Below are 57,671 nucleotides of genomic sequence, written 5' to 3' on the forward strand. Positions count from 1 at the left end.
TTCTGTCTCCATTCCTGAGCAGAATCAACAATATTCTGTGGAATTGTACCGGTTTCAAGAATATATCCTTCACCTGAATCAGAACTTGAATCATTACTGCAAGCTGTAAAAGCAAATCCAAGACAAACTGCTGCGCAAAGCATAGCTAAAAATTTTTTCATAAATATAACTCCTTTTTTTCCGCCAGTTTTTCTGTGCGTTTTTTAAGGAAATTATAAAAAACTTCTAAGCTGGAAAATATGGAGAAATTCTCCTAATTTTTACTGAAATTTTTCTATCAGTTCGCGGCGGTTTTTAACGTTGGTTTTGTCGTAAATAAAGCTCACATAATTTTCTACAGAGTGGGAAGAGATAAAAAGTTCGTCGGCAATCTGGCGGTTACTTTTTCCCTGCAAAAGTTTTTCAAAAATCACTTTTTCCTGGCGCGAAAAAAGGCTGTCTAGGCCGGAAAGTTTTTTCTGCACTCCTTCCATGCGCTTTTCTATATATTCTCCGCCCTGGTAAAGAGTCTCAAGGGCAAGCAGCAGCTCTTCTTCGCTTGCAACCTTGGAAATATAGCCTTTTGCGCCGCTTTCCTTTGCCTGCAGAATGTAGCCGGGAGTATCGTACATGGAATAAATAAGGCATTTAATATCAGGCCGGCTTTTTGTGATTTTTTCCACAAGTTCAAAGCCCGATTCCTTTCCAAGCTGAACGTCAACAATTATGATTTTCGGAAAATCCTCCTGCAGGCTGATTGTTTCAAGCGCGCTAAGACAGGCAGGCGCAGAAGTAAAAGTCCCTGAAACCTTCCAGTCAGTGTTTTCCAAAAGATAATTTTCCAGTCCCTTCAAAAGCATGTTGTGATCATCAACAATAAAAAGTGATTTTTCCATATCTTCCGCCAGCCTTAAATCCCCGTGTCCTCAATTTTTACGCTGAGCCGAACCTGCATTCCTTCATCCTTAGCTGAAAGAAATTCAATTTTACCTCCAGCCGCCTTTGCAAAGAGCCTCATGTTGCGCATTCCAAAATGAGTTTTCAGATTTTTTCTGGAAAGTGAGCCAATTTCGCAGCCGACCCCGTCATCAATAATTATAAAAGAAAGGATTTTACCTGCCTGTTTTTCATCATTCTTACGGCGGATTATAAGGGTAAACTTGCTTGCAAAAGAATGTTTCTGAATATTAGAAAGGATTTCAAGCACAATTCTTGCAAGATAAGAGGCTTCTTTCTGGTTCAAAAATGCGGAAGTAAGATTTTTCTCACAATCAAGCAGAAAAGAAATCTTTGTTTTGTCCGAAAACTGCTCACAGAGAGCCTGAACCACAGAAATCACATCAACCTTTGAACCGTTAAGGCTGGCATTGGCAATTTCTGCAGGATTAAGCGAATAGCAGATATCCCGCATCTTTTTTATGCAGTCGGTAAGATTTTTTACCGCCGTCTGCTGTAAACCTTCGCTTTCTTTCTGAACCTTCAGGCGTTCAACATCAAGGCGCACTGCCCGGATATCCTGGACAACTGAATCGTGAATGTCGGAAGAAATTTCTGCGCGGATTTTTTCTTCAAGTTCAAAAGTGCCCCCTGCCGCCCTAAGCTTTTTCTTCATAAAAACAAGCGCGCCTGCAAAAATCAGCGTAAAGATGAAGGCTGCATACATTAAAAACGGTGATTGCTGCGAAGTCTTAAAGGGCGAGTCAGTTTTCTGGAAAGAAAAGTCCTTCTGCAGCTGGTAAAAATCAGTATGATTGGCGTCGCGAAGATAAAGCTTTTTGTTAAAATCAAAAATCGGGGCAGTTTCCACCCGCGCCGGGAAGGGAGTTTCAAAAATTTCAAGTCGAAGCTCACTGTAGCCCGCCGGCTGAGTGATAAGAAAATCATTTTCCGAATCATAAATCAGATAAAGCTTAGAAAAATCCTTTGACCATTCAGATTTTATAAAATTTCCCCGCTCATCAAAAATCTTTTTTACTGAGCCGATATTTTCCAGCATAAAAACCCGGCCGCCAAAAGCCTTAAAATAGTGGGATTCAACCTGGGCTGCCCCTTCCGTAAAAAAGCGCTCCGAATGATTGGCAGAAATTGCATGAATTCTGGAAGGCCTGCCATCTTCATCAAGACAGAATAAATAATCTTCAAAGGCAGAATGATAGCCTTCTTTTTCCCCGGTTACGATGGCATCCAAAAGCGAATTTTCGTAAAGAAAGCAGAGAGCATCTTCATTGAGCAGAGTGCGCCCGTCAGAAGTTTTATAAGCAAGGCAGGGAGTCACATCAAAATCACAAAAGCCGAATAAAAAATTCAAAAAACCGGCATAATCCGGTTCCGGAAAATTATCAAAATAAGCAGCCTTGGCCCGCTGACAGAGCCATGGTTCCAGTTTTGAAAAACGCCTCAGCCCTTTTGAGCTGAACTTTCCATCCGCATCCTTTTTAAGATGATAAGTTCCTTCACCCAGAAAAAGCTGAACTCCGTTTACAAGAGCCGCCCCGCTATGAATTCCAAAATAAAGAGTCTGATTTTCTGCCAGATAACAGAGATTAGAAAAAACTCCCGCCTTACCAGCCGGATTTTCAAGAATTAAAAGCGACGCAGCAGGTTCCCGTAGATTGACTGCATAAAGATTTTCAAAGCCCTGCCCCTTCTTGCTGGCTGTCAGAAAAATCCAGTCCTCCTTTTTCGCATCCGCCGTCTGAAAAACAATATCAATATTTTCTTTTTCAATAAAATCCGAAAGCTCCGGCAAAAGAGATTCCTGCGCCCCCAAAAACGCCGGCCCCAAAAGCCCGAAAGTAAAAATCACAAAAAAGGAAAAAAATCGCCTCATAAAAGGGATTATATCAGATTAGAGTAAATTCTTTTAGTATAAAAAAAAGCCGTCTGAAGTAACAAAACCCAGACGGCATCAAAAGTCAAAAGTTTACTTTAATTTTTCTTTGTAATTGTAACTGATGAATCTGTTGTACTAAAGAGTCCCATCAAAATTTGCCATCCATCAGAGCCTGATTCAGCAGAAAGTGTCAAACTATCACCACTAAGAGAAAGATTGATATCTCCACTAGTACCATTAACGTTAATAGTCATTACAGAACCGCTAAGAGTATAGTTATATGCCTGTCCAGAACCTTTTGAACCATTAGAATTAACAGCAACCTTTTTAATTGTATCAGCTGTAATCTGAACTTCAAATTCTCTGTTTCCAGCAGCCATATACTGCCAGTTTCCAATAATGTCATTAGCAGCTACACTTTCACCCGAGCCAGAACCTCCGCTACCGCTTCCAGAAGATGAAGTTTTTGTCATCTCAAGAGAATAACTTGAGTCTGAATAAAATTTTTCCCTCAATATATCTGAATATGAATTAGAACTTAATGAAAGTTTGTTTCCTTCAACACTGTAAGTAAAGTTTTCAGTATCGGAACCTGCTGTAATAGTAATTTTTGAACCATTAATTGTATAGGTACCTGTAAATCCTGGAACATTAGAACTATTATTGCTTGTCATTGAAATAGAACCGTTATTAAGGGTAACGGTGCAAGTTGCTTTCTTATAACTATAATCAGTGTAATCATACCAGGAATCAGATTCATAAGTATAAGTTCCATCAAGATATGTCTGATCAGTAACAAGAGAACTGTTATCTACTACGTTCCATTTATAAAGATTGTTCAAATCAAAATCATATGAAGCATATTCTGATGCTTTATAGCAGATAACTTTTGATGTATCACCATATTGATCAATAGAATCTCCTTCCTGAATCTTACATCTTTTTACAGCAAACTTAGTTTTTTCATCAAATTCATCAGTTTCTGCGGTAAATACAACTTTACTACCATTTGATGATGTTTTTACAGCAAAACAGTAGTACTTAAATTTTTTAGGGTAATAACTTGTCCAATTTCCATTTTCATCATAGTCGTAAGATGGATAAGAATCTGTAAATTCTTCTTTTACAAAAAATGATTTAACATCACTTCCACTAAAAAGAGGAATTTCCCCATTTCCCCCAAAGCATGCCTGCATTTCGTCTGCAAGAAGGATATCTTTATAGTCAAAAGTTTTCCATTCGCTTGAACTTGAACCTTTATACAAATAAACCTGAAAAGAAGAAGCTTCTAACTTAAATTTCAAGCTTGAACCAGAATAATTATAACTAGAAGAATTGAACTTATATGTAATTACAGGAATTTTTAATACATCACTTTCTGAGTAATAGTTAACAAAACCATTATAGTAATAATCATCTTCGTTGCTTACATTGAAATTTGCCTGAATAAACTGTTTCTTTTCATCCTCTGTGTGCATTCCTGAAACATCCTGCAAAGAAACAACAGTTTCGTTATTACCATTACCGTAATTATAGCCATAGTTTCCATTATCATCGGAACCAGAACTATTGGCACAAGCTGTAAAAGCGAAAAGTACTGCTGACAAAAGTGCAGTACAAACCAGATTTTTTCTAAACTTAATCATACTTCCCTCTTATATTTTTCTTATTTTTGAAATTACTATACATAATACCCCCCCCCGTCTTTTAAATGTCAATAGGTTTGAAAAAAAAATCTATTTAAAATTTAATTGTTTGACTCTGTAGTTTTCTAAAAGTGTTTTAGCCAGGTCAAATACATCGTTCAATATAGCCATGTGCAACCTCCATGTTTATATGATAGTTCTTTGGCCATAAAAATCATTAAAGCGGCACTTGAATTTTCAAAAAGGATATTTCTTCCGAACGGAGCCATTTTTTTACAAATGTTAACCGCCCCTCGGCGCGAGCATGGAGGGTCGCGAAGCGAGTGCGAAGCACCGAACGTAGTGGAGCCCGGAACGCGAGTAGGTGTTGGAACTCGCCCAAAAATTTATTATAATTAATGAACTTTACTATTAATAAAAAGAGGCACAAAATGTCTAAATATCCATTTGAGAATATTGAGCCTAAATGGCAGAAATATTGGGAATTGAACAAAACATTCCGCGCAAAGGAAGATTCTAAGATTCCGCCGGAGAAAAGAAAGTATATTCTGGATATGTTCCCGTATCCTAGTGCGGCAGGACTTCATGTAGGACATCCTGAAGGCTATACAGCAACTGATATTTACTGCCGTTATCTTAGAATGAAGGGCTTTAACGTGCTTCACCCGATGGGATTTGACTCTTTTGGTCTGCCGGCAGAAAACTATGCCATTAAGACTGGTACCCACCCGAGCACAACTACTCACGCTAACATCGAAAAATTTACTCAGCAGATTAAATCGCTTGGTTTCAGCTATGACTGGGACCGCGTTGTTTCTACCTGTGAGTCTGACTACTATCACTGGACTCAGTGGATTTTCCTTAAGCTTTACGAAAAGGGACTGGCTTACGAGGCTCAGACTCCAATCAACTGGTGTCCTAGCTGTCTGACTGGTCTTGCTAACGAGGAAGTAAAGGAAGGCCGCTGCGAACGTTGTGGCGCAATCGTTACTCACAAGACTATCCGCCAGTGGATTTTGAAGATTACTGAATATGCTGAGCGCCTTCTTGAAGATCTGGACGGTCTTGACTGGCCTGAAAGCGTAAAAATCATGCAGCGCAACTGGATTGGAAAATCTGAAGGTGCTGAAGTTGATTTTGCAATTGCAGACAAGGACGGAAAGGCTACAAGCGACAAACTCCGCGTTTATACAACCCGCTGCGATACTCTTTTTGGAGCAACTTACATGGTTGTTTCTCCTGAGCATCCTCTTATTGAACGCCTTACTTCTGCTGAACAGAAAAAGGCTGTTGAAGATTACCGCGAGCAGGCAGCAAAAAAATCTGACCTTGAACGCACTGACCTTGCAAAGGACAAGACTGGTGTATTCAGCGGAAGTTATGCTGTAAACCCTGTAAACGGAAAACTCATTCCTATCTGGGTTGCAGACTACGTTTTGATTTCTTACGGAACTGGTGCAATTATGGCCGTTCCTGCTCATGATACCCGCGACTGGGATTTTGCTAAGAAATTCAATCTTCCAATCATCGAAGTTCTTAAGAGCGAAGTTGATGTTCAGAAACAGGCCTGGACAGAAGACGGAATCCACGTTAATTCTGAATTCCTTGACGGTCTTAACAAGGCTGATGCCATTGCAAAAATGCTTGAATGGCTGGCAGAAAAGGGCGTTGGAAAGAAGGCTGTAAACTACAAACTCCGCGACTGGATTTTCAGCCGTCAGCGTTACTGGGGTGAACCAATTCCTCTGGTACACTGCCCAACATGTGGTACAGTTCCTGTTCCAGAGAACGAACTCCCTCTTACTCTTCCTAACGTAAAATCTTACCAGCCAACTGGTACTGGTGAATCTCCTCTTGCAGGCATTGAAGAATGGGTAAACTGCAAGTGTCCTAAATGTGGTGGCGCTGCCCGCCGCGAAACTAACACTATGCCTCAGTGGGCAGGAAGCTGCTGGTATTACCTCCGCTATCTTGATCCACAGAATAAAGACGCTTTCTGTTCTAAAGAAGCTGAAAACTACTGGATGCCGGTTGATTTGTATGTAGGTGGTGCTGAGCACGCAGTCTTGCACCTCCTCTACTCCCGCTTCTGGCACAAGGTTCTTTACGATTGCGGACTTGTTTCTACAAAAGAGCCTTTCCAGCGCCTTGTAAACCAGGGTATGATTACTTCTTTTGCCTTCCAGCGCAAGAACAAAACTCTTGTACCGACTGACGAAGTTGACCAGAAGGCAGACGGCACTTACTTTGAAAAAGCAACTGGCGAGCCTCTTGAGCAGATTGTTGCCAAGATGAGTAAGTCTCTTAAAAACGTTGTAAACCCTGATGATGAAATTAAGGCTTACGGCGCTGACTCTGTTCGTATGTACGAAATGTTCATGGGACCTCTTACAATGAGTAAGCCTTGGTCTACACAGGGAATCGTTGGTATTCACCGCTTCCTTGAAAAGGTTTGGGCAGTAAGCGAAAAGCCTTTGAACGATACAGACATTACAGGAAAACTTGAAGACAAGGCTCTTGCAGCACTGCGCAAGACTTTTGCTCAGACTGTAAAGAAGGTTTCTAACGATACAGATACTTTGAACTTCAACACTGCTATCAGCCAGATGATGATTTTCATCAACGAAGCCGGCAAGTTCGAAAGCCTTCCACGCGCAATGTGGAGCGACTTTGTAAAACTGATTGCTCCTTATGCCCCTCACCTTGGTGAAGAGCTCTGGGAAAAGCTTGGAAACAAGAACACAATCGCTTACGAAAGCTGGCCGACCTTCAACGAAGACTTCTGTAAGGACGACACAAAGCAGATTGTTGTTATGATTAACGGCAAAAAGCGCGACACCTTTGAAGCCGCTCCAGGCACCAGCCAGGACGACCTTAAAGCCGCAGCTCTTGCACTTGAAGGAGTTAAGAAGTTTACAGACGGTCACGAGATTGTGAAGACAGTTATCGTTCCGGATAAGCTGGTGAACTTAGTTATTAAGTAAGGCTTCGTAAGCCTTTTGATATGCCCCGCCCTGTGCATCTGCTGCAAGGCGGGCATTTTTTTTCATATCGTTTACAAGGGCTTTTAGCTGAGCCTCGCCGACCCCTTTCAGGCCCATCATAATTATCTGAGGAACAAAGCCTACCATAGAAGAGACGTAGGCGTTTCCTTCAAACTGATTGCTGAATTCCTTGCCCTTAACCATTTTTGTGTTGATTTTATTTGTAAGGTAAACAATTACTAAGTTTTCTTCGGGTTCGACAAAGACTACGCAGCCGGTAAATCCGTGGTGGCCAAAGGCTCTGCTTGAACAAAGGGTTCCGAACTGTTTTGGAGTCTGGAACTCTGCCTGCCGCCACCAGCCAAGAGCGTAATCGCAGTGATTTTCCAGCTGAGGACTGGTAAATAAATCAAGAGTATTGCGGCTGAAAAACTTCTGTTCTCCAAGGCCGCCGGTAAGCATAAGGCTTGCTAGAAGGGCTAAATCACTGGCATTTGCAAAAAGTCCTGCGTGGCCGGAAAGCCCAGCCATGGTGTACCAGGCATTTCCATCGTGAACTTCTCCCTGCAGAGTTTCTGTCCTGATCCCTGTAAACTTAAGGGCGCCGGAACAGGAATTGCCGTTAGGCTCTGTTGCAGCGCAGTCAGTTTTTTTAAAACCGTTTTTAAGGGGATTAAAAGTTATGTGCTGCAGTCCCAGCGGCTGCCAGAAGTTCTCGCGTAAAAAGTCATCAAATCTTTGACCCGTAATTTTTTCTGCCACATAGCACAAAAGCATGTAATCTATGTCGCTGTAACGGAGCTTTGTTCCAGGTTCATAAGAAAGCGGTGAGCGGAAAATTGCTTGCAGAGTTTTCTGCCTTGTCTCCTCCGAATTATCATTTCCCGAAAAGAGCACATTTGAACCGGGCTCCGCATTAAAGCGGTCTTCCTTCAGGTTTATGCTGTCATTGTAATAGGGATAGCCTGAAGGAAAGCCTGCTGTATGAGCCAGAAGGTGGCGCACGGTTATATTTCTCTTCCACTCTTTTATTTTTTCCAGAGGAAAAACGTCGTGAACTTTTTTATTTTCGTAATCAATTAAAATTGTATCGTCTGCAAAGTGGCTTCCAAAAATATCAACAAGCTTTGTATCCAGGGGAAGGCGGCCTTCTTCCACAAGCAGCTGAATTGCGTAGTTACCGGCCATCATTTTTGTAACAGAAGCCAGATCATACATGGTGTCTTTAGTAACGGCAGGCGCCTTTACAGCCACACCGTCCTTGCCGTAAGTCTGGATATTCCCCCACTGATTCTGGTAAATAAACTTTCCGTCTTTAATAACCGCAAGCTGGGCGCTTGTAAAGCCCTTTTTTATATCAGAAGTGATGATTTTATCTATTAATTTTATAGCAGCTGGGGAAATTCCTGAATCCGCAAGTTTTCCCTCCTGAATTACAGGGTAAGGAATGCATACACGAACCTTGGCTTCTTCCAAGGGACTTTCAAAATCAGAAAGTTGAATTGTGTTTCTGCCGTTTTTTGTAACAGAAGAAAGGTCAGCTTCGTAAGCTTCTCCTGCCTTAAGTTTGACCGGAATCAGAGAATTGTTTATAAACAACTTAAAAGAACAGTCTTCTTCCGCAGTTAAATAAAGTTTCCCCTGCCCCTTGTAAGATTCAAAAGTCAGAATATTGTTTGCAGAATAATTTGCAACAGAAATCCAGTCCGGGAAGGTCACATTTGTCTGCCATCTTTTTTCAAGTTCTTTTTCAGAATACAAAAGATATGGCTTTCGGGCTTTTTTAAACTCTTCCAGCTCCTTTTCCCAGCTTTCCTTTATCTCATCCAGGGCTTTTCCCTTCATAAGCTGAGTGCGGACAAAATCAGAACCGGTCAGTAAATCAATCCAGTAATAGCCTTTGCTGTTTGGCTTTCCAAAAAAGGCAGGCGCATTTAATTTTTTTGCAGTCCTGTAAGCCTGACTCAAATAAGATAAATCAGTGCCTTTTTCAAAAATCTTTGAAAGTGGCAGGGAACGTAAATCTTTTCCATAACAGATTTCTTCCAAAAAGGGTGGATTTTTTGCTCCGTCAATTGAATGAGGAATAAAAATATAATCCATTTTTTCATCATCCTTAAAATAAGGACTTCCAAATATTTCAAAAGGAAATTCAGTTCCGCGGCCGACAGAGACAATAGTATTTTCAAAATAGCAGGTAGAAGCGTAAAGATAAACCGCCCTCATTGTCCTGATATTAGGAGACGGTCTTCTTATAAGACAATATTTAGTCTGGTGGGTGTAATTCTTGCAGGGGATTACTGTCAAATCGCAGGGCTTCCAGTCTTTATCAAGCAGTTTTGAACCGTTCAACATGCGGGCAAGTTCCCCAAGAGTCATTCCGTGAACTGTAGGCATTGAAAGAAGGCCTACGTTTGAATCAAAAGCCTTCTGCAGAATTCCGCCGTCTACATAAAAGCCGTTAGGATTAGGACGGTCAAGAATGATCACATTTTTCCCGTAAGACGCGCAGGCCTTCATCAGATAATAAAGCGAAATATAATAGGTATAGTAGCGCAGTCCCACATCCTGAATATCAACTACAAGAGTGTCAAAACGGGCCATGTCAGTGGCAGGGGGTATTTTATCTCCACCGCCATAATAAAGGGAAAGAATAGGAACTCCTGTTTTTTCATCAACAGAGCTGTCTATACTGGCGCCGGCATCTGCGGTCCCACGGAATCCATGCTCCGGGCAGAAAACCGCCGTAACATCCACACCACTTTCAATAAGAAAATCAAGGATATGAGGGCCGTAGGAAATATCATTACCCTCTGCATCCTTCCCAAAAGGCAGGTCAGCCGCTTCTTCACTGCTTCCGTAAAGCTCGCTTCCTCCGTAAAGTTCCCTTCCATCCTGTAAAATTATTTTATCACCCATTATTCCCGAATGATTTGAAAAGAGGGCAACCTTCTTTCCTGCCAGCAGGGGCAGATATTTTTCGCTCTGTTCATCGCCCAAAATGACACGGGGGCTATTTTCTATATATGATTTATCGATTTTTTTAATTTTGATATTCGCACAGCTGCAAAAAGCCGCCGCATATAACCAGACTGCTGCAAGTATAAAGTGACATTTTTTCATAGAAAAATTATACCACAGGAAACCTGAATTATGTATAATAATATTATTAATAACTGGAGGTTAAGAAAAAAGATGAAAAAATCTAAGTTTATGATAGCGCTTTTTGCGGCTGTCTTTTTTACGATTTCTGCTTTTGCGGCAAATCCCGACAAAGACATCGTAATTTTGTACACAAATGATGTTCACTGCGGTGCTGATGACAACATCGGCTATGCAGGACTTTCCCTCTACAAGCAGGAAATGAAAGAACTTACCCCTTACGTTACCCTTGTAGATGCCGGTGACGCTCTTCAGGGCGCTACAATCGGTTCATTTTCAAAAGGCGAATACATCGTTGACCTTATGAACGAAACAGGTTATGACCTTGCCATTCCTGGTAACCACGAATTTGATTACGGAATACCACAGTTGATGAAAATGTCAAAAAAACTTAAATGTGGTTACATTTCCTGCAACTTCTTAAACAAAAAAGGAAAGGCTATTTTCCCAGCTTATAAAATCTTCTCTTATGGAGATGCAAAAGTTGCCTTCGTTGGTGTTAGCACACCAGAAACATTAGTTGCCTCAAATCCGATAACTTTCCAGGATAAAAAAGGAAATACAATTTATGATTTTGGCGGTGATAATGACGGTAAGAAAATGGTTGAACTTACCCAGGCTGCAATTGACGAAGCCCGCAGCAAGGGCGCAGACTTTGTAATTCTCCTTGCCCATCTTGGGGAAAACACTACCGTTTCTGACTGGAATGCCATGAACCTTATTGCAAGAATTTCTGGCGCAGATGCCTTGATTGACGGCCACAGCCACGAAATTACTCCTCTTCTTATGGCAGACGATAAAGACGGAAAAGCAGTTCCAATCACACAGAGTGGAACAAAGCTTGCAAACATCGGTAAAGTAACAATTTCAACAGAAGGAAAAATTACTACAGAACTTGTTTCTCAGGTTCCGGCTAAAGACGGCGAAAGCAAAGATGCCAGAATCGCTGCAGAAATTGATACAATTAAGGCTGATATTCATGCAAGCCTAAATAAAACAATAGGCTACATTGATTATGAACTTCCTGCTCTTGATGCAAATAAAAAATGGCTTACCCGAAGCGGAGAGCTTCCACTTGGTGATTTTATTACAGATGCAGGAAAGACTATTTTCAAGGCAGATGTCGCTATAATTAACGGCGGCGGTATTCGCGGCGGAATTGACAAAGGGGATATAACTCTTTATGACATGCTCAGCGTACATCCTTTTGGAAACTATATCTGCCTTTATGAAATTTCAGGACAGGCTCTTCTTGACGAACTTGAATACGGTGCAAAAAAAGTTCCAGAAAACTTTGGTGGATTTTTACATGTTTCCGGCATTACCTATAAGATTAATACGGCAATTCCAAGTTCTGTAGAAGTTAATGAAAAAGCCTGCTTTACAGGAAAGGTAAACGGAGAATACCGTGTTCACGATGTTTATGTAAACGGAGAACCTCTGGACGTAAATAAAACCTACCGTCTTGCAGGCCCTGACTTTGTAATTGCAAACCACGGAGACGGACACCTCTTCAAAGGCGCAAAACTTGTAACTTCTGCTACTCCAATGGTTGACTGTGACCTGCTTACTGAATATGTAAAACTTACAGGTGGAAAAATTTCTGATGATTATCGCAAAAATCAGGAAAGAATTGTAATTAAATAACAAAAAAATAAACCCGAAGTACTTTTGCACTTCGGGTTTTCTGTCTTATCCTATTTCGGTAATTGAGTTTATAAGATGAAACTCGTTCTTAAAGCCCGTGGCGGCCAGCGCCTTTTCCGCCTCGTTTGAAAGAGACAAAAAGTATAATTTGTGACCGTATTCTTCTGCATCGTTAAAGGCAGCCATTAAAAAGCCAACCCCTGAAGGATCCAGTTCAACAAGCTCAGACATATCAAGAACAATATTCTTAAAAATTACAGCTTCATATAAAGTATTCTGAAATTCACCCATTGTATAAGCATTCAAAGCACCTTCAAGAATGTAAAGGTGATAGTTTGCACCGTCTTTTTCTGTAATAGCTAACTGATCCATTTACCCTTACCTCCATTAAAGTCCAATATCACTTAAAAGTGAATCAAGTTCATCAAGTTCTGATGTATCAAAACCTTCCGGCGGAGCATCATGCTGAACAACAATCTTAGGCTGATCCGGCTCTGCTGCAGGAGCATTATCTGTCCCAACATCAATCTGCTGGTCAGAAACATCTTCCGGTAATTTTGCTGTCTGCTTTTCTGCAACCTGAGCATCAAGTTTTTTCTGCTTTGCTTCAAACTGAGCTTCAGACATTTCGCGCGAATTATCAATCTGGAAGAAAGAAGGAGCTTCGTCAGACGATGCCTCAGCAACCACTTCAGCAGGAGCACTTTCTGCTGTAACAGCTTCTCCACTTCCCTCTGCAGCCTGACTTTCCCCAGCTTCTGCCACTTCTGAAGCAGCAGCCTCAGTCTGAGAAGCTACTTCAGCTTCCTGACTAGCCTTTTCTGCCTCAGCCTTAGCAGCTGCTTCTTCATCAACATATTTTGCTGCTGTTTCGTACTTCAAAATCAAAATGCTGACGTCATCTTCCATTTCCTTCTGCATGAACTTTGTAAGAGCATCAAAAGTAAACTGGGTCATTCGCTGAGCAGGATAAGTTGAGTTATCAATAAGCATGCGCTGAACACGCTCACGACCGAACTGCTCACCGCGAAGTGAGTGAGACTGCAAAAGACCGTCTGTACAGGCAAGAAGAATATCACCGCGGTTAAGCTTTGTAGATTTAACCGAAATATATGGAGAAATATCTTTTACGAATCCCAGAACGTGACCGGAACCCTGAATTTCAATAACGTTATTATAAACCTGAGTATAAGAGAAGAGAGCCGGAATACCACAGTTGATGTAGTACATTGTGTCAGTTTCAAAATCAACAATCATAAAGAGACCGGCAAAAATTGTACCCTTACGAAGACTGTTACGAACGAACTCATTGAGCTTAACAACCAGCTGCTTAAAGTTGTGGGTTTCTGCAAGGTAAGAACGGATGATGGACTTAAGGATGACCATGTTCATAGAAGCCGCAATACCCTTACCACTCAAGTCACCTACTACAAAGAGGTAACGCTTGTCTGTCAAACGGATTACATCAATAAACTCACCACCAATGTTGTGAGCAGGAACCATCAGGTAACCAAGGTCAAGTTTAGGGTTCTTTACGCTATCAATATTTTCCTGAATGGAAGTAATAATCTGAGAAGACATGCGGATTTCGCGGTTTACGACCGTCATGATATCCTTATTCGCAATGTTACGCATGTAGTAACCAAATACGAAGAAATATGAATAGAGGCGGCTGAAAATCAGAGAGTCGCGGGCAGTAAAGTGGTCACCACCCACCTTTTTACCAAGACAGATAAGACCAAAAATTGTATGACCTTCTGCAAGAATAATAAAGGCATCTGATTTTGTGTAGGCAAACAAATCATAAATATCTTTTTTCAAATCAGAAAGGAAGTGGTTATCTTCAACTTCCTCATAAGAAACAACCGTTTTGTTAATGTTCAAAAGGTTTTCAAGAACCGGTGTATTCGAAAGCTGAATTGTATTGCGGACATTTGCAGTAGTATAGGCAATACCAAGCGAGTTCATTGTGTCGGAAATATAAACGGTCATTGAAGTATTTTCTACGTTCTTTTTTATTCCGTTGAATACCTTTGCCGCAATAAGGTCCATTTCAGTTTCTGAATAGTCAATTCCGGCAAGGTCACTTTCCAGAGAGTTTTCGTAGTCAGAAGTATAAATATGTCCCAGAGAAGACATCTTGTTACTGATTCTGAAAGACATAAGGATTGCAAAAACAGAAACAAGAAGGAAAGGAATTAAGAATGTAAGTTCACCGTAAGAGCGGTGTGGACGGATGAAAATAAAGAGGACACCAACAACAGCGGCAGGCAAAATATATGTAAGAAGAATCTTAAAGAAACCGATTACAATACCGCGGGTAGAAGGAACGTTCTTTTTGTTGAGGGCACTTGAAAGTACGACAAAGAGCATAAGCGGCGGGAAGCCGAACAAAAGAGTAATCTTAAGATAGCGGGCAGCAAGGAACTGAATTGCAAGATATGCAGCCCACATAAGGATAAGACCTTCACCAATTACAGAACAGCGGTATTTATGAAGCTGGTTAGTTCCGTCCTCTTCAGCAACCAGAAGACCAAGATAGCAGAAAACCGGGAAAATAACCTTAGAAATTGCAAACTGAAGGTTCCACCAGGTTAAAGGGAAGAAATCAGAAGCCGGGCGAGAAAAAAGATAAGGTGAAGTAACACGAATACCATCTTCCAGACGAACAACAATGTCTGTAAGCTTGAAAAAGCTTATATATGCAATAAAAACATAAAAAAAGTAACGGACGATTTTTGCATAGGCAGGCTCTTTACGTTTTGTAAGGGCAAGCAGACTTGAGCTAAGCATGATAATACTGATGTTATCAAGAGTATAAAGAAGACGCATGAGCTGGTCTGTAAACTTTGCAAGCCAGAAATCCTTAAGGATAAGAATAATGGTAAAGAGAATTGCTTCTACAGTACAAAGCAAAAGGGAAACAGAAATACCCGATGCATCATAAGATTCATCACGGATACGTTTATCAACAATATTTGCAATAAAGAAAAGCTGAATACACAAGAAAACATTAAGTAGAATATAAACCATACTAATAACCTACCTTAGCAATCATCATTGTAACGTCATCGTGAAGTTTTTTATCACCGTTATATTTCATAATCAAATCTACGATATCATCAACCATCTTCTGAGGCTCTTTTGCGGCACCCATCTGAAGAGTCTTCTTATAGATATCTGTATCACCAAGTTCTACGCCGTTTTCATCCATAACTTCCGAAACACCGTCGGTAGCCATAAGAATTACATCACCGCGGAAGAGGCGTTTTTCCGCAACGCTGACATCACCCATATCAAGAATTCCGACAAGCGAAGCATTTGAAGTAAGAGGCTTGATTCGGTAACCGTTAGGAGATGGAGAAAGAATAATAGGGTCAGACATAGAAGCGTTGATATAGCGGATTGTCATGCGGTCTGTATCAACAATTCCCAGGAACAATACAGTATATTTATCCTGAAGATGCATTCCCTTAATAGCCTTATCAACCGAATGAATTACGCTGACAAGGTCGTTTTTATCCTCAATAATCTGAACTGTGTTCATTACCAGACCCATGATAAGGGCAGCAGGAAGACCTTTTCCGGAAACGTCTCCCAGCATCAGAAGAGTTCGGCTCTTATCAATAGGAAGAATTGAATAATAGTCACCTGAAACGTTTACAAGAGGGCGGTAATAAGTAGCAATCTTTAATTTTGGAATGCTCGGAATACGCTGAGGCAGGAAGGACTGCTGGGTAATTGCCAGCTGTTCCCATTCCTTTGTTGTATCAGAAATTTCTGACAGAGTACCAATTGTGCGGGTTCGGGAAATAAAACGCTTATATTCCTCGTAAAGGCGGTCATAAACATCTGTATCGAAAAGACGGGTATATTTACAGAATACAAAAACGTGATTTTTCTGATAGCAGAGGAAGAAACCGCGGGCATGAGAGCTTTTTGAAATAACACCAATGTTTTTATCAAAGAAATAAAAACCATCTTCCCAGGTAGCAGGATAGTTCAAGTCAATTGTTCTATGAACAGATTCTGAAGTTGAAATACGGCTAGGGCTGTTGTAAAGAACGTAATTTTTTTCTCGGTCAATTACGATTACAGAACAGTCGCCTTTTTTTTCAAGAACGTCAGAAACAGTATTTACAAAGTCATCGCGGGAATAACTGAAACGAAGGCGGTCAATAAACTCGTTTAAGAGTCTGGTTTCTCCGCTTTCAATTGTGTGCTTCTGGGCAAAATTTAAAAGATACTTAAGAGCCTTATTTGCACAGAAAATTACCGCAAGAAAAAGAATGGCAGTAATAATAAAAATATAGATATTTGCATTATTAGAAAGTGTAAGCGGCGTTAACAGAACTGAAAGAATGATAAAAATAAGAGCCGAAAGTGAATAAACGGCCGATAATATGATTTTTTTACTGGTTCGATACATAAATGCCCTCTAGCATAGTTTAAACTATTTTATCACATTATCGGCGTTTTTGGAGAAAAATTTAATGTTATAAACGCTGGAAAAATCAATCCATCTTCACATTTTTGCTTTGCAAAAATGTGTTAGTGCGGTTAACTTCATCTGGAAGTTGGTGACTTTCCTTTTTAACCGCACGCATTATTCTAAGGAGGAAAGTTTCATCAGCTGAGGTTCTTTTGGAGGATTTTCAAGCGCAAGATACTGAGCAAGCAAATCCTTCTGTTTTGCAGAAAGCTTTGTTGGAATCTGCACCATAATCTTTACGTACAAGTCTCCCTTACGGCCTGTAGAACCTGCCGGTACACCTTCGCCCTTAATGCGCAAGAGTTTTCCATTTGCAGTGCCGTCCGGAACCTTAATCGTAATCTTCTTACCGTCAAGGCCTGTAATTGTAATTTCGCAGCCGAGTGCGGCCTGAACCATTGTTACAGGAACAGCGCAGTACAAATCCTGACCGTCGCGTTCAAAGAGTGGATGCTGTTCTACGTGCAATACAACTACTAAGTCGCCTGCAGGGCCGCCGTTTTCGCCAACGTCACCCATTCCGCGGATTACAATGCGCTTTCCGTTATCAACTCCGGCAGGAATCTTAAGAGACATTTCCTTGCTCTTTTCCTGAATACCTGTTCCGCGGCATTTTGGACAAGGCTTATCGATTGTTGTACCCTTTCCGCGGCAGGTAGGACATGGCTGCTGAATTGTAAAGAAGCCGTTACCCTGGCGAACCTGACCCATACCGCCACAGGTAGGACAAGTTTTTCTGCTTGAACCGGCTGCACCGCCAGTTCCATGACAAGCATCGCAGGCTTCGTTGTGCTTAAAGTGAATTGTAGCGCTTGTTCCGTAAACAGCGTCTTTAAATAGAATGTTCAGATCGTAGCGAAGGCTTGAACCGGCAGCAGGTCCCTGTGAACGTGATGAACGTCCACCGCCAAAACCACCTCCAAAGATACTGTCAAAAATATCTCCAAAGCCGCCGCCAGCTCCGCCGAACAAGTCGCTGAAATCGTGGAAGGCGTGAGAATATCCGCCACCACCGCCCTGACCCATTCCGTCAAGGCCGGCAAAACCGTACTGATCATAGATTGGACGCTTCTTTTCATCAGAAAGAACTTCGTAAGCTTCTGTTGCCTCGCGGAATTTTTCTTCCGCAGCCTTATCGCCCGGATTTCTGTCCGGATGATATTTTACGGCCAGCTTGCGGTATGCCTTTTTGATGTCATCCTGAGTTGCGGATTTTTCTACGCCTAATACTTCATAATAATCACGTTTTGCCATTTTTATTTCCTAAGTGCCTTATTAATTATCCTTAACCTCGTATTCCACGTCATCAGCGTTGCCTTTGTTGAAGCCACTTGACGATGAAGAAGCACCAGCGTCGCCTGCATTTGCATCAGCTCCTGCATCAGGACCTGGCTGAGCTCCGGCTGCACCTGCGGCACCGGCAGCGCCCTGCTGTTTGTAAAGTTCTTCGGCAATCTTGTAAGAAGCCTGTTTCAAAGCTTCAGTCTTAGCCTTGATATCTTCTACATTGTCGCTCTGCAAAGCCTGGCGGAGAGCTGCGATTGCGTCATCAATCTTCTGTTTTTCAGCTCCGTCAACCTTGTCTCCAAGATCTTTTACAGATTTTTCTGTAGCGTAAATCAAGCTGTCTGCTTCGTTTTTAGCATCAACGCTTTCGCGGCGAGCCTTATCTGCAGCTGCATTTGCTTCTGCATCTTTTACCATCTTGTTGATTTCGTCTTCGCTCAAACCTGAAGAAGAAGTAATCTGGATGTGCTGTTCTTTTCCTGTTCCCAAATCCTTAGCAGATACGTGAACAATACCGTTAGCATCAATATCGAATGTAACTTCAATCTGTGGAACACCACGTGGAGCTGCTGGAATACCTACCAGGTCAAAGCGTCCGAGTGTACGGTTCTGGTCAGCCATTTCGCGTTCACCCTGGAGTACGTGGATAGATACTGCAGTCTGTCCGTCAGCAGCTGTAGAGAATACCTGGCTCTTCTTTGTAGGAATTGTAGTGTTACGTGGAATAAGTTTTGTCATAACTCCACCCATTGTTTCAATACCAAGAGAAAGAGGAGTTACATCAAGAAGAAGAACGTCTTTTACGTCTCCACCAAGTACACCACCCTGAATAGCTGCACCAACTGCAACAGCTTCATCTGGGTTTACACCTTTAGAACCTTCTTTTCCGAAAATTGATTTTACAATTTCCTGAACTTTAGGCATACGAGAAGAACCACCTACAAGCAAAACCTCATCAATTTTGTCTGCTGTAATACCTGCATCAGCCATAGCTTTGCGGCAAGGTTCCTTAGTTCTTTCGAACAAGTCTTCTGTCATCTGTTCAAACTGAGCGCGGCTCAAAGACTTCTGCAAGTGTTTTGGACCTGTTGCATCAGCAGTGATGAACGGAAGGTTGATATCTGTAGTTGTCTGGTTAGACAAGCTGATTTTTGCATTTTCAGCAGCTTCGCGGAGACGCTGCATAGCCATAGGATCTTTAGAAAGGTCAATTCCTGTATCCTTCTTGAATTCATCAACAAGCCAGTTGATGATAGCGCGGTCCCAGTCATCACCACCAAGGTGTGTATCACCGTTAGTAGATTTTACTTCAAATACACCGTCACCAAGTTCAAGAATAGAAATATCGAATGTACCACCACCAAGGTCGTAAACGGCGATTGTCTTTTCTTTGTCAGAATCCTGTTTGAAACCGAAAGCCAAAGAAGCAGCAGTAGGTTCGTTGATGATACGTTTTACATCAAGACCAGCGATTTTACCTGCATCCTTTGTAGCCTGACGCTGAGCATCGTTGAAGTAAGCAGGAACTGTAATAACAGCTTCTGTAACTTCTGTTCCAAGGTAGTCTTCTGCAGTTTTCTTCATCTTCTGCAAAATGAAAGCAGAAATTTCCTGAGGTGAATATCTTTTCTTAGCTCCGTTTTCATCAACTTCAACACGGCAGTCTGCACCGTTATCAACAACTGTGTAAGGGAGTTTTGTAGCTTCGCCCTGAAGTTCAGCAAAGCGGTGACCAATAAGACGTTTTACAGAATAAACAGTGTTCTTTGGGTTTGTAACCATCTGGTTCTTTGCAGGAAGACCTACAATGCGTTCACCCTTAGAAGTAAAACCTACGATAGATGGAGTTGTACGTCCACCTTCTGAGTTCTGAATTACAACTGGTTCACCGTTTTCCATTACGGCAACACAAGAGTTTGTTGTTCCTAAATCGATTCCGATAATCTTTCCCATTTTTATTACCTCTTAATTATATACTTTAATATGCTCAGGGTGGGGAAAGCCTTCCCCTCGCTTCAAACGTCGCAGCAAAGCTGCTTAAGTTTTACGCTACCCCTTCTAGCGGGAGCCCCCGCAACGCCCCGTTATGCCTTTGGTACCTTAACCATTACCTTAGCATGGCGGATAATTTTTTCCTTTAATTTATATCCCTTCAGATAAACCTGCATCAAAGTTTCCTTCTTTGCCTTTTCATCTTCAGTTCTGCCAATAGCCTCGTGCTCGTCAGGATTGAACTCATCGCCTTCCTTACCAAAGCTTACAAGACCATATTTATCTTCAAGCATCTTAACAAGACCCTTGTTAATCATCTTAATGCCGTCTACAACAGATTTAACATCTTTTGCAGTTGCACCAGCTTCAAGAGTGCGGTCAAAGTTATCAAGAGAATCCAGCAGGTCGCCAAGAAGATTAGCGTTTGCATAGTCAAATGTTTCCTGCTTTTCTTTCATCATGCGCTTGCGGTAGTTATCAAAGTCGGCCGCACGGCGCAAAAGCTGGTCTTTAAGGTCAGCATTTTCTTTTTCAAGCTGCGCAATTTTTTCTTCAGGAGTAAGTTCCTTTTCTTCTTTCTGAGCAGCGTCAGCAGAAGCATTTTCAGCTTCGCCTTCAGCAGTTTTTGCCTCAGTATTTTCTGTCTGAGCTTCTGCTTCTTTTTTCTGTTCAGTTTCTTCGTTCTGGTTTTCTTCAGCCATTTCTAAACGTCCTGTATCTGTTTTATCACTTGTTAAATTACTAATTTAATAAGTTAAACGTCAATAAAATTCGTAAAAAAAATTGCAAAAAATAAGGCTTATTGAATTTAATGTTTTCTTACTATATTATTAGCTAATTATAATAAAATAAAGAATTACAAAAACTATGAAAAAAGAGAGTAAAAAAAAGAATTTCCCTATTGGCGTAAAGCTCGCCATTATCATTGGTTTTATTGTACTTGTTTCCCTTTCCAGCGTTACCTTCCTTAACAGTTACTTTGTTTCTCAGGATGTACGCATTACTGCAGAAGAAAATAACCTTACAATCAACACACGTTCAGCCTCAACCGTTCAGAACGAGATTTCTTCAGTACGCTCAAACGTACTTCAGCTGCTGGATTTGATTAACGTTGCAAGCAGCGGAAAAACTTCGGCACTGGCAAAACAGGCAGAGGCCTTCTTTTTTGAACGTAACCAGGATATTGCAGAAATCATTCTGCTTACAAAAAGCTCTGGCCGTAACAGCTTAATTACTCATACAAGAATTAAGAACACCCGTTTTTATACTTCTAACGAAATTGACCTTACAACTTCGGACAGCTTTATTACACAGAACAACAAGAACATCCTTCGTTCCTGCGTGGGAGAAACAATTGCAATAAACGCATCTCCATTTTTCAATCACGAAATGATGGGACTTCTTCTTCCCTACCGCGAAAACGGACTTGAACAGAGCTGCATCATCCTTTTCAGTCTGGAAAACATTTCCGACATTCTGGGAACCGGCTCTACAAACTCAACCTTTATGATTAACGACAGCGATGATCTTCTTTATCATTCTGAATCTGAACGTATTCTTACAGGCCAGAGCATGAAAACTCACGCGCTTGTAACTCAGATGCGAGAAAACAATCAGAACAACGAGGAAAGCCGTCAGATTATTTTTGAAAGCACAAACGAAGAAGGCAAAAAAGAAAAATTTATCGGAGCCTATCAGAAAATAGCAATCGCAGATATCTGCGTTCTGACAACCGTTCCACTGGACACAATTCTTGAAGGCGTACGTACTACCCGCAAAAACAACCTCTATCTTATGGGAATTGTTTTCTTTATTTCGGTTGTATTCATTCTGACTTTCAGCCGCTTTGCAATCTCACGACCTCTCCGCCGTCTTACAGCCTCTGCAGAAGAAATCCAGAAGGGTAACTTTAATACTCCCCTTATCGGCATGCTAAATACAAAACGCGCAGATGAAATTGGTGTTTTGAACCAGAGTACAAAAGATGAACAGGAGTTCCTTAATATTTTTGCCCGCTTTACAAACCAGGGAGTTGCAAAGGCAATTGCCAGAAAGGAAATAGATTTTAATCCTCACCTTAAGGACGTAAGCATCTTCTTCAGCGATATCCGAGGCTTTACAGCAATTTCAGACGGATTTAAAAACCGCTTTGGAGAAGACAGCCCTCGCCAGATTATCGGATTTTTGAACGACTACATGGGCCGCATGGTAAACTGCGTTACAATTTCCGGCGGTGTTATTGATAAGTTTGAAGGCGATGCCATCATGGCAGTTTGGGGAATTCTCCGCGATGATGATTTAAGCTACGAACAGCTGCCAGATTCCGACAGTAAAAAGGCAGAACTCTGCGCAAAGCACGAAAAGCACGTAAAGGAAGATGCAGTAAACGCAATCCGCGGAACAATCGCTATGCGCTATGCCCTTATGGAATACAACAAGGCAGCAGAAGCCTTTACAAAAGAACACGAAAACGAAGAAAAAGCTCCTTACAAGCCTCACATCAGAATTGGCTGCGGTATCAATACTGGTCGTGCAACCTGCGGTATGATGGGAAGTGAAGCTAACAATGGAAAAATGGAATATACCGCCATTGGAGACAGCGTAAACTTTGCAAGCCGAACTGAAAGTTCAAACAAGCCTTGTGGAACAGACATTCTTATTACCCAGGACACCTACGACCTTCTTAAAAAAGAATATATCCGCTGCGAAGAAAACAATTTCCAGCTTCCATCAGAAACAGAAAAATACGAAATCGTTGTAGAAATGATTCCTGTAGAATTTGAAGTAAAAGGAAAAGGCGCCCAGCATTTTTACGGCGTTGTAAACATGCCGCGCTTTGACATAGAAGCATTTTTTAAATCAGCAGATGAAAGTTTTTCCCTTGATTCAGACTGCGCCCGCTGCGTAGGTCCGACAGGTCCAAAAACCTTGAACGAAGTCCGCAATCTGCTTGGCATCCCTATTCCAGAATTTGAAACGGTTAACTTAAATGAAGAAGAAAACAAAATTCAAGTTAAAAAATGATTTAGCCGTACCATTCTGGATTTCGGTATCTGTCTGCCTTTTATGTGCATTTGTAAACGCTGAACTTTTTTATAAAAGTTTTTTCCGCGCTCTTTCAAAAATGAACGAAGAGCCGATTGCAACCATTACCTTTAAGTACAAGACGGCACAGAGAAAGTTCCTTGAACGTGTAGTATGGGACCGCCTGCGACAGAACTCTCCGGTTTATAACGGCGATACAATTCATACAGCAGATCTTTCCGAAGCAACCATCTGGTTTGACGACGGAACCGTTCTTGATTTGTCAGAAAATACAATGGCTCAGGTATTCCGCCACACAGACGGAAGTCTTGCGGCAGATATGGAAAGCGGTACTGCAACCGTAGATTCCTCTGAAAGCACAGGACTTACCCTTACAGCGGCTAACGTAAGCGTAAACGTAGAAGCGGGAACTAAGATTTCTGCCAGCAAGGAAGAAAAAGCAAGCGACGTAAACCTTACCGTTCAGAAGGGTTCTGCCCAGCTGTCGGACGGAAAGGAACTTCAGGCCGGAAGCAGCCTTGCGGTTTCAGAAAGCGGCGAAACAAAGGCAAAACTCAGCGTAACAAGCCCAATTCCAAACCAGAAAATTCTTTACCACTCGGAAGAAGAATGCCCTGTTGATTTTGAATGGAATTTTGGAGATCAGGATAATGAAGAAAAACTGGAGCTTGTAATTTCTACAGACAAGGACTTTAGACATAAGGTTCAGACTCTTACTCTTGAAAATCTGAAACGTGCTACAGTAAATCTTCCAAAGGGTAACTTTTACTGGAAGCTTGCCAGTGTAGATAATCCCCCGGCGGCGTCAGCCGAATCATCATCAGGAAAAATTCAGATTATTCAGGCGCTTAAACCACAGCTTCTGACCCCGGCAGCAGAATATTCATATCAGTATAGAACAAAGACTCCATCTATCCGCTTTATCTGGACAGAATCTGATACAGCAACCGCCTACAACTTTGCAATTGCAAATAACCCTCAGATGGAAAATCCGCTTATTGAACAGCGCTCTTCAAGCTCTTCAATTATTATTTCAACACTTCCGGAAGGCCATTATTACTGGCAGGTTACTCCTTACTACGTTGTAAACCGCACAGGACTTGCAAATCCTTCTGCAGTAAGCCGCTTCCATATTAACCAGCAGGGACAGCTTACCGCACCGGAGCTTCTGGCACCGGCAGACCGCGACTACATCAACAAAAAACGCAGCAAGATTTCTCTTTCATGGCAGATGGAAGCAGAAGCCAGCTCTTATAAGATTATTGTTTCTGCAAACGAAGACCTGCGCTCTCCACTTATTGAACGCCAGACAAGCGAAAACTATATCACTTTGAACCGGGGCGAGGTTGGAAAACTTAAAGACGGCTATTACTACTGGGCAGTAAGCCAGATAGACAGCGAAGGAAACGAATCTGCCCGCTCTGAGCCACGTTCTTTCTATGCAGTTAATGGCGACATTGAACAGAGAACCCTCTTCCCTCCGGAAGGCTACAAAATCTGGGCACCGCTTTTGACAGATACCCGCTTTACCTGGAAAACAAACATAGACTTCAGCCAGAGCATTCAGATTTCAAGCGACCAGGATTTTAACAGAATAGTTTACGAGGCAAATACTCCAAACACCACCTTCAACGGCATAAAACTGGACGAGGGCACTTACTGGTGGCGAATTAAGGCAGATAACGGAACCTTTAGCCACACATCTTCTGCAAAAAAAACTTGAAGTTGTGGGCGAAATTGAAGCACCAGTCCCTGTCGAACCTACAGTGCAGAAGCGCGCCATTGTCCGCCCGGCTCAGGATTACACCTTTAAGTGGGAAGAAGTTGAAGGCGCAGATTACTACCGCCTGAGACTTTTCAAGGCTGGAAGCGACGAAGCCCTGGCAGACGAAAACTTTATTTCTGAGCCGGAATTTTCTATGAGCATGGAAAATCTTGAAGAAGGCTATTACCGCTGGGATGTCCGCGCCTACACAAACGAAACGGAACTTGCTTCCCGCCGAAGCGGTAAACTTGCAGAAGCTGAATTCCGCTTAAGGAAAATCCGTCCGGTAACTCTCCTTTACCCTAAAAACGGAGCAGAGATTGACGGTTGGGACGCAATTGAAAAACCTCCTGTACTCAGATGGGCCTCAAGCGAAGCCTTTAAGTCTGCAGAGTTGACTCTTAAAAAGGTCAGCGGAATTGAAGCGGGCGAAAAGCTTTATATTCAGAAAAGCACTTCACAGAAAATGCAGCCGCTTTCTTCCGGAACCTACGAATGGACAGTAAATGCCCTTACTCAGGATGAACTGGATATTTCTGCGGCAAGCCCTTATTACTTTACTGTAAAAGAAATTCCGCCATATGATGCACCGGCTTCTGCCCACACAGTAGACGGCGCCTACTTTGATGCAAAATACCTGCGCGAAAAGCCTTACATCGACTTTGAATGGAATAAAGTAAAACGCGCACAGGCCTATATAATAGAAGTTTTTGATCAAAAAAGTAAAAGGCTGCACAGAGGAATTGTCCCTGACGGAGAAAGTCAGACCTATCACTTTGACCAGCTGGCTTTGCTTTCAAAAGGAAAGTTCAAATGGTCTGTAAAGGCTGTAAGTCTTAACCCGGATACAAACGAAATTCTTCACGACGGTCTTACTTCAAACGGCGAATTTGAAATTGACTTTACTTTAAATACTAGCGGCGGTAAACGCAAGAAGACAGGAGAATACTATGGACAGTAGAAAACTCCTCTTTCCTCTTGCGATTATAACAGCCCTTAGCGCAAATCCTCTTTACGCAAAAAAGAAAAAGCCTAAGGTTATTGAACTTCCTGCCCAGCTTACAGAAAATGCCCAGGACGCAACAGCAGAGGCTAACCAGATTCGTCAGCCTTTCAGCTGGGAAAGCGCGGGAGACGTTCTGAAATATGCCATTAAAATAGAGCAGTTCAACATGCTTTCTAACCGCTGGGAAACTTATTTTGAGCACGAAACAAATGAGGAAGAAACTGAAGCCTGCCTTATTTATATTGAACCTACCCTTCCACCGGGAAAATACCGTTCAACAATTCAGGTTTATAACATTCTTGGAATCCTGGAAAACCAGATGACTTCTAGGGATGAATTCCTTGTTCGTCAGGCATACAAACCGGAAGTTCGCGGCGTTACCTACCCTCTTTATATGCGCTCTACAATTTATCTTGATGATATGGATAATAACGGCGTAATTGAAGTTGAAGGCCGTAACCTCTTTAACTTGCCGGAAAAACGCCATCCCATTCCGGATATCATGGCAACAGATTATGCGCTTGAAAATAAAAAGCGCAGCATTGCCCCGGAAAGCATAATTCAGCATGATGACAGAAACCGAAAGGTTACCCTGCAGTTTGACATGAAAAAGCTGGACGTTGGTAAGTATCATCTTATTGCCAAAGACGCCAGCGGACTTCACTCAGAAGAACATTCTTCCAGCGAATTCAGCATTAAGTTCAAAAAATGGATGGACTTTGATATTGAAGCAGGCTATGTTTTCCCGATTGAACTTCACGACGGAACCTTCAGCGAATTCTTTGGAACAAAGTTTTACCCTTTAAGCGGCCAGGCAAGAATGAGCATTTTACCTTTTAAGCATAACTGGGGTTATATGGGAATAGGACTTCGCGGCTCTTATTCAAGACTGATTAATGAGCAGGAAGGCTACACAATAGACGGAAACCTGGGAACTGCACATCTTTTGTTCATCTACCAGCTGCCGGTTGGAAAACGCCGCCGCTTCTTCTTTGAAGTTCACGGGGGAGCCGGCTTTACCTACTTCAACAACATTGTTTACCACTTCCCTCATAACATCGATTCAGACGCCCTGAACACCCTCAGCCTTTCTTTTGATGCCGGCGGGGCAATTCAGTTCTATCCTGTAAAAGCGGTTAAGCGCCTTTATTTTGAGCTTGCCTGCGATTACGTATACACACAAAACAAAGATATTACTTTGGGAATGCTAATGCCGTCTGCCGGAATAGGCTGGCAGTTCTAGGAGAAGAGAGATATATATGAAGATAGTAAAACCTTTATCATTATTAACAGCCCTCCTCTTTAGCTCATGCAACTTTGAAACTCTTTTTGAACCAAGCTTTAACGAGCCGGTAAAGGAATTTTTCGAAACCTACACAAACACCGCAGCCATTGAAGAACATCAGCTTTCTGTAGAATCTTACAGAGACTCTTCAAGCCGCCTCTGCATCAGTTCAGATGAAGAATGTACCGTCGAGCTTTATTTACGAAACCCTCAGATGTACACTCTGACTCCTTCACTTGCTTTTTCTTCATTAGAAGACGAAGGAATTGATATAAGCGAAGTAACAATTTCCCAGACAGATAAATCAACTATTACACTTGTTCTTCCTCAGAGTTTTCTTGCGGACTGTGATGAAGGCAAAAATATTTCTCCTACAATCAGTCTTCTTGAACCAATGAGCGGCCGAACTTTTGCCGACTATTCCTTCAGCCTTTACAGTAATACAAAACCGCCGCTTTTAAACAACGCAACAATCCTCAACAACAATAACGAAACCTTTGTAATTGCCTTTGATATGCCTTCTCAGGCTGAACTTGCCCTGCGCCACAAGGATTTAAGCCAGATTATTGTAAACGGAAATGCTTTCCCGCTGGAAATCAGCCAGGACGGAAGCTTTACTTTTACGGACGAAGCATTTTCTACTACAGAAAAAAAATATACAGAAATCGGCAGCAAGAGTTTTTCTTATTCAGACCGCTCGGTTTATTTTTCTACAAGCGATCCTTTTACTAATGGTACTAAAGAATATTCTATTATACTGAGTGATGCCGCAGGCCTTACAACAGAAACAATAGCAAGTACAGAAATTTCAAAGCTTAATACTCCTTCTGTTACAAATCCTGCAGGAAAAGCTGTTGAATCAAGCTACAACAGCGAAACAAAGGAATACATGCCAAGAACACTTCCAAAGCTGAGCGGAAAAGAATATTCAGAAGTTACTATTACAGCCCCAGACCAGGATAATAAAGGAAACAAAGTTGCAGCTGAAGGTCTTGAAGTTCATTATGCCCTTTATAAAGGAACTCCAAAGGTTGCAAGACTTGAAAAGAGCGGAACCTTCAGCGGAGAAGAAAAAGTTCAGCTTACAGTTGGCAGCTGGTACCTTGAAACTTACGCAACAAAAACAAATTACGAAAAATCATCTGTTACAAAGCGCTATATCCGCGTAGTTGATTCTTATATCTTTGTTGGAGGAGAAGGCGCAAGTGATAACGATGATGAATCTGACGGAACTGACGCAACTCCATACGCAAGCATCGGAAAGGCTATTTCTGATATCAACAAGCGAAATGATGACAGCGTAGAATATACACTGGTAATCGGCGGAGAGATTACAGGCGAGACAAACACAGCTACAATTGCTGCGGCAGGCCTTGTAATTACAGGTGCTACTTCTGTCACAAGCGATAAGATTAATGACCTTAGCCTTACAAGTGAAATTCCAGTTAAGTTTACAGAAATTACAGTCGGTCACCTTACAGCTGGCAGCGCAAATAACTTCACGCTTACAGAAAATGCTGTGGTAGAAACAGCCACAGTTCAGAGCGGCGCTACTATTTATATAGAAGGAAATGCAAAAATTTCTGAAGCAATACTGGAAGAAAGCGGAACTCTAACGATTACAGGCGATTTGACAAATGACAAAGCCGTAACTCTTACACCGGCCAGCTACACAAACGGTGCAAAAGTTCTTGCAGACAGCGATTACCTAGCAGACAACTACGCAAAGATTGCTGTTACAAAAGAACCGAATAATGATGATACTGAATGGAGTATAAAAGCCGACGGAACCTTGATTGAAACTGCAAAACGCAACATTTCTATAAGCGTAATCACACAGGAAAGTGATATTAAGGTATCAAAGACTGTAAGCGGCTCTATACTTACATTCACGCTGGAAGAAGGTCAGATTACAGGCTGCACGCTGGACGGAAACAGCCTGATCCCAGCAGGCGACAGCCTTGTTTCTATTGATACAAGCAGCTGGCTTAAAGGTATTTACGACCTTTATATTGAAGCCGCAAAAGATGGTGAAACTTATTCTTACCATGCACAAATCGAAATTAAATAAATAGGAAATGGAGGAAATAGAATGAAGAAATTATCAAAACTTACAGCAATTCTTTCTCTTTGTTTTGCAGCATCCCTAGTTTCCTGCTCAAATCTTATAGACGGCGAAGGTTCTTCTTCTGCTTCAAAAACAGCTTCCAAAAAAGCCTGGATTACAGTAGATGTAGAAAATAAAGACTCTTCTTCAAGAACACTTCTTCCTGCCATAGAAATTACAAAGCTTGTTCTAAAAGGAAGCCTTTCGGGTCAGGAAGAAGAAAGGCTTGCAAGTGCAGACACCCTCGCCCTTATGAACGCAAAAAATATAGAAATTACTACCGGCGAGTGGACTTTTACCCTTACAGCAGATGTAAGTGGAGCCAGCTACAGCGGAAGCACAACAAAAACAATTCAGGAAAACAGCGAAAATCCGCTTACTTTTACCCTGGAATCTGCAGATACAAATGGAGAACTTGATTTTACCATCAATTATACTGGAAGAGCGGGCCTTGAATACGAAGCCTCTGTTTTAATTGATAATTTGCCTCTGGCTTCTTTCAGCCAGGAAGCCGGCAGCTTAAATATAAAAAATGCATATAATGAAGGCACCCATATAATTGAAATTCAATTCCGGGCAAAAAATGTTGATTCATACGGCTCAAATTCTGAATTTCTAAATACTTACAAAAGCATTTTCCGCATAAAAAGAGGAGTTACAACAAAGGCTGTCGTTGATAATTTTAATCTGAATGACGTTTATTCAATTGATTACGAAGGTTATGATTTTGCTGACGACAGCATTGCGGCCGGCGGAAAAATGATTTTAAAATTCAGCCGAAAATACACAGAAAGTGCAGGTTCAGAGGGCTATATTACCCTGCCCCGCCTTTCAAACACCAATATGACCTTTTCCGGCTGGTACACCAGCGAAAGCCTTGCAGACGGCACTTTAGTTCCTCTTTATGACACCTCGGGAGCTCTTGCAGCAGATGCTAATCCGACAGACCCTCTGTATACTCAAAAAATTAAGGTTAGTGAAAATCTTTCTGACCAGACACTCTATGCAAAATGGCTTATTAACGCAGGGGGAACAATCAATAAGGCAACAGACTACCTATTGACTTTTGATTTAAAAAAGCAGGATGGTTCTGCTGCCGGCAAAATTAAGCCCAACCAGACCGCAAACTTTGTCATAAGGCCTGCAATCAAAAAAAACGACAGCAGTATTTCTCTGACAGATGAAAATGAAATAGAACTGTCAGCAAGTCTATGGAATGATTCAGTGTCTGTAATTTCCAGCATTGACCTTACAGCCGATACATCAGAAGGAACATTAAAATATAGTCTGACAATACCTGCCCTGGCCTTTCAGGATATTTACATTCTGAAAATTACTGCAAATTACAAGGGGCTTCTTCACGATGCAGTCTATACAATAAAATGTATGGTCGATCCAATGGAATCAATTCCATAACAACAAGTATAAAAGATAATTCGGGGAATGGCGCAGCATATTCAGCTACATCAATTGGTTATGGATACAATATGGTAATACTGACGTAACTGCAAATAAAGAAAGTTATTTCAACATTACCGAAAACGGAAGGGCAAGAGTTATTACGCCGAAGAATTAGAAATAATGCTGTCCTCCGTGTGCTCCGTGCCCTCTGTGAGGAATTTATTCCTACAGCGGTAACGTTTCTACGAGTGAGGCTATGAAGTGGTGCGAAGCAGCGACCACAGCGAATGAAATGAGCGAGGACGCCGAGGGTTACCGAGCCACGGAACAGCCGGCTGAACAAGCAAAGCTTGGGCAGCACGCCCTGGACTTTGAGTGACCATAAATTGATATAAAAAAATACTTTTGGAGTAAGTATGACTAAAAAGGATTTTACAATTAGAAAACGCTTAAACAGAGGGAAGCTGATTGCCGGCATGACGGCTTGTTTTTTTGCGCTTACTTCCCTGCTCTCCTGTGCAAATGGAATTGATGATACAGGTTCAGACGCTTCTTATTCCGGATCAGAAACGGTTCTGCTTACCGGTAATCTTGATATATACGGGGCTGTGCCGGAAGCTTTTACAAAAACTGACTCAAAGGAAATAACAGGCCGCTCAGCCCTTCCTTCAAATATGGAGGGTACTGAATACTGCATAAAGGCGGTTTATACAAATCAGGAAGGCATTTCAGAAGAAATTAAAGGTAGTGTCGACCAGACTGAAAAAACATATACAATAGGACTGACAATTAACAGAACTTATACTGTAACTGCAAGCCTCAAAAAGACTCTGACCGATGGCCAGCAGATAACCGTTATGGAAGATATATGGGAAGACGTAAAACCAGCCCGTGCTAACCCGGCTCTTACCCATGACTTTATTTTAAAACCTGTAAAAGAAGGAAAAGGCAGCATTAAACTTGACATGACGCTTCCTTCGGGGACAAGCCTTGTGCTGGGCGGAGATGAGATAAGCCCGGCTCCAGAAGTAAGTGTAACCGGAACAAGCGCCACAATTACTGGAAGTGACATTCCTGCCGGAACATATAATATTACAATAAATTTTTACAAGACTTCTGGTACAAATAAGTTTCTTTTGTACTCAATTCCTCAGATAATCAATGTTTTTGCAGGAATGGAGACTAACACCTGGCAGGACGATGGAAGTTCAAACTCCCCGATTTCAGGCGGCAAATTTGTACTTACAGATGAAATTATAAAAAACTATCAGCGTACGATTTTTTATGTCAGCGAAAAAGATTTTACAGGAAAAGATATTCCAGCCGGACAGACAAGAACTGGAAGCCCTTATGCACCCTTTGCTTCACTTTCTGATGCATTAAATACAATTACGAATAATAACAAAGCTGAAGATTACAGAATCTTTATCGGCGGAAGTGTAAAAGGCTGTACTACAATTTCTTCATCAACAAAAGCAAAGTCAATTACAATAGAAGGTTTTACCGGAAACAGTGAGGATATTCTTGACGGAAATGGAGAAGGTAGAGTTCTGCAAGTTTCTACTGAAGTTCCCCTTACCATAAAGAATCTTAAGATTACAGGTGGAAAAGCTGAAGGCAGTGGAGAGCCTGGTAAGGGCGGCGGTATTTTTGTTGCATATAAAGCAAATGTAATTCTTGACAGCGGAGCTCTTGTAGGTGATGAGACAGAAACACTTGCTTCTTCTGAGTCTTATGGAAACAGGGCTGAAGTTTCCGGCGGCGGTATTTATGTTGATGCCGGAACTCTTATCCTGAAAAAAGGTTCTAAAGTTTGCAGAAACTATGCCGGTTCTAATGATTCTGATACAGATTCAGGTGGCGGTGGAATTGCCAGTATGTATGGCAAAATCACAATAGAAGAGGGAGCTTATGTTTCCTATAACAAAACCTGCGGACGCGGCGGCGGAATCTGGTTGATTGGCGGAAATTCTGCCTCTATTCTTACAATGAACGGCGGCGAAATCAGTCATAACGAAACTGAATACTGGGGCGGTGGTCTTCTTGTTGGCTCAGTTGCTGGTTATCAAGGGGAAAGCTGTCCTGTAAAATTTTATTTTAAGGGCGGTGAGATTTGCAATAATAAATCAACCAGCGAAGATTATAACTGGGGTGTAGGTGGTGGTGGAGTTACTGTTGACCACAGCTACATGGAAATGAGCGGTTCTGCAAAAATTCATGATAATGAATCTAAAAACGCAGGTGGCGGTCTTCGTATTGGTTCCAATAGTGTTTTCCTCATGAGCGGCGGTGAAATTTATGATAATACCTGCTCCAGAGAAAAGGATTCGGATGGAATAACTCCTATCAGTGGCGGTGGACTGGATATAGAACCAAATTCAAAGGTTGTTATCAGTGGTTCTGCAAAAATTCCTTACGGTTTCAAAGGTGATAAAGGCTATCGAAAAAATGATATCTGGCTCAGATATGCTGATGATGGAGCAACTCCTTCTTATTCTTATATAACAGTTGGTGGAGCATTATCATCAACTTTCGAAATGGGCATTGGAGTCAAAGGTAAGCACGGCCTTTTACTTGCTCAGGCCGACGGCACAAATGTAACTGACCTTACGCCATATAAGGATTACTTTAACCTTATAAAAGATGACTGGTTATTAAATCTTTCCGATAATAAGAAAAAACTTGTTCTTGATGCTCCAATTTATGTTGCGGGAAACAATCATCAAGTCTGCACCGCTGACGGCTCTGCTGACGGCACCGGTGAAAAATCAGCTCCTTTTGATACAATTGAACATGCATGCTCTGTAATGAATGATTCAACAGTTATGTACACAATTTTAGTTGACGGTGAACTTTCTGGCGAGCAGATAATTCCTGCTGGAGTAAATGCTGCATATATTACCTTGAAGGGAGCGAGCGGAAATACAAGTGATATAATCAATGCAAATGCAGAAGATCATCTTGCTTCGGCTCTTACAATTGCACTTTCATCAACACAGGCTGCAGATATCCAGAACCTTACAATTAAAGGCGGTTATGCTGAAAATGGCGGCGGTATTAATATTGGACAGAATGCAGTTGTATTCCTTGGAGATGACCTTAAAGTAACCGGTAACACGGCTTCTGGTCATGGTGGCGGAGTTTATGCTCCAAACGGAGTAAATGTGAGCGGAAACGTCGAAATTACAGGAAATACAGATTCTGCTAATAAAGATTCTAACCTTTATCTGCCGCATGAAAAGAAAGTAAATATTACAGGCGCACTTACAAATGGTAGCAAAAAGGCACAAATCGGAATTTCAACAGCAGATGAGCCAAGCCTTACAAGCACTGTAGCCTTTACTTTGGATTACGAAAAATATAATTCAGGCGTAGCCCCAGGCACTTACTTTACCGGCGATAAGTGGAATGTAGCATGGGGAAGCGGTACATCAGCAGGCCAAGCCGTTCTTGCAGCCAGCGGCGGAAATATCACAATCGAACCGATTTATGAAGATATTACAATCAGCGCGGATAAGACAAAATTTGCAAAAGATACAGCCTCTAAAGTTATTACCTTTACCGCAAAAGGTGTAAATTCAGAAGGCCAGCAGGTAACCCTCCCAATCGGAACTGGCGAAGGCAAAGTTTCTCTTACATATTCAGTATCTTACCACGGCGACCCGGTTCCGGAAGAATCTGGAAGCACAAGCTATTATACGACCGATACAAATACTCTCACTCTGGGTGATGCCCTGCCTCTTGGAGCATATACAGTAAGCCTGACAGCCATTTATAACGGCAAAACTTACAGTGCAGGTTTTGAGGTAAAGATTGTAGAAATGATTTCTTACACTACTTCAGAAGCTATAACTCTAATTGCAGGTATGAGCGGGGAAAATACAATAAAAATTGTAGACTCAAATATTGATGGTTTGGTAAACGCAATCAAAACTAGATATTCCAAAGACAACACATTCAAAGTGAATCTTGATTTATCAGACCTTTCTGTAACAAGTGTATCACTGGCCACAAGACATGGAATTAAATCAATTATTCTTCCTACTTCTCTTACAAGTTTTTCCCGGGAAGATGTTGCTCATGATGCAGGAGAGGATATTGAAGCATTCATTATAAGCGAAGAAAACAGTAAATACCGTACGGTTGATGGTGTTATTTATACCAAAGATATGACTCAACTTATTCTTTATCCAAAAAACAAACCGGATGATGAATTTACTATACCGGACTCCGTAACTTCATTAGGAAGCAATGCATTTAATATGGCTAATTTCTCCAAATTAAATGGGCTTTCTCATATACAACATGTTTCATCTCAGCCGTTTTATAATGCAAAAAATCTTAAAGAGGCTGACTTCTCAGGTCTTCAAGATACAACATTTCCATCTTATTGCTTCGAATATGTCAAAACTCTGGAAAAAGTAATACTTTCAGATAAGATTACAAAAATTGGCATTAATAGCTTCAGCACATGTGACAATCTTAAAGAAGTGCATTTTTTAAGTGTAGAACCACCTGTGCTTAGTAGAGGAAATAATATAGCAGAATTTGCTGGTTGTAGCAGTAAACTCAAATTCTATGTTCCTGCTGGCAGTAAATCAAATTATACAAGTTCTTCAAACTTTACAAACTCGCAATATAATAGATTTGCCGGCAGTGGGCTTGCAGACAGAATTATTGAAGAATAAAAATCTTATTGCATTAGACGAAAAAATACCCGACCACAATCAGTGGCCGGGTTTGCCATGTTTATTCAACCATAATCTGCTTTTGAAGTTCCAGAACTTTTTCAAGAGGAAGTCCTTCTGCCTGTGCAATTTGTTCTGCTGAAAGAACTTTCAATTTTATCAGGTTTGTTGCAGCTTCAATAGCTTTCTTTTCTTCGCCTTGCTGTATTCCCTGCTTCAATGCCTCAGCAGCACGGATATCGCCATATTCTTCTACTATTTTACTTGCCATTTGTACTCCCTGTTCATCCTGCTTATGAAACTTTACTTTAGAAGCAAGTTCATCAAAATACATTTCATCGGCGTTAGGTGTTGAAAAATCGTGCATTAGTTTGCCAAGAGAATTATCACCCCGGTAATCGCCGTTGATGTACATTATATTACAGCCGTCATCAAATGGCAAATTGTTGCCTTCTTCATCTTTGATATCAAGAGTTTTGTTTACATGATAAACGGCCTGGCCTGTTTCAAACATATCATGCTCCAGAATGAATATGATATAAAGATTCGGTAAATCTTTGAATTTCTGGTTACTTTTGAGCGTATGACTGTCTAGCATTGCCTGATGATAACGTATTCTTCGAGGATCGGCACCTTCATCTGCCCTCTGAATTTCAATGTTATATTCCGTTTTAAAGATATCCTCTGCTACAACATCCAGCTTTACCGAGCGACCAAACAGATTATGTTTTTCAACCTGTGTCATTGATTTTGTAACCGTAAGGTCATTTCGATTAAGCAAAATCCGAATGAGTAATTCCGTTGCCTTTTTATCTCCGCTGAAAACCACTGTCATAAGTTCATCATCGATAAGTCGTAAATTCCTAACCCGTTCCAGCACCGCCGGGTTGATATTATCAAAACTGTCTCTTGCATTTTTCTGCCTCCACTATAATATAGTCGCAGACTTTCAAAATTCGGAAATAGATTTGAAAAAAAAGTTGATTTTTTTTGATTATTTTCATCCGATGACAATATTCCGCGCATTATGTATAATTACTTATTATTTTATAAGATAGGAATAAAGAATGTCTGAAAAACGTATTATCACAAAATCATTTTTATCTGTTCTTACTTTTATTTTCCTGATTTTTTCTTCCTGCAATAATCTTTTTGATAACGACAACAATTCCAGCTCAGAAGTCCGCTATGTGACTGTTTCCGGTGCAATAAACCCGGGTACCGCCCTTCCAACTGAATATGCCAGCCTGCTTACTTCTGCACAGGCAGAAATAGAAAATACCGGCAGCAAAAGAACTGCATGGCCTTCAATTCCTGGCGGACTTACCTATAAAATAACCGCTAAAAATACCGCTCAGGGCAGTACAGAAACTATAGACGGAACTCATTCCACAGATTATTCTTCCTACACAATTAAAATCCCGCTTACAGAAACAGAAAAAAATTACAAAATATATGTAAGCGTAATTTATAACGAAATAGAAATATTTTCCGGCGAAAGTAAAGAGTTTTCTATAAGCACTGCAAATCAGGTTGTAAGTGAAGATATTACACTTTCTGTAAATCAGACATCAACAGCACCCGGTTCTATCTCACTCGAAATTGATGTAAGCGAAACTGATATTCAAAAATGTATTATGGCATTTTCGACCGGACAAACTTTTTCTTTAGAAGCTGCAGATAATAAAATTATTACAAGAACTGAAGGAAATCCCATAGAAAAAGAAAAAGGGACATACAATGTAAGTTTTAATTTCTACGATAACTCAGATAAACTTCTCTATTCCTTTACCGAAATAATTAATGTTTTATCAGATTTTGTTACAAATACCTGGGTTCAGAATGGCGATGAACCATATTTTGTAACGACAGGTACAGGTTCTGCAAAAACAACCACCTGCAAAATTACCCCTGCAATGGTAGACGGCTTTGCCCTTACTGAATTTTACATTTCTGCAGATGGTGATTCTGCTAACAGCGGAACCTTTCTTAAACCTTTGAAAACCATTGACGATGCCGTTAAACTGATGCATAACAAAAATAAGGATTACACCATCTTCATTAACGGAAAAGTAGAAGGCGCACAGTCAATTTCTGATACTCTTTCAAAAACGGAAGCCAGCGGTACTTACCATGCCAAAACTCTTACAATCCGCGGTGCAAGCGGATCCGATTCAGATAGTCTGCATCTTACATCCGCAGGTACTGTTCTTAGCATAAGTACAGATGTTCCTGTAACAATTAAAGACCTGAAAATTCAAGGTTCAGACAGCTCAAGCGCTGCTACAACCGGACTTTCACTTGAAAGCGGTATATCCACAGATGTTACCATTTCTAGTGGCGTTGTGATTACGAATAATTATAATTCAGGCGTAATTATTGGCGACTCAGGAAAACTAACCATGACCGGCGGTCAAATTACCAAAAACCAGGCAAAAAAAGGTGCCGGTGTAATGAATAATGGAACCTTCATAATGAGCGGTGGTAGAATCGAAAGGAATACAACAACCGTTGAGGATAGCACTGACGGTGACGGCGGAGGTGTTTACTCAACAAATAAAATGATTATGACAGACGGTTATATCTGGGACAACACAGCGGGAAGAGGAACACAAGGAGATGGAGGCGGTGTATTATTCAGCGGAACTTTTGACTTCCAGGGCGGTAGTATTTATGGAAATCTTGCCTATAATCGTGGTGGCGGTATTTTCATAAATGGCGGTACATTGTTTATGAGCGGTTCTGCCGTCATTGGAAACATAACTTCAGATAAGTTTCCAACATACGATACAAGTACAAACAGAGCTTTCAAAAATGGCGGCGGTATTTATAGCGCAGGGGCAGCAAATCTTTACATCGGTTACACAAATGTAAGTTCTGATGATCCTAATTTCTCTGGCGGTATTGGTTTCAACTATGCAGCAGAAGAAGGTGGTGGTATTTTCGCAACAAGTGCTATTGAAGTATTCAAAATTGCTGGTGGAATCGTAAAAAACAATACTGCAGAAAAAAATGGCGGTGCAATATATGCAGGTGGTGATTTTACGCTGTTGAAAAAAGCATATATTCCTGCTGGAACAGATAATAAAAATGATGTTTATCTTGTAGAAAACAGATACATCTTTGTTACAGAAGGTCTTACAGGCACTGCACCTATCGCTACTATTACCCCACCAACATACAGTGCATCAAAACAAGTGCTTAATGGTACCGAATCACTCATCGCTGCATCGTGTGCAAAATTTGCATTATCAGATAATGACTGGATTATTGGTAAAGATGGAAAATGTTATTCAACTATAATAACAACAATAGGTTATACTTTGCCTGATATATTTAAGCAAATTTCTTCTGACAGTACTAAACCTATTAAAATTCGACTTGAATCAGATATTGCTGTTCCTTTACCTAATTATTTTGAAGTTACATATCCTCTTGTCGTAGAAGGAAACCATAAAATTTCAGGTAACTATGATAAAGCATTATTTACAATAAAAGAAGGCGGAAAACTTACTATAAAAGAAGGTGTAGAAGTCGAATATACAGGAAGCGATAAAGCTGCAATCAGCATAGAAAACGGTGAAGTAAATATAGAAGGAACAGAAAGCTCTCCTGTAAAAATATCAGCATCTGCATATAATCCATCTGGAATTCTAATAAACGATGGTATTTTAAAAGCCAAAAACCTTACAATTTCAGCTACTAACAAATCTTCTCTAACCATAGCAGGAGGTAGTGTTTCAATTGAAAATATGACCGCCAATAATACTACAAAATCTACAAATGGTGGAGGCATATACATAAGCGGTGGAACAAGTACATTAACAAACTGTGAGATTTCAGGAAACAAACTTTCAGCGTCAGGCGGCAGTAACTATATGGGCGGAGGTATTTTTATGGCTTCCGGCACTTTAACATTAAATAAATGTACTATCCAAAATAATATTGCAGCCTATTATGGTGGAGTTGGAAATACTCCGACCCACGGAGGTGGTATTTTTGCTAGAAATGGAAGCCGTATTACTATAAGCGATACAACCATTTCAGGCAATGGAGTATCAGAAGGCGGCGTAATTGAAGGTAAACAATATTATTTTGAAAGCGGTGTAATTTATAACGGAACAACCCTAAGCGAACCTCTATCAAACGATTAAATGTTTCATAGTTGTTGAAAAACAAGGTACAAGTTCTTCAGATGCAATGTTAAAATATAGTATGAATAGAGTTCGTGCAGTTCATAGGTTTTCTCCAAATTAAATAAAATCTGGTGAGGGGCATAATGCCTCTTGCTTGACTTTTTGCGGGAATGTGATATATTAAATAAAGGAGCACCACAGTAATGTGGCTGAATCTCCGTATGCTTTTATGAAAAAGCCTACATGGTGTGGAAACTAGTGTAGGCTTTCTTTTTTATCTAATCGCTTTCTGAATCTTTTTTAGCGAGAGCCTTGCATATTGCTAAGACAAACGATGCAACTGTAACAATTGCTGTTACAACTGCACAAAGAAGCATTACGCTTTCGTATCCTGTCATACTGCAGGCCTCCTATTCATGTGAATTCGGAGGTTCAGCCTACCATCACTGTGGTGCAAATTAAGTATAACACAAGAATATATACCAATCAAGCGTAAAGTCTTTTCTATTTTTACATCGTAGTAAAACTTTATATTTTATACGATATAGCTATATCTGATTATTGCGCTTTGGAATTTTTGCACTTCCAATTAAAAACAGCAGCAGGCGTGAGCGTTGAACCGCGCCGAAGGCGGCCACTGGACTGAGTGAGCCTGCCGAACGAAGGAAGCGGCTGGAGCACTAGCGGAACGGTGAAAGGCGAATGGGTGTTGGCACTCGCCTGTTTTTCTTTACCTAATCACAATCTCTCTTATCGACACATCTTTCTGCAGGCCTTTTTCTCCGAAGTCAAAAACGAGGTTGTGGACTTTTTTCCAGCTGAAAAGGCCTTCGCCGTTGTACCACTTCTGCTGGGCATTGCTGTAGGCGCCGCTTTCATAAAAATCTTTGAGAGGAATACTCACTTTATGCCATTTTCCGTCAGCAGGAACGGAATTTTTCTTTAATGAGGTCTGAGCACGCCATGGGAGTCCGGCCTTCCCTGCTCCGTTTACTTCCTGCTGCATAAAATACAGATCCATTGCAAGATCTTTTTGATTTGACCGGATTTCAAACTCAAGAGACTTTCCGCTTCCAAAAAGGGCTGTAAAATCGCAGTCGCCGCAAAAATCAATATCCAGATGATTATAGGGTTTTGCCTTTTTCAAGTAGATATAATACGGTTCGTCTGCAAAATCTCTTTTATAAATCATGCTTTTCAGTTCTGAATCACTGTCATCTTCCAGCCAGCTGTTATCGCACAAAATATTTTCTGCAAATCCGCTTTTATAGATTGTAAAATCATTTTCTTTTTTGCAGAATCGATCCAGGAAGGATGATGAGCTGTCTTTCCGGGAAGATTAAATCCCATAGCCTCCAAAAGATCTTTATTCAAATCCTCAGGGAATCTTGCTTCATATTGTTTCAAACTTGAATTATTAAAAATACCGATTGGCTCTCTGTAGCCCCAGCTGACGCGGATAATATTGCGTTCATCCATCCATTTTGCCTTTAATTTATACCAGCTGGTACGCTCATTTTTATCTGCATAGGTCTGGGAAACTCCCCACTCATTACACATAAGTGCAACACCGCGTTTATTGGCAAGTTTAACGGCTTCATCCAGAGGCTTAACAAGATTTACTTCCTTTGAATCTTCCGGGTAATTTTTAATTTCCTGCTTTACCCAGTCCGGGGCTTCCTCCGGAATTTCAGGCATTTTTTCCTTTACATAAGGAAAGGGAACACCTTTTACACATTTGTAGTCTGTCCAAACTGTTCCCTGATGAGTAAAAAGCATTGGTGAATAATCGTGAAAGTTATAAATGATATTTTGATCTTTATAATCCGGTAATTTTAAAAGCTCCGTTACTGAATTCCAGTTTTCAGCCCCAACAATTACGGTATGAGTTTTATCAGTTTCCCGGATTGCTTTCAAAACGTTTCCCTGTATTTTAGCCCATTTTGCAACATCATTTTCTATATTACCGCTTCTCATATGAGGTTCGTTATGAATTTCATAAAGAACATATTCCCCTGAATCTTTATAACGCTGTGCAACCTGCGGCCAGATCTTTAAAAGAATTTTTTCAATATCAGGACTTGTTTTTGAACTTCCCTGGCAGTTATTGTGATAGTCAATAATCATGTACATTTTCAGTTCTGTACACCACTCTACCGCTTTATCCAGAGCATCCCAAATCCAGTCGTTTACAATATAATCGGGAGAGCCGGAAGAAAAAGCCTGGAAATGAACCGGAATACGAACAATTTCTACACCAAGACTTTTTATGTCTTCAAAATCCTGTTTTCCGAATCTGAGGCGGTTTGAATCAGATAATGCAGCTACCTTTCCGTCCGGAGTGTAGTTTGCTTCAAGCCATACTGCAAGATTCAAACCTTTTGTAAAAGGCATTGTTTTTTTCACTTGTTGAGAAGTGCCGCTTGTTTTTGATGCAGCCGCAAAAGAATCGGCTGTAAAAATACCCAGAATAACAGCCAGAGTTATAAAAATCTTTTTCATAATATGATTATAACATGAGATTTATTAAAATCAAAAAAACTGTCTAAAAAGAACAGATTAAATAAATTTTTGAAAAATAATAAACCAGTGTTATACTTAAAAAATAGTGCACTTACGGCTCTGACCGGTCGTCTTACACAGGAGTTATTTCATGGGTATAAAAACTAAAATCACACTTGCGATGATTTGTCTTATTTTTATTACGGCGTCGCTGATTGCAGGCTTCAGTTATTCTAAGTCAAAACAGGAACTTACGGCGGCTGTAGAAACCGGAAACCTTAATCTGGCGAATACGGTTGCGGCTAAAATCCAGACGATTAATGAGCGCGAGTTTAAAATGGTCGAATCAATTGCCAGCCTTTCGACTTTCCGCGATGAAAATGTTTCTTTGCATGATAAGTGGCTACTGGCCAACTCTGTTACGGCTGGAAAAAACAAATACTTCGGAATCGGCTGTTATGATGAAAAGGGCGTAGGTTACAGTACAACAGGTGTTTACCACGATATGAGCTCTCGCGAGTATCTTGTTATTTCAATGCAAGGTAAGAATGCCCTTATGGATCCAAACTGGTCAAAAACTAACGGACATCTCTGCACTTTTTATGCAGTTCCTTTCTATAATAATAGCGGCCGCCAGATTGGTGAAGTTTCTGCTGTTGTAGATTCTTCGGATTTGTGCCATACGATGAAGACCCTTACGGTTGGTAAAGCTTCTCACCCTTTTGTTATCAGCCGTAAAAGTGGCCGCTACGTTGCTCACGAAAATCAAAAACTTGTTGAAGATAATACTGTAGCCTCTGATCTTGCTTCAGAAGGTTTTAAGCCTGTAATTGCCCGCATTATGAACGGCGAAACTGCGGCTGAAGTTTTCTATGATGAAGCAGAAAAGAAAAAATATGCTGTTTCTTATCAGCCTATTGACGGAAGTGACTGGAGTGCTGTCTGCCTTGCCCCTTATGCAGATTTTTACAACGGAATTACAGAACTTATGGCTGCCATGCTTTTGATTACGGTAGCCGCTCTTGTTGGTGCAGCTCTTATCGGCACCTTTGTAGTAAAATTCTCTATTAAGCCGCTTAAGGATGTAAGTACAGCCATTACAGGAATTGCCTCTGGCGACGCAGATTTAACCCGACGTCTTAATGCAAAAGCAAATGATGAAATTGGAGAAGTTGTAAAGGGCTTCAATCAGTTCAGCGAAAAACTTCAGGCTATTATCGGCGATGTAAAGAATTCAAAAGATGAGCTTATGGTTGCGGGCGAAAATCTTAATACTTCTACTCAGGATACGGCATCTTCCATCACAGAAATTATTGCCAACATAGACAGCATGAAACGTCAGATTGAAGGTCAGAATCAGAGTGTTAATCAGACTGCAGGTGCTGTAACAGAGATTGCTTCTAACATAGAAAGTCTTGGCCGCATGGTTCAGAATCAGTCCAGCGGAGTAACTCAGGCTTCGGCCGCTGTTGAACAGATGATTGGTAATATTTCTTCTGTAAACAGTTCTATGGATAAAATGGCTCATTCCTTCTCCGATTTGCGTTCTAATTCTCAGGTAGGAATTGATAAGCAAAAAGCGGTAAACGACCGTATCGAACAGATTGAAACTCAGTCTCAGATGCTGCAGGAAGCTAACGTTGCAATCGCAAATATTGCCAGCCAGACTAACCTGCTTGCCATGAATGCGGCAATTGAAGCGGCTCACGCAGGAGAAGCAGGAAAAGGCTTTGCGGTTGTAGCTGATGAAATCCGCAAGCTTTCTGAAACCTCTACGGCTCAGTCTAAGACAATCGGAAATCAGTTGACCAACATAAAGGAATCTATTGGTGAAGTAGTTTCCGCTTCTTCAGAAGCCAGCATTGCCTTTGAATCAGTTTCCAAAAAACTTGAAGAAACAGATACCCTTGTAATGCAGATTAAATCTGCAATGGAAGAACAGAATGAGGGTTCTAAGCAGATTACAGAGGCTCTTCACAATATGCAGGACAGCACTCTTGAAGTAAAGAATGCCTCTGCAGAAATGGAAGAAGGAAATAAGATGATTCTTGCAGAAGTTCAGGCTCTGCAGGATGCGGCAATGCATATGACTTCCAGCATGGAAGAAATGAGCATCGGTGCCAGAAAAATTAATGAAACCGGCGTAACCCTGAGGGAAGTTTCTGAGCAGATTGGCGGTTCAATCGGTCAGATTGGCCAGCAGGTAGACCAGTTCAAAGTATAATTTTCTAAGGAGATTCATATGGCTAGCAAGAGTAAGCAACCTAAAGAAAAGAAAGTTAAAGAGAAAAAGGCTAAGCGTTCCAGCTTAATAAGATTCCTTTTGTTCAGCATTGCAGGAACAATTGTTCTTATTAATGCCGCTCAGCTTATATTTATTACAAGTGATGCAAAAGAATCCATCATAGAAGAAAAGACTGCAGATTACATCAATATTGCAGATGGTTATGCACTTTCTATCCGCAATAATCTTGATGCCTATCTTAATGAACTGAACTCTTACATTGATGCCGACATCATGAAAGACGGAATCCTCCCAGATATTTACGAATGGCTTATTGCTCATGAAAAAATGCGCAGTAAGGATTTTGACTACATTATGATTGCCGGCGCCAACGGAACTGCCCATACAGACCTGGGCACAACCGTAAGTGTTTCCCAACGTCCTTACTACCAGGAAGTTTACCGGGGAAAAACAGAAAGATTCGTAAACACTCCTTTAATGTCTAAAACAACCGGTCAGCCAGTAGTTCACCTTACCCGCCCTCTCAGAGACAAAAAAGGCGAAATTTTTGCCATGATTGGCGGTGTTGTAAATGTTCAGCTTTTGACCAGCGAAGTAAACAAAATGAAAATCGGAGATAACGGCTATGCCTGGCTTATTTCTGATGATGGAATGGTTTTTGCCCATAAAAACAAAGACTTTATAATGAAGAAAAACTTCATCACAGATATCGACAAAAACGGTCCGAATGCAGATTTAATTGACGTTGCAATTAATATTGCGGCCGGAAAAACCGGAACTGAATGGATTACCTCTGAAACTGGACAGGGAAAAGATCTGATTGTTTACCGCCCTATTCCGGGAACAAAATGGGGCTTTGCCCTTACTATTCCTGATACAGACATTTACAAGCTTGTAAACCGAATAAGTACTCACATGATTATTTTCTCTCTTGCAAGCGTCCTTATTCTGATTGCCGTTGGAGCCTTCCTCCTTATCAGAATGATGAAGCCGCTTACTGTTGTTGAGACCGCAATCACAGACATTGCATCCGGCGATGCAGACCTTACCCGCAGAATCGATATTGATTCTAACAACGAAATCGGTTATGTGGTAAAAGGCTTCAATGACTTCGCCCAGAAACTTCAGGATATTATCGGCGATGTAAAATCATCTAAAAACGAGCTTACAAGCGCGGGAAATAATCTTTCTAACGCCACTCACGATACGGCAAGTTCCATCACCCAGATTATTGCAAATATTGAAAGTATGGTGAAACAGATTGAAGGACAGAATGCCAGCGTTAACCAGACTGCGGGTGCGGTAACCGAGATTGCTTCTAACATTGAAAGTCTAGGCCGCATGGTAGAAAGTCAGTCCAGCGGTGTTACTCAGGCTTCGGCTGCAGTCGAACAGATGATTGGTAACATTGCCTCTGTAAACACTTCTATGGATAAAATGGCTAATTCCTTTGCAGACCTGCGTTCTAATTCTCAGGTGGGAATAGACAAGCAGAGAGCCGTAAACGAAAGAATTGAACAGATTGAAACCCAGTCTCAGATGCTGCAGGAAGCAAACGTTGCAATTTCTTCTATTGCTAGCCAGACTAACCTTCTTGCCATGAATGCCGCAATTGAGGCCGCTCATGCAGGCGAAGCTGGTAAAGGTTTTGCCGTTGTTGCTGATGAAATCCGTAAGCTTTCTGAAACTTCTACAGCCCAGTCTAAAACAATTGGTGTTCAGCTGAACAATATTAAGGAATCTATTGGTGAGGTTGTTTCTGCCTCTTCAGAAGCCAGCATTGCCTTTGAAACTGTTTCTAAAAAACTTGAAGATACAGATGCCCTTGTCATGCAGATTAAGTCTGCCATGGAAGAGCAGAACGAAGGTTCTAAGCAGATTACAGAAGCCCTTCACAGCATGCAGGACAGCACACTGGAAGTAAAAAATGCCTCTGCCGAAATGGAAGAAGGCAATAAGATGATTCTGAAGGAAGTTCAGGCTTTGCAGGATGCCGCTATGCAGATGAATCAGAGCATGGAAGAAATGAGCATCGGTGCAAAGAAAATCAACGAGACCGGAAGCGCCCTTGGCGAGGTTTCCGACCTCATTAACAGCTCAATAGATAAGATTGGAGAACAGGTAGATAAGTTCAAGTTTTAATTAAAATCCTTCACTCCACCCAAGTCTATTGTAGCGAACAAATCGTCTACGGTTTCGCGGCGGCGGATTTCCTTAAAAGTTCCGTTAGGGCGCATAAGGATTTCACCGCAGCGAAGCTTACCGTTGTAGTTAAAGCCCATAGCACGACCGTGTGCCCCGGCATCATGAATAATAACGTGGTCACCAATATCAATTTTTGGCAGGCTTCTCTGTACTGCAAACTTATCGCAGTTTTCACACAAAGAACCAACTACATCATAAACTTCAGTTTTTGGAGCATTTTCCTTACCACTTACAGTAACTTCATGGTAAGCGCCGTACATTCCAGGGCGCATTAAATCTGCCATGCAGGCATCGACAGCAATGTATTCGCGGTAAATATGCTTCTGGTGAATTGCAGTTGTAACAAGCCAGCCGTAAGGACCAGTAATAGGACGGCCACATTCCCAGTAAATTGCAAGAGGATCAAGCCCGGCAGGAACAACAACGCGGTCATATTCTGCACGGATTCCTTTTGCAACTTCATCATAATCCACAGCCTTCTGCTCAGGCTTGTAAGGAATACCAAGTCCACCGCCCAGATCAACAAATTCAATCTGAACTCCAGTCTTTTCCTTAATTTCTGCGGCAAGTTCGAATACCAGCTTTGCAGTATCAACAAAGAAGGCAGGATTCAGTTCGTTTGAAGCAACCATTGTATGAAGACCAAAATGTTTTACGCCAAGATCGCGGCATTTTGCATAGGCTTCAATAATCTGAGCACGGGTAAGTCCATACTTTGCTTCTTCAGGCTTTCCGATAATTGAATTACAGCCCTGTTTTTCGTTTCCAGGATTGTAGCGGAAGCAGATAGTTTCTGGAAATTCTCCGCCCAAGGCCTTCTTCAAGAAATCAATATGAGTAATATCATCAAGATTGATAATATTTCCGTGCTCGTAAGCAAATTTATATTCCGAGGCCGGAGTTTCGTTTGAAGTAAAAATTACTTTTTCACTTGTAATTCCAGCAAGGTGAGAAAGCATAAGTTCCGGCAAAGAAGAACAGTCTGCTCCGCAGCCTTCATCAGCAAGAATTTTCAGAATATAAGGATTTGGACATGCTTTTACGGCAAAATGTTCGCGGAATTTCGGAAAAATACTGAAGGCTTTTGTAAAGCGTTTCATATTGTCGCGGATTGCCTCTTCATCATACAGATAAAACGGTGTCGGAAAATCCTGAATCAGATTATCAAGCTGTGACTGTGTAAGCGGAAAATTAGAACTCATACTACCCTCTTTTTTCAATATATTATGGAAAAAATTATGTCAAAATAGAAAAAAATCTTCAATATATTTAATAACGTAAAGATAAAAAAAATCTAAGAAAAAAAGTGTACTTTTCAAAACAGCATGTTATAATTTATATAAGGGTGGAAGGAAAATAAAATGTAATCTGGTATCAAAATGGGTATTATAAAGGATAATAAACAGTATAATCCAAACACTGTAAATCTTGTTTTTTCACTGATCGTTTCACTAATTTTTACTCTGATTGTAGTTTTATCAACTTCTCATATAACTACAAAACTTATAGACCAGTCGCGAAAAGAATTTGATGAATACTGCGAAGATATGTCTTCCGGTTATGCCCAGTCGGTTACCCTAAAAATTGAAAGTTATTTTTCAGTCCTTGATACCTATATAAAAACAGGCTATGCAAATAATCACAGCGACAAGGAAATTCAGCAGTATATAAACAAAATTAAACATATTAATCATCCTGATTTTATGAATGTTTCATTTGTAAACACGGAAGGAATTGGCTTCAGACAGAACATGACCCTTTCTGATGTTACAGACCGAGAATATTTCCATAAAATTGTTGATGAAAAGTTTGATTACTTTGTAAGCTCTCCTATCCGCTCACATATGAATGACGAACCTGTTATCATACTTGCATCTGCGGTAAAAAAAGAAGACGGCAGCCTGCGAGGTTTTTATTCAGCTTCCATAAAGCTTACAACCTTGAATAAGGCTGTTGAAAGTTTTCTCTTTGATAAAGACGAATGGATTTTTATTCTGGGTGAGCACGGAAAGTTCATCTGTCATCCTGACCCTGACATGATTTTAAAGACTTATAGTCCTGAAATTCACGATAGTAACCTGCTTTCTTCACGGGAAATTACAAAAATTGGTAAAGGACATTACAAGACCATTAGTACAAGGGGCACTCCTGTAACAATCTTTTTGCAAAAGGTTCCGCCTACAAACTGGACACTGGGGCTTTCAGTTCCAGATACCTTCTTTTATGCCTTCAAACAGAAGGAAAACCGTTACCGTTTCCTCATAGTTATTCTGGGTATTGCAACTATGCTTATTCTCACCTTCCTGGAATTTTATGTAATCAGTCTTTTGCACCGTCATCAGCACATTGAAACAATCTATGATTCTCTGACAACGCTTTGGACCAGAAAACACTTTGAAATTGAAGCCGCAAAACTTCTTAAGCATAATCCAAACAATAAATTCATGTTCCTGGAATGTGATATCAGACAGTTCCGCTACACCTATCAGAATTACGGCGAAGACGCCTCTGATGCCATGATTTTTTATTTTTCCCGCCGCCTGAACAAGCTTGCCATGAAATACAATGCCATTATAGGCCGCGGCTTTGCAGATCATTTTTACATTCTGCTTAAAATCCCTTCTGTCAGAAAAGCAATGGCAATCTTTAAGCATGAATTAACAGAACTGAACTTAAAGACAAAAGATTATGAAATTCCTTTTATGTCAAAATATGGAATTTCTTTCTTAATGCCGGAAAACAGCGACAGGGCAGATACAATCCAGCAATTGATTGGACAGGCTTCCTTCGCAAAAACTACAATTCAGGAAAACCTTCTTACTCAATATGCCATTTACAATTCAAAGCTTCTGAACAGAATCCGGGAAGAAAAATTCATAGAAAGCCATATGGAAGATGCCCTTAAAAACGGTGAATTCTATGTAATGTACCAGCCTAAGATTTCTCTTGCAGATGAAAAAATTGTTGGTGCAGAGGCACTTGTCCGCTGGCAAAGTCCAAAACTTGGTAAACTGATGCCAGACACCTTTATTCCTCTTTTTGAACGCAACGGCTTTATTACAAAACTTGACTTTTATGTTTATGAACAGGTATTTAAGTTCCTGGAGAATCAGATACACAATAATCAGCCTATAGTTCCGATTTCCGTAAATATGAGTCGAAACCACAGTAAGCCGGAAAAATTCATGCATGACTTCTTAGAGATTTTCAAGCGTTACTCAATTCCATCTAATCTCATCCAGGTTGAAATTATTGAACGTTCTGTAATGGATGATAAGACTCTTAAGGAAATCACTGAAAAGCTGCACAAAGAAGGCTTTACAGTTGCCATGGACGATTTTGGTAGTGGCGAAAGTTCGCTTAATATGCTTACAAAAATTCCTATTGATGTGCTTAAATTTGACCGTTCCTTCCTTACCGCTTCCACAAAAGAAAACGGCGAAATGGATAAGCAGTCAGCAGAGTTTATTCAGATTCTGATTGAAATGAGTAAGGTTTTGAATAAGTCTACAATTTTTGAAGGCGTAGAAACTGCAGTACAGAGAGACTTCCTGCGTTCAATTAATTGTGATGAAGCACAGGGATATTTCTATTCAAAACCTCTTACAGCAGAAGATTTCGTAGAATTTATTAAGGTGCACAGGTAGCGTTTAGAGTGCTGCCAGGTGTCGGTAGCGGTTAAAAATTCAAACTCAATTGTCTGTTTTAAGAACCGCTACCACGAGTTTTCTTAAGAAAACTCGTATTATAGTTTAGCCAGGTGTTTGTTAAGGAGTTCTGTTGCCTGCTTAGGATTTGCCTTGCCCTTAGACATCTTCATTACCTGTCCCATGAGCCAGCCGACTACGTTAGTCTTTCCACCCTTATAGTCTTCTACAGCCTTAGGGTTAGCGGCAATTACGTCCTGAACAATCTTTTCGATTTCGCCGGCGTCGCTTACAACTTCCATGCCCTTTTCTTTGATGATATCCAAAGGCATTTTGTTAGAAGCAAGCATTTCAGCAAATACTTCCTTACCCTGTTTTGAAGTAATTTTTCCTTCTTCAAGGGCATCAGCAAGCTGAGCAATATGAGCCGGAGTGATTTTTACATCGTTAATAGTCTCTTTATTTTCGTTTACAACAGCAAGGAGCTCTGCAAGAATAAGGTTTGCAACCTTCTTAGGGCTCTTAGACTTTGTAGCGGCTTCTTCGAACCACATTGCAAGGTCTTTTGTAGAAGTCATAGTTTCTACGTCAAAGTCTGTCATGCCGTATTCTTTCTTATAGCGCTGGCGTTTAGCTTCAGGAAGCTCACCAACCTTTTCAAGGGCAGTAGCAATCAATTCTTCGCTTACGCTGAAAGGTTTAATATCAGGTTCTACAACAAAACGGTAATCAACAAAAGAGTTCTTAGTACGCTGAACAACAGTCTGGCCTTTTTCTTCGTCCCAACCCATTGTTACTTTAAAGCCCGGGTTGAATTCCTGACGGTCTTCCTGGAATTCCTTAAGCTGGCGCTGAGCTTCGTAAGTACAAGCCTCGCGGATAGCCTTGAAAGAGTTCAAGTTCTTAATTTCAGAAATTGGAGTGTGGTAAAGTTTTCCGTCTTCCCAAACATTAAGGTTGATGTTTGCGTCACAGCGCATGTTACCTTCTTCAAGGTTACCGTTAGTAACTTTTACGTAGCGGAGGATTTCCTGAACAGTCTGCATAAAAAGAGCAGCTTCTTCTGGAGAAGACATATCCGGCTTTGTTACAATTTCAATAAGAGGAGTACCACATCGGTTATAGTCAATGTAAGAGTGAGCTCCCTGCAAGTGAAGGGACTTACCTACGTCTTCCTCAAGGTGGATACGCTCTACACGAACGCGGCGGTATTTATTTCCTTCTGTTTCAATAATACAGTTCTCGCCAATAAAGTTCTTGTCGCGGCATTTTGCTCCACCCGGCTGTTCGTCTTTAGGGAAGCTTCTGAAAGGCAGATCAACATAACCGTTTGTACAAAGAGGAATATCATACTGAGTAATCTGATAGCCCTTTGCCAGGTCAGGATAAAAATAGTGCTTGCGGTCAAATTTTGTAAAGCGAGCAATATGGCAGTTCAAAGCCTGGCCTGCAACAGCGCCAAGTTCTACATAACCTTTAGAAATACGAGGCATAGCTCCAGGAAGTCCCAGACAAACAGGACAAACACGTGTATCAGGCATTCCACCGTATCTATTTTCACAGGCACAAAAAGCCTTAGTTTTTGTCAAAAGCTGAGTATGAATCTCACATCCGATTACGATTTCCCACTTATCAATAGCCATAATCAAAACTCCAGAAAGAGTACAAATAATTTTATCATTTTATTTTATCAAATTTTAGAAAGAAGAGGTAGTAGGTTTAAAGAAATTCCAGACTCTATCAAGGAAATCAGGAGCTTCGTCGTAGGCGGAATGTCCGTAGTTAGGGTAGATATATTTTTCGCCCCCTGTTTTTTCTGCAATTTCATCAGCAAGCTCTGAGGTAAAAATAAGGTCTTGAGCTCCGGCTACTACAAAAACCGGAGCTTTAATTTTTTCCAATTCAGAAGAAATGTCAAAATTCAGGATTGCCTGGGTGCAGATTATAAAGCGGCGGATTTCTGATTCGCTGGCACCTGCAAAGCTTTCCATGATTGCATCTTTATAAGATTCATAAAAGTCTTGGGTGTAGATAGTTTTTCCCAGCATCTGGGCAAGTTCCTTCTGCTGATTAGCTTGAGCAAGCCTTTTCCATTGTCCGAATACATTCAGGCTGTTTTCGTTCATACGCGGGGTTGTCGAGCAGACTGCAAGCTTCTTTACAAGATCACCCCGTTCTACAGCGATTGTCTGGGCAATCATACCGCCCATTGAAACACCAAGTACATAGGCGTCCTTGATTTTAAGTTCCTCTATGGCAGAAATTGTGTCTTTTGCCATATCGCGGATTGAGTAGGATTCCGGCGGATTTGAAATGCGGTCAAACATATAAATGGTAAAGGAATCTAAAAGCTTACCGTACTGTTTTGCAACCGCAGGAGCAAAAGGCATAAGGCTTTTGGAATGTAAGCCGGGAAGAAGTACAAAATAGTCCTTTCCGTGACCAAATTTGGCATAAGAAAGTTCTGATCCAGAGGCCTTTATAGAACCATAAGTTACTTCTTCATTTTCCATTTATTTTTTCCACCCGTCGTATTTTTCGCACTCAAGAATGGCACGGGCATTTTCCACGCGTTCTTTTGTAGGACTTTCTGTATCTTTAAGAACGTAATCGATTCCCATTTCCTTGTATTTTGCAGCACCCAGTCCGTGGTAAGGCAAAATCTCAACCCGCTGAACATTGTGCAAAGTACGGATAAAATCACGGGTTTTTGTAAGATAGTCGTCGTTATCAGTAATACCAGGAACCAGAACGTGACGGATCCAGATTGGCTTATTGATTTTATCAAGATACTCAAACATTTCGCGCACATTTTCGCGGGTCTGGCCGGTAAGTTCAATATGTTCTTTTTCATCAATATGCTTGATATCAAGAAGAAGAATATCTGTAACGCTCATCAGTTTTTCAAATTTCTTGAACCACTCGCCTTCCATTGTAAAAGGTCCACCGGCAGTATCGATACAGGTATTAATTCCCTTTTCTTTTGCTTTTTCAAAAAGTTCGATTAAAAAATCAAGCTGAAGCAAAGGCTCTCCACCGCTTACAGTAATTCCGCCCTTCTTTCCCCAGTAGGCACGGCAACTGAGGGCTTCTGTAATAAGCTGGTCTGTGGTGTATTTTTTTCCATCAGTCATCTTCCAGGTATCAGGATTGTGGCAGTATTTACAGCGGTATGCGCAGCCCGAAAAAAAAATGATAAAACGGCTTCCGGGACCGTCTGCACAGCCAAAACTCTCTAACTGGTGAATATATCCTTCCATAAAAACTCCTGTTTAAGGTGGCTGTTCAGAGCCATCGGGTTAATTATAAAGGGGATTTTTTTTTAATTCAACTTTTAGTTTTACATTTCTACAATTAGTGATATAATAAGAAGATAATTGTGTTTAAGATGAGGGGTTGAGAACACATAAATGAAAAAACAAATATTTAAAAATAAATTTGATAAACTGACGTATTTCGTCACCTTAGGTGTGATGATGTTATACATTGTATTTGCGGCCCTATTTAAGGACTCAGATATTAAACGTATAAAATATGTCCCGCCTGCAAAAAATCTCCACCTTTATTTTGACGAAGAATTAACACAAGAAGTAAAATTACCATTCAACAATAACAAATCAGAAGAAGCCTTTACACTATATACAAAAATGCCCAATGTTCGTGATTCAAACGTAATTGAAATTCACGGAAAATACAAAATGCTTACTGCCAGACTCCGCGGTAACATTTTCTACGTTTCAGAACTGCCACGCTTTATGGGAATTAAAACCTATGCAGGAAGAAACACCTGTTTTATTCCTTTAAGCAGTGTTTGCAGCGGTGAAGTAATAAAGCTGACAATGTCATTACAGGAAAATCCTTACGGAGCCAGCATAACAAAGGTTCGGGTCAGCACACTGGCAACTTACATTCACGAAAATCTTGCAAAATGTATTCCAACCTGTATTCTTGCAATTCTTCTTTTTGTCTGCGCACTTTTTTCCCTGAATTCCTTCATTTTCAGCTATCTCTACCAGAGTAAAAAAACACTTGAAGATCTGGATATTTCTGTAGAAACCTTCCTGATTTCCCTTTCAATCGTAATCTGGATTATTACAAATTATGATGTACTGGGAGTAATCCTTGGCAATATGGCAGGCGTGGGAATAATAAACTACCTTGCCTTTACTTCAATGCCGGTTTTCTTTTCTGCCTTCCTTTGTGCCATTAATAAAAAACACAAATGCATGCTCAGATTATTCCAGATAACTGCTGAAGCCAACCTTATTTTCCAGATGATAATGTTTGTAACCGGTACCCGCGATTTTACCCAGATGCTCTTCCTTACTCATGTTATTGATGTCATCGGAATTATAATGACTGTCAGCGCCGCATTTGACTTTGCATATGTTAAGAAAATTACAGGAGAGCAAAAGATTCTTTCCATTGGAAGTGCTGTCTTTGGTGTTTTTGCAGTTGTAAGCATGTTCCTCTTCCTTTTTGGAAAAGACATGAACTATATGTTCTTAATTACAATCGGTTTTTTGATTCTTTTTGGAATGCATATTGTTACAAGCCTTCTTAAGCTTTCAACTTCGCTTAAAGAACATGCAAAATTACTTGAATCTGAAAGGAATTCCTACAAAGACCAGCTTACAAATCTTGGAAACCGCCGCCTTCTTTACAGAAAAATGGCAAAGCTGGAAGCCCTTGGAATTGATAATGAAACAAACTTTATAATGATTGATGTAAACGGTCTTAAAGTTATAAACGACACTTTTGGTCATGATGCCGGTGATGAACTTTTGAAAGGTACAGCAATCTGTATGACAGAAGCCTTCCCGGATGCAGAGCTTATCTGCCGTCTTGGTGGTGATGAATTCTTTATCATCATAAGGGAAGAAGAGTCTATTCTGGAACGCAGAATGCAGCGTTTTACCCACTATGCAGCTAACTGGAATGGCGACAAAATTAAATCTATTTCAGTTTCATACGGAATTGCAAACCGCTTAAAATATCCCGGCATGTCACTTACCGAACTCCAGAAAGCCGCCGATACCGAAATGTACCAGGCTAAATCCAATTTCTACAAAAACAAAAGCGAACTCTCCGAAGCCCTCGACGGCCGCCGTTAACTCCCCTTCAGTTGCTTGTGCAATAAAAAAGGCACCCTCATTACGAGAGTGCCCTTTTGCATTTATAAGTTTAACTTAGAAACTTCCAGCAACTGCTACTGCGCATACTACAGTACATACCGAATATAGAAAATGCGTTAAAAAAAGCAGTCCGTTGGGACTGCTTTTTAGCATTTACTTACTAAATGGTTCGCCCGATTTATCGGGCGCCGTAGGTTGTACAGTTGCGTGCAACCTACTTCGTAAGAAATCAGATATCTTAGAATGAACCAGCTACTGCTACAGCGCACGCAACTGTACAACCTACCATAGGGTTGTTACCCATTCCCATGAAGCCCATCATTTCTACGTGTGCTGGAACTGATGAAGATCCTGCGAACTGAGCGTCTGAGTGCATACGACCCAAAGTATCAGTAAATCCGTAAGAAGCTGGACCTGCAGCCATGTTATCTGGGTGAAGTGTACGACCTGTACCACCACCAGAAGCTACAGAGAAGTATTTCTTACCAGCGAGCAAGCGCTCTTTCTTGTAAGTACCAGCAACTGGGTGCTGGAAACGTGTTGGGTTTGTAGAGTTTCCAGTAATAGAAACATCAACATCTTCGTGCCACATGATTGCAACACCTTCGCGAACATCGTCAGCACCGTAGCACTTTACGATAAGGCGGTCAGGGTTTGAACCATAAGGAACTTCTTTTACAACAGTAAGAGCCTTGTCTGTACCTTCACCGTTGAAGTAATCAAATTTAGTCTGAACGTATGTAAAGCCGTTGATGCGGGAAATAATCTGAGCAGCATCTTTTCCAAGACCGTTCAAGATAACGCGAAGCTTGTTCTTGCGAACTTTGTTAGCGTTAGCAGCAATCTTAATAGCACCTTCAGCAGCAGCGAAAGATTCGTGTCCTGCCAGGAATGCAAAGCACTGTGTTTCTTCTGAAAGAAGACGTGCACCAAGGTTTCCGTGACCAAGACCAACTTTACGGTCATCAGCTACAGAACCTGGCAAACAGAATGCCTGGAGTCCTTTACCGATGTTAGCAGCAGCTGTAGAACCAGTTTTGTCACCAGTTTTTTCTGCTTCTTTGATTGCGATTGCAGATCCGAGTACATATGCCCATTTAGCATCTTCGAAACAAATCTGCTGTGTAGACTGACAGATTTCGTATGGATCGAAACCACGAGCCTTACAAAGATCGCGAGCTTCGTTCAAACCAGCCTCACCTTCTTTAAAACCATATTCTTTAAGAGCCTTATTCACCTGAGGAATGCGGCCTTCAAAATCTTCAAACAATGCCATAATAACTATTCCTCCTAAATACTACTCTTTGCGTGGGTCGATAAGTTTTACCATACCCTGATCAGCTGTTACACGACCATAGTGTGTGCGTGCACCTGCGATAGCTTCTTCTGCTGGTTTTCCAGCCTTGAGAGCGTCCATAAGTTTACCAAAGTTGATACAGTTGTAACCGATAATCTGGTTGTCTTTATCGATAGCACATGTTTCAACGTAGCCTTCTGTCATTTCGAGGTAGCGAGGACCAGTTTTGCGAGTAGCAAACATAGTACCAACCTGAGAGCGGAGGTTCTTTCCGAGGTCTTCCAAAGAAGCACCAACTTTAAGACCGTCTTTAGAGTAAGCTGACTGTGAACGACCGTAAACAATCTGCATAAAGAGTTCGCGCATAGCTGTGTTGATAGCATCGCAAACAAGGTCAGTATTCAAAGCTTCAAGAACAGTTTTTCCGATAAGGATTTCAGAAGCCATAGCAGCTGAGTGAGTCATACCTGAACAACCGATTGTCTCAACCAAAGCTTCTTCGATAATTCCGTTCTTTACGTTCAAAGAAAGTTTGCAGGCACCCTGCTGTGGTGCACACCAACCGATACCGTGTGTGAATCCGGAAATATCTTCAATCTTCTTTACCTGTACCCACTCTCCCTCTTCTGGGATTGGTGCAGGACCATGATATGCGCCTTTTGCCAAAGGACACATATGCTCCACTTCTGCAGTGTATGTCATATTAGCTCCTATAAAAAATAAAAATATGCATTTAAAAATACCACTAAAACGGGGATATTTCAATATTAAATATTATATCCGCAGAAGGCGGCTTGAACAGTAAAACAGCGGGATAATTGGTCAGCATTTGCGGCAGGGTGAGTCATATTATAGTCAGCAGTTTCGCGGCGGTTAGAACCAAGTTTTTCGTTACAGCAGGTGCAGTCAGAACAGACAGCAATATTTTCATCCCTAATGCCCACCGCCTTGAGTACAGAAAGATTTGCTTTTTCAAGACTAAGTCGATAAAGCTGTCCGCCGCCATTTTTCCAGCTGACAGGAAGCCCCCTTCCACCTGCAAGACATACTCCACCCTCTTCCAGAGGACTCAGACAGTCAGGAGAAAATTCTTTTGAAAAATAATCCGCTCTTTCCTGATTAACTATATAGCAGCAGTCCCGGATATGAGGACCAAGAAGAATGTAAAAGTTTTCAGTTTTTGCA

Annotated in this window: 35 protein-coding genes (2 of these 35 cut by a window edge); 14 read left to right on the plus strand and 21 right to left on the minus strand. The window is 41.0% G+C overall.

Features of this window, described 5'->3' with window-relative positions; all coding sequences use genetic code 11:
- The 4 genes from MSI_RS01530 to MSI_RS01545 all read right to left on the minus strand — a co-directional run.
- Positions 1-161 carry the 5' portion of a hypothetical protein gene (locus MSI_RS01530; RefSeq protein WP_009102949.1) on the minus strand. 229 nt of this gene lie to the left of the window's left edge, so 161 of the gene's 390 nt are visible here — the first part of the coding sequence; the start codon lies at positions 159-161; its stop codon lies off the left edge, out of view.
- A gap of 99 nt (positions 162-260) precedes the next feature.
- The gene (locus MSI_RS01535) at positions 261-875 is read right to left on the minus strand and encodes a response regulator transcription factor (protein WP_009102951.1); all 615 of its coding nucleotides are present in this window, start codon (positions 873-875) and stop codon (positions 261-263) included.
- Positions 876-889: 14 nt separating this feature from the next.
- A complete protein-coding gene (locus tag MSI_RS01540) occupies positions 890-2,809 on the minus strand; it encodes a sensor histidine kinase (protein WP_009102953.1) in 1,920 nt (639 codons plus the stop codon).
- Between the two features lie 98 nt (positions 2,810-2,907).
- On the minus strand, positions 2,908-4,458 hold the full coding sequence (locus tag MSI_RS01545) for a hypothetical protein (RefSeq protein WP_009102955.1): 1,551 nt from the start codon (positions 4,456-4,458) through the stop codon (positions 2,908-2,910).
- A gap of 431 nt (positions 4,459-4,889) precedes the next feature.
- Here MSI_RS01545 and leuS point away from each other — a divergent pair, with 431 nt between their 5' ends.
- Positions 4,890-7,442, plus strand: coding sequence for a leucine--tRNA ligase (leuS, locus tag MSI_RS01550; RefSeq protein WP_009102957.1), 2,553 nt, complete (start codon positions 4,890-4,892; stop codon positions 7,440-7,442).
- On the opposite strand, the gene MSI_RS14245 is transcribed toward leuS, so the two are convergent.
- On the minus strand, positions 7,428-10,565 hold the full coding sequence (locus tag MSI_RS14245; protein ID WP_009102960.1) for an exo-beta-N-acetylmuramidase NamZ domain-containing protein: 3,138 nt from the start codon (positions 10,563-10,565) through the stop codon (positions 7,428-7,430). The two genes, leuS and MSI_RS14245, sit on opposite strands and share 15 nt — an antisense overlap.
- Positions 10,566-10,637: 72 nt before the next feature.
- Between MSI_RS14245 and MSI_RS01565 the strand changes: the two genes are divergently transcribed.
- The gene (locus MSI_RS01565; protein WP_039923932.1) at positions 10,638-12,251 is read left to right on the plus strand and encodes a bifunctional UDP-sugar hydrolase/5'-nucleotidase; all 1,614 of its coding nucleotides are present in this window, start codon (positions 10,638-10,640) and stop codon (positions 12,249-12,251) included.
- A 45-nt stretch (positions 12,252-12,296) separates the two neighbouring features.
- Here MSI_RS01565 and MSI_RS01570 read toward each other — a convergent pair whose 3' ends face one another.
- From MSI_RS01570 to MSI_RS01595, 6 genes are all read right to left on the minus strand, one after another.
- A complete protein-coding gene (locus tag MSI_RS01570; RefSeq protein ID WP_009102965.1) occupies positions 12,297-12,623 on the minus strand; it encodes an STAS domain-containing protein in 327 nt (108 codons plus the stop codon).
- Between the two features lie 15 nt (positions 12,624-12,638).
- On the minus strand, positions 12,639-15,284 hold the full coding sequence (locus MSI_RS13735; protein ID WP_009102967.1) for a PP2C family protein-serine/threonine phosphatase: 2,646 nt from the start codon (positions 15,282-15,284) through the stop codon (positions 12,639-12,641).
- 1 nt (position 15,285) lies between these two features.
- Positions 15,286-16,680: a PP2C family protein-serine/threonine phosphatase gene (locus MSI_RS01580; protein WP_009102969.1), complete on the minus strand. Its 1,395-nt coding sequence runs from the start codon at positions 16,678-16,680 to the stop codon at positions 15,286-15,288.
- Between the two features lie 177 nt (positions 16,681-16,857).
- Positions 16,858-17,997 (minus strand): molecular chaperone DnaJ, encoded by a 1,140-nt coding sequence (gene dnaJ, locus MSI_RS01585; protein ID WP_009102971.1) that lies wholly within the window; start codon positions 17,995-17,997, stop codon positions 16,858-16,860.
- Between the two features lie 21 nt (positions 17,998-18,018).
- Positions 18,019-19,983 carry a molecular chaperone DnaK gene (gene dnaK, locus MSI_RS01590; protein ID WP_009102973.1) on the minus strand — a complete coding sequence of 655 codons (1,965 nt, stop codon included), beginning with the start codon at positions 19,981-19,983 and terminating at the stop codon, positions 18,019-18,021.
- A 131-nt stretch (positions 19,984-20,114) separates the two neighbouring features.
- Positions 20,115-20,723 carry a nucleotide exchange factor GrpE gene (locus MSI_RS01595; protein ID WP_009102975.1) on the minus strand — a complete coding sequence of 203 codons (609 nt, stop codon included), beginning with the start codon at positions 20,721-20,723 and terminating at the stop codon, positions 20,115-20,117.
- A 166-nt stretch (positions 20,724-20,889) separates the two neighbouring features.
- Here MSI_RS01595 and MSI_RS01600 point away from each other — a divergent pair, with 166 nt between their 5' ends.
- The 7 genes from MSI_RS01600 (at position 20,890) to MSI_RS01630 (ending at position 35,319) form a co-directional block, all read left to right on the plus strand.
- On the plus strand, positions 20,890-23,046 hold the full coding sequence (locus tag MSI_RS01600; RefSeq protein ID WP_009102976.1) for an adenylate/guanylate cyclase domain-containing protein: 2,157 nt from the start codon (positions 20,890-20,892) through the stop codon (positions 23,044-23,046).
- Entirely contained in the window at positions 23,012-24,790 is a 1,779-nt protein-coding gene (locus MSI_RS01605) for a FecR domain-containing protein (protein ID WP_009102979.1), read from the plus strand. The genes MSI_RS01600 and MSI_RS01605 overlap by 35 nt, the downstream gene beginning before the upstream one ends.
- Before the next feature lie 4 nt (positions 24,791-24,794).
- Complete coding sequence (locus MSI_RS14630; RefSeq protein ID WP_009102981.1) at positions 24,795-25,793, plus strand: hypothetical protein; 999 nt, start codon at positions 24,795-24,797, stop codon at positions 25,791-25,793.
- The gene (locus tag MSI_RS01615; protein ID WP_009102983.1) at positions 25,783-27,081 is read left to right on the plus strand and encodes a hypothetical protein; all 1,299 of its coding nucleotides are present in this window, start codon (positions 25,783-25,785) and stop codon (positions 27,079-27,081) included. Before MSI_RS14630 ends, MSI_RS01615 begins: the two co-directional genes overlap by 11 nt.
- A 16-nt stretch (positions 27,082-27,097) precedes the next feature.
- Positions 27,098-29,194 carry a hypothetical protein gene (locus tag MSI_RS01620; RefSeq protein ID WP_009102985.1) on the plus strand — a complete coding sequence of 699 codons (2,097 nt, stop codon included), beginning with the start codon at positions 27,098-27,100 and terminating at the stop codon, positions 29,192-29,194.
- Between the two features lie 21 nt (positions 29,195-29,215).
- Entirely contained in the window at positions 29,216-30,646 is a 1,431-nt protein-coding gene (locus MSI_RS01625; protein ID WP_009102987.1) for a hypothetical protein, read from the plus strand.
- A 401-nt stretch (positions 30,647-31,047) separates the two neighbouring features.
- Complete coding sequence (locus tag MSI_RS01630; RefSeq protein WP_009102989.1) at positions 31,048-35,319, plus strand: leucine-rich repeat domain-containing protein; 4,272 nt, start codon at positions 31,048-31,050, stop codon at positions 35,317-35,319.
- A 61-nt stretch (positions 35,320-35,380) separates the two neighbouring features.
- Here MSI_RS01630 and MSI_RS01635 read toward each other — a convergent pair whose 3' ends face one another.
- The gene (locus MSI_RS01635; RefSeq protein ID WP_009102992.1) at positions 35,381-36,154 is read right to left on the minus strand and encodes a PD-(D/E)XK nuclease family transposase; all 774 of its coding nucleotides are present in this window, start codon (positions 36,152-36,154) and stop codon (positions 35,381-35,383) included.
- Between the two features lie 232 nt (positions 36,155-36,386).
- On the opposite strand from MSI_RS01635, the gene MSI_RS01640 reads away from it, so the two are divergent.
- Positions 36,387-39,473, plus strand: a complete 3,087-nt coding sequence (locus tag MSI_RS01640; protein ID WP_009102994.1) for a right-handed parallel beta-helix repeat-containing protein — start codon at positions 36,387-36,389, stop codon at positions 39,471-39,473.
- A gap of 712 nt (positions 39,474-40,185) precedes the next feature.
- On the opposite strand, the gene MSI_RS01645 is transcribed toward MSI_RS01640, so the two are convergent.
- Both MSI_RS01645 and MSI_RS01650 read right to left on the minus strand, forming a co-directional pair.
- A complete protein-coding gene (locus MSI_RS01645) occupies positions 40,186-40,698 on the minus strand; it encodes a hypothetical protein (protein ID WP_009102998.1) in 513 nt (170 codons plus the stop codon).
- A complete protein-coding gene (locus MSI_RS01650) occupies positions 40,653-41,957 on the minus strand; it encodes a glycoside hydrolase family 5 protein (protein ID WP_009103000.1) in 1,305 nt (434 codons plus the stop codon). Before MSI_RS01650 ends, MSI_RS01645 begins: the two co-directional genes overlap by 46 nt.
- A 151-nt stretch (positions 41,958-42,108) precedes the next feature.
- Here MSI_RS01650 and MSI_RS01655 point away from each other — a divergent pair, with 151 nt between their 5' ends.
- Positions 42,109-44,181, plus strand: a complete 2,073-nt coding sequence (locus tag MSI_RS01655; protein WP_009103001.1) for a methyl-accepting chemotaxis protein — start codon at positions 42,109-42,111, stop codon at positions 44,179-44,181.
- Positions 44,182-44,199: 18 nt separating this feature from the next.
- Positions 44,200-46,344 (plus strand): methyl-accepting chemotaxis protein, encoded by a 2,145-nt coding sequence (locus tag MSI_RS01660; RefSeq protein WP_009103003.1) that lies wholly within the window; start codon positions 44,200-44,202, stop codon positions 46,342-46,344.
- Here MSI_RS01660 and lysA read toward each other — a convergent pair.
- Positions 46,341-47,609, minus strand: a complete 1,269-nt coding sequence (lysA, locus tag MSI_RS01665; protein ID WP_009103005.1) for a diaminopimelate decarboxylase — start codon at positions 47,607-47,609, stop codon at positions 46,341-46,343. The two genes, MSI_RS01660 and lysA, sit on opposite strands and share 4 nt — an antisense overlap.
- A 177-nt stretch (positions 47,610-47,786) precedes the next feature.
- Here lysA and MSI_RS13740 point away from each other — a divergent pair, with 177 nt between their 5' ends.
- Positions 47,787-50,054: a GGDEF domain-containing protein gene (locus MSI_RS13740; RefSeq protein ID WP_009103007.1), complete on the plus strand. Its 2,268-nt coding sequence runs from the start codon at positions 47,787-47,789 to the stop codon at positions 50,052-50,054.
- 98 nt (positions 50,055-50,152) lie between these two features.
- Here the strand turns inward: MSI_RS13740 and gatB are convergent, their stop codons facing one another.
- From gatB to pflA, 3 genes are read right to left on the minus strand one after another with little or no spacing between them, the layout of a single operon-like run.
- Positions 50,153-51,697 (minus strand): Asp-tRNA(Asn)/Glu-tRNA(Gln) amidotransferase subunit GatB, encoded by a 1,545-nt coding sequence (gene gatB / locus MSI_RS01675; protein WP_009103009.1) that lies wholly within the window; start codon positions 51,695-51,697, stop codon positions 50,153-50,155.
- A 54-nt stretch (positions 51,698-51,751) separates the two neighbouring features.
- Entirely contained in the window at positions 51,752-52,567 is an 816-nt protein-coding gene (locus tag MSI_RS01680; protein ID WP_009103011.1) for an alpha/beta fold hydrolase, read from the minus strand.
- Positions 52,568-53,314 (minus strand): pyruvate formate-lyase-activating protein, encoded by a 747-nt coding sequence (gene pflA / locus MSI_RS01685; RefSeq protein WP_009103013.1) that lies wholly within the window; start codon positions 53,312-53,314, stop codon positions 52,568-52,570. It lies immediately after the preceding gene.
- A gap of 213 nt (positions 53,315-53,527) precedes the next feature.
- Here pflA and MSI_RS01690 point away from each other — a divergent pair, with 213 nt between their 5' ends.
- Positions 53,528-55,168 carry a GGDEF domain-containing protein gene (locus tag MSI_RS01690; protein WP_192807729.1) on the plus strand — a complete coding sequence of 547 codons (1,641 nt, stop codon included), beginning with the start codon at positions 53,528-53,530 and terminating at the stop codon, positions 55,166-55,168.
- Positions 55,169-55,427: 259 nt separating this feature from the next.
- On the opposite strand, the gene MSI_RS01695 is transcribed toward MSI_RS01690, so the two are convergent.
- The 3 genes from MSI_RS01695 to MSI_RS01705 form a co-directional block, all read right to left on the minus strand.
- Positions 55,428-56,465, minus strand: coding sequence for a GGGtGRT protein (locus MSI_RS01695; RefSeq protein ID WP_009103017.1), 1,038 nt, complete (start codon positions 56,463-56,465; stop codon positions 55,428-55,430).
- Between the two features lie 21 nt (positions 56,466-56,486).
- Positions 56,487-57,188: an iron-sulfur cluster assembly scaffold protein gene (locus MSI_RS01700; protein ID WP_009103019.1), complete on the minus strand. Its 702-nt coding sequence runs from the start codon at positions 57,186-57,188 to the stop codon at positions 56,487-56,489.
- 65 nt (positions 57,189-57,253) lie between these two features.
- Positions 57,254-57,671, minus strand: the 3' portion of a protein-coding gene (locus MSI_RS01705) for a polyphenol oxidase family protein (protein ID WP_009103021.1). The gene runs 452 nt beyond the window's last position; only the last 418 of its 870 coding nucleotides appear in the window; the start codon falls outside the window, past its right edge — the gene reads right to left on this strand; the stop codon is at positions 57,254-57,256.

The sequence above is a fragment of the Treponema sp. JC4 genome, from assembly GCF_000260795.1.
In the GTDB taxonomy this organism is placed as follows: domain Bacteria; phylum Spirochaetota; class Spirochaetia; order Treponematales; family Treponemataceae; genus Treponema_D.

What these genes read in the sequence shown, in the direction of transcription:
- MSI_RS01535 (WP_009102951.1), bottom strand. Translation starts at nt 875, where the DNA reads ATGGAAAAATCACTTTTTATTGTTGATGATCACAACATGCTTTTGAAG.
- MSI_RS01540 (WP_009102953.1), bottom strand. Translation starts at nt 2,809, where the DNA reads ATGAGGCGATTTTTTTCCTTTTTTGTGATTTTTACTTTCGGGCTTTTG.
- MSI_RS01545 (WP_009102955.1), bottom strand. Translation starts at nt 4,458, where the DNA reads ATGATTAAGTTTAGAAAAAATCTGGTTTGTACTGCACTTTTGTCAGCA.
- leuS (WP_009102957.1), top strand. Translation starts at nt 4,890, where the DNA reads ATGTCTAAATATCCATTTGAGAATATTGAGCCTAAATGGCAGAAATAT.
- MSI_RS14245 (WP_009102960.1), bottom strand. Translation starts at nt 10,565, where the DNA reads ATGAAAAAATGTCACTTTATACTTGCAGCAGTCTGGTTATATGCGGCG.
- MSI_RS01565 (WP_039923932.1), top strand. Translation starts at nt 10,638, where the DNA reads ATGAAAAAATCTAAGTTTATGATAGCGCTTTTTGCGGCTGTCTTTTTT.
- MSI_RS01570 (WP_009102965.1), bottom strand. Translation starts at nt 12,623, where the DNA reads ATGGATCAGTTAGCTATTACAGAAAAAGACGGTGCAAACTATCACCTT.
- MSI_RS13735 (WP_009102967.1), bottom strand. Translation starts at nt 15,284, where the DNA reads ATGGTTTATATTCTACTTAATGTTTTCTTGTGTATTCAGCTTTTCTTT.
- MSI_RS01580 (WP_009102969.1), bottom strand. Translation starts at nt 16,680, where the DNA reads ATGTATCGAACCAGTAAAAAAATCATATTATCGGCCGTTTATTCACTT.
- dnaJ (WP_009102971.1), bottom strand. Translation starts at nt 17,997, where the DNA reads ATGGCAAAACGTGATTATTATGAAGTATTAGGCGTAGAAAAATCCGCA.
- dnaK (WP_009102973.1), bottom strand. Translation starts at nt 19,983, where the DNA reads ATGGGAAAGATTATCGGAATCGATTTAGGAACAACAAACTCTTGTGTT.
- MSI_RS01595 (WP_009102975.1), bottom strand. Translation starts at nt 20,723, where the DNA reads ATGGCTGAAGAAAACCAGAACGAAGAAACTGAACAGAAAAAAGAAGCA.
- MSI_RS01600 (WP_009102976.1), top strand. Translation starts at nt 20,890, where the DNA reads ATGAAAAAAGAGAGTAAAAAAAAGAATTTCCCTATTGGCGTAAAGCTC.
- MSI_RS01605 (WP_009102979.1), top strand. Translation starts at nt 23,012, where the DNA reads ATGAAGAAGAAAACAAAATTCAAGTTAAAAAATGATTTAGCCGTACCA.
- MSI_RS01615 (WP_009102983.1), top strand. Translation starts at nt 25,783, where the DNA reads ATGGACAGTAGAAAACTCCTCTTTCCTCTTGCGATTATAACAGCCCTT.
- MSI_RS01620 (WP_009102985.1), top strand. Translation starts at nt 27,098, where the DNA reads ATGAAGATAGTAAAACCTTTATCATTATTAACAGCCCTCCTCTTTAGC.
- MSI_RS01625 (WP_009102987.1), top strand. Translation starts at nt 29,216, where the DNA reads ATGAAGAAATTATCAAAACTTACAGCAATTCTTTCTCTTTGTTTTGCA.
- MSI_RS01630 (WP_009102989.1), top strand. Translation starts at nt 31,048, where the DNA reads ATGACTAAAAAGGATTTTACAATTAGAAAACGCTTAAACAGAGGGAAG.
- MSI_RS01635 (WP_009102992.1), bottom strand. Translation starts at nt 36,154, where the DNA reads ATGACAGTGGTTTTCAGCGGAGATAAAAAGGCAACGGAATTACTCATT.
- MSI_RS01640 (WP_009102994.1), top strand. Translation starts at nt 36,387, where the DNA reads ATGTCTGAAAAACGTATTATCACAAAATCATTTTTATCTGTTCTTACT.
- MSI_RS01650 (WP_009103000.1), bottom strand. Translation starts at nt 41,957, where the DNA reads ATGAAAAAGATTTTTATAACTCTGGCTGTTATTCTGGGTATTTTTACA.
- MSI_RS01655 (WP_009103001.1), top strand. Translation starts at nt 42,109, where the DNA reads ATGGGTATAAAAACTAAAATCACACTTGCGATGATTTGTCTTATTTTT.
- MSI_RS01660 (WP_009103003.1), top strand. Translation starts at nt 44,200, where the DNA reads ATGGCTAGCAAGAGTAAGCAACCTAAAGAAAAGAAAGTTAAAGAGAAA.
- lysA (WP_009103005.1), bottom strand. Translation starts at nt 47,609, where the DNA reads ATGAGTTCTAATTTTCCGCTTACACAGTCACAGCTTGATAATCTGATT.
- MSI_RS13740 (WP_009103007.1), top strand. Translation starts at nt 47,787, where the DNA reads ATGGGTATTATAAAGGATAATAAACAGTATAATCCAAACACTGTAAAT.
- gatB (WP_009103009.1), bottom strand. Translation starts at nt 51,697, where the DNA reads ATGGCTATTGATAAGTGGGAAATCGTAATCGGATGTGAGATTCATACT.
- MSI_RS01680 (WP_009103011.1), bottom strand. Translation starts at nt 52,567, where the DNA reads ATGGAAAATGAAGAAGTAACTTATGGTTCTATAAAGGCCTCTGGATCA.
- pflA (WP_009103013.1), bottom strand. Translation starts at nt 53,314, where the DNA reads ATGGAAGGATATATTCACCAGTTAGAGAGTTTTGGCTGTGCAGACGGT.
- MSI_RS01690 (WP_192807729.1), top strand. Translation starts at nt 53,528, where the DNA reads ATGATGTTATACATTGTATTTGCGGCCCTATTTAAGGACTCAGATATT.
- MSI_RS01695 (WP_009103017.1), bottom strand. Translation starts at nt 56,465, where the DNA reads ATGGCATTGTTTGAAGATTTTGAAGGCCGCATTCCTCAGGTGAATAAG.
- MSI_RS01700 (WP_009103019.1), bottom strand. Translation starts at nt 57,188, where the DNA reads ATGACATACACTGCAGAAGTGGAGCATATGTGTCCTTTGGCAAAAGGC.